The following is a 56,862-nucleotide window of genomic DNA, read 5'->3' as shown; positions in this document are numbered from 1 at the left end:
ACGCGACACCTGGACTCTGCCCGGCCCACGGACGAGCGAACGCCGCCATGCACCTCCGCTCCTGACGCTAGCCGGGCAGGCCACAGTCCGCCCAGAATCGCCGCCACTACGCATCTAGTTCAGGCGACATCTCGCGGGTATAGGCCGTAGCAGCGCAAGGTTGGTGTACGGGGATCCGCGACGCCGAGGCAGCCCAGGCCGATTACAACGCTCACGGTCCCGGACGATCAGACCTCGTTCGCGGCTGCTCGGTACCGGACCATTCGGAGCGGGCGAAGCCACCCGCCCAACCTGGAGCGGACGGTCACCCGTTGCAGACTGCTGCGTGGACCGCGAGGATGGATGAGCGATTCCGGCCACGGCAGATGCCACTAAATCTGCGGCATCCACCGATCGGACCGCCTGGCGTGGTTCGAGGGCGTCTGCGTCAACTCGCTCCGAGCCGAGCCCTAGTGCGGCACGGTCACTAGTGAGCGCAGCAAGCGTCCCGCGGGCGCCAGCCCGCAACTCCGCCGGCGGCAGCCGGCGCTGATGTGCCGGCGGCAGCCGGAGGGTGGGCGGGAGCGTGCGTAGCGGACGCGAAAGGAGCGCAGCGACGAAGCGCCCGCGCAGCACGCGTGGGGTTCTACACCACACTCCCCCTACAACCTCACTCACCTGATGCGCATGCCTGAGATGGCTCGGCTGATTACCAGACGCTGGATTTCTGAGGTGCCTTCGAAGATGGTGTAGATCTGTTCGAGCCGCGCGCATTCCCGACAGCACTTGTCCCGATGCAGCCCCTGACCTGCGCTTTGTGTCTCGTCCCTACTCGTCCGTGCTCATGCGCTGTCAGCGTCCCACGGAGCTGTGACGGAGCAGGCACTTGCCTTCGGCAACTACAGAATCGCTGATCGCAGACGGTTATGACGCCGCCACTTGTCGGATCACCTGGAGGGCTGCCCGGGCGTGTTAGGACTACCCGGTAACACCCCGGCCTCGTACATGGTCATGTCCACAGCAGGAACGCTGCCAATGGCTTGCAGTTGGCGAAACAGACGGATCGCGAAGTGGATGAGCTGGTCCCCGCCTTCCCTCGTCTCCAGTTCGACCTGGACGGAGTCGCTCTCGATAGTTGGCGTGTAGTCGAAGGCAAACTCGTCCAGGCAGATTCCGATGTTCAGGAACTCATCATCAGCCGCCTCGGGCTGAGTCTCCTTCAACTTCTTGACCGGGTCTTTGAGGTCTGGCCTCGTTGTGAGGATGCCGCCGATGATCGGCCTCAGCCGGATCTCTTCGGCGGCGAACCTTCCGCCCTTGTGTACGACTGCCTGGGAGGTACGCTCCAGCCTTCTGACACTGCCCACCTTCTTCCGTGCGGCCCTGAGGTACTTGCCGCTGAACTCGGGCTTGACCTCGAATACCGCGTACACACTCTCGACGGGCACGAAGCGGACTCCAGCTGCGGTACCGAACCACTGCGGTGAAAAGTGCGTGTCATACACAGCAGCGTCGATCTGCTCGCTCATGTTGCCATGGTGGTCGACAGCGAAGATCGGCCCGACGATATACCGGGACGGGAGAAAGTCTCGGATGAGACCGACCCAGTCAGCTTCTCCCTGATCTCCGCGTGTCGTGGGATGACTCGTAACATCGCGAATCGCGAGGAATGAGGCTCTCATCGCGGCTTCCTTGTTTCGAAAGGCAGCTGCGATGTCGAACGGAGGCTTGGTCACGGCTCCATCCTCTCAAGAACCGCCGGCGTTAGGGCGCGGCGATGCGGCCAGCGGCCCCTACCGATGACGACGTGGGGAATAACATCGTCATCCGCTGTCACCGCGAGGACCATCAGCACAACAGGTCTGCGACTCCGCCGACTGATGGCGACCAACTCTTCTAGATCGATATCACTGGGCGGTCGGGCGGCCGGGTGACTGTGCCACTCGCCTATGTATCCCATGCGATGATCTTCAAGCCCTGACAGATATTTGGTCAGCACACTCTGAGCGAGATCATGCTTTCGATCGTAGTGGTTCAAGCCCGACTGGTCGTCCGAGACAACCAGGATCTCATGGACTACGGCTGTCTTAGGACCCTCCCACCAGCCAACCAAGATTCCACCGACTTCCTTGAGCCCTGACTCAATCGCGTGACGCACACCGAGGGCAAGCGCCTGACGTGAGACTCGAACTGTGGGATCGCCACTCCGTGGGCGGTCATCGGTAATCACGAATGATTCCAGCCGTGCAGATTGGAACGCCCATCAGCATGCCAACAGCGCAGCGCGCTGCAAGGGACGCCGCCTCCAGGACTGCGAACGCCGACGTCTGTGAGACAGGATCGCCGCATCCAGCCTCGAATCTGAGATCCTCTCGACTCGGCGTCGGCCCCAGGTCCGTGGCAGCTAGCGAGTCGCCCTCCAACGGTGGGACAACATCGACTCGGACCACACCACCTTCCGCCTGGATGCACACCGTCAAAAGACGATGGCCGCCCGCCGTGGCGGCCTTCACCAGCATGTCGGTGGTTCCCCCAGCTGCGGACGCGTCGATGACAAGGTCGTGCTCCCCGAACAGACTCATGATGTGCTGCGGCGGTGGTGCAGGTCTGGCGACCGCGCGGATCCTGGTTGAGTTGAACGGGCGCGACTCGATGAGATGCTTAATCGCATCTACCTTTGCGAGTCCGACCATGTCAGCGCCCGCGAGATGGCGGATCAGATTGCCTGGACGTACGACGTCCGGGTCGTAGACGGTGATGGTTCCGATACCAGCTCGGGCCAGTAGATCGCACAAAAACGAACCAATCGCGCCGGCACCAACAACTGCCACGCTCGCAACCGACAGTTTCTCCGCATTGGGCCCCGCGCGGAGCGCAAGAGTCAGAGGCGCCTCGCTGGCGCTGCGAACCGCAGCTAGTTCGATGGTGCCAGACTTGGACCTCGACGCTCGGAGCGTCGCCGCGGCATCGACGCCCCCACGCGAGTATCTGACAATGAGGTACTCGAGGCGCCGGTCGCGTACAGCGGACTCAATAGACTGCGCGTCTTCCGCTGGAAGCATCACCTTCAGATCTTCCCAGCTCGCAGGCGGGGTGTCCGGCTCGCCGAGAGCAGCCAGATACCCAAACGCACGGTTCCGCTTGAGACCTTGGGTTCCCTTAGGGATTGATCGCGCCCCCACAAGCCGCGTGACATTTTTCTCCCGCCGAAAACCAATGAACCGATTGGTGATGGAGTCGAGGTCGCCATACACGACGAGTGGTTCGTCTGGGAGTTGCGGGAAGTAGCGCTCGAGGTCGAGATCTGGCGAGTCTGCCGTCCAACCGGAAGCCGACTCGTCTAGCCATCGAGCGACTGTTCGCAGGAAGTTGTCGACATCGAGCCATGGCAGGTTCTCGCGTCCGTCCGCTGGGTAGAGACACATCGCGCCGCTGAGTTCGCGATGCCAGGAACACGGGTAGTCGTTCGGTGGCGAGACGATCGGCGGCGTGAATGGGAACGCATCTGGGAGCTCGATCCTGAGCTCGATGGGCCCGTCAATGCCCGGCAGATCCCCGGTCAGCATACGTCCATCAGCGTGGAAGCCGCGCTGTTCGAGCTGCTCCACGAACTCCGCGGACGCGGCTTCGATGGCATCTTCCCAGTCCGTCATCCGAACCGGCGATCTCCTGCTGGAACATTCCGGGTGCCTGGCGTGATCAGGGCCGCCGACTCCCTCTTCGTTCCATCCTCGTTGTAGCCCGGCGGCATAGGGAACACAATGTCACCGTCGCCGTTCTTGCCGAGAAGCTCCCGAAAGGCCACTGCCGCCTTGCCAGCGTCGGTCTGAGTGTACGCCTCACGTGCCTTTGTCGCCGCGGAGCGAAACCGGTCTCGCGCGGCTTCCCACTGCTTGTCGGTGGCCCGGAAGGTGAGCGTCTGACCAGGCATGGTCGGGTCGGGCAAAGACCTGCCCCACGCCACCTTGTCTCCGAGATAGTCGGCGATCGACTCGAGCGCGGTTACGTATCCAATCGTCAGCCCGTCCTTGCTGACTCGCGAGTTGACGCAAGCGTCGTAGAGTGCCAACTCAACGAAGAGGCCGCCGGGACGCTTATCGAGGATAGTGCGCCGAGTCTGGCGAACAAGCTTGACTAGCCTGACGTAGTCTCCGTCGTACGTCTCATTCATCGCGGTCTTGAGCGTCGTGAGTTCTTCTGGGTTGGTCATCTGCCATTGGCCGTCGCGCGTCGGGATCTCCCAGTATCCGTCAGTTCGTTTGCGCGCCGGGACGGCATCGACGTGAAGCCCGTCGAACTCCGGGAACTCGATGGTAATCGAGCGAGCTTGTCTCTTCACTCGCTTGTTGCCATCAGAGTCGACGCCGAAGCTGGAGTCGAGCACCGCGTAGAACGTGTCGAGCACCGTCGAGGCCGCAACTTCCGTGCCGATGTCATCCATCCGGCAGAAGACATCGACGTCTTTGACCCGGCGGATTGAGACATCACGCTTGTATGACCCGATGAGCACCGGGTTGACACCCCACGACTCGAGGTCGTCGGCCGACGTTAGTGACGCGCGGACCTCCTGGTGAGCCTTGGGCGCGTTCGCCTTGTCGTCCGGCGACGGCTCGACAGACTCAAGGGCCTTGCTGAATTGATTGCTGAGGATGGCCATGCTTCCGTCCTTCTGTTCTTCCTGCCACGCTCGGCGCGACTTCTCACACACCGCCGTCGTTGCTCGGGGCACCCTTTTAGATGACCCGAGATCATGATTGGATACAAACGAGACCCCGGAACGGCCTGAGGTGTTACGAGCACTTCAGTACGGCCGGGGTTTCCTACGTCTCCGACGCCGCCTACGTCAGAGCTTGCCGCACGCATCGGCCAGCCCGCAGGCCTGCACCGGAACGTTCAGACTGGTGATCCAGGGCTCACAGAGCGTCGTTGCGATTACGGCTCTCGACCACAGAGCCATGTCTCACGTCATCGTTCTGCCCTTCGTCCTTAGCCTCGTAACGGCGACACCACGATTCGGCAGCGCGCCATCGGATCGGGTCTGCCCCCGACCTGCCTGACATTCTGCGGCGCAACAGATCCTCAACGATGTGCGCCACGCCGCGCGTGTCGCGTTGCGCCCGATATTCGTTCACAGGTAAAGCGCTCGCTTGATCTCCTAGGCTCGGCATCGAGTCCGAGACCGCAGGCACCCCTGCCCTGCGGGCCGGCCTGCTTCCCCTCGCACCTGTCGAAAACTGCGAGCCAGGCGGCAGAGCACAACCTGCCCATCCGAGCCGAGTCTGGCGCGATGTTCGTCGGCCACTGGCCCCAGTATCGACCTACCACCAAGCGGCATGGTGAGGAACTGCAGCGTGTTGTGTGTCGCCTCCGTCGAGGTAGGTCGAACTTGACCAACCAGCACGGCCTACCGGCGCATCAGCCCTGTTGTTCATGCTGCCCGTTTCCCGTCGCGCGACCAGGGCAGGGACCAGGGCATACCCGTGCCCCGTCACGTCAGGCTTGGTCGTCAGGCACCGTAGATGAGTGTCTTGTGAAGGGAGATCTCATGGCCAACAAGAACGAAGGCGAAAGACTCCCAGGCGTCGACGCCGGGATGGGCAGCGCGAGATGATCCGACTCGCCGGTGCGGGCTGTCCTCGCGCTAGACCTCGGCGGCGCCACGCTGGCAACCAGCCCGACGCCGGCGCTCCCGCCAACCTCGTCCCGCGCCCGGCCCTTGATGTCGCAACCCAGGACTTTCCTCGGAGGCGCCAGTTGGCCTGCGATCGGTATGCCACAGCGTCGCCGAAAGCCGGCTCCACCTGAACCGCCGCCCTCGTCGGCAACCGCACACCGCCTTTCGGCCAGAACTGAGTACGGCGACCACTGGCACACATCTTGCATCCGAGGCGTGTCACCTATCTGCAACGCGTATTCCGATACTTCTGCGGGCCGCACGTTGAGTCGTTATGGACGATCTACCACCTCCGTTCGGACACGATCTGAGCGCGCGCCAACACGTCTGTGAGCACTGCGCGGACATCTACACCGCGGCCAGATCCGACCAGCGCTTCTGCTCAGATCGCTGTCGCCTCCGCAACCGGCGACGGCGTCGGCGAGTCCGCTCGGCAGAGGCGATCGAGGCCGAGCACGTCACCTTGCTCCTCGCGGAAGTCGACCGATTGCAGCGCCAAATCACTGAGCTCCAACAGGCCAACTCAACGCTCCGGGAGGCACTTTCTCAGGCACAGGAGCGCTTGATCACCGCGATGCCGTGGCCGCGGCGGCTCTATGGGTCTCGGGGCTGAAATCGGCCAAGCCTGCCCAGCGACGCGGACTGGTTCCGTCCTGGCTTAGCACCTTGTGAAGCAGTTCAGGTCCAGGCGGATGTTGGGTGCTGTGGCCCACCAGTCGCCCGCGACGCGCGCCAGTTCGGATGCGGCGCCAAAGCAGTCGGCGGCGGCAGACTTGAAGTGGCTCGACACGTCCACACCACCGGACGCACACACGCGACCGCCCCGGCGGCACGATCATCGGAGGGTAGGCGACGAAGAATGGAGCAACCTACGGATCTGTGGACGGCATTCGACTACGCCGTTGTCGACGTCGAGGGCAACGGACAGCGGCCACCGGATCTGGTCGAGATCTCGATTGTCGCGATCAAGGGCGGCTTGATCGGCCAGCCGCGGAGCTGGTTGGTTCGATCGCCACGGCCGATCACTCCGATGGTGCGACGCTTCCACAAGATCACGGACGACCAGGTCGCCGACGCTCCCGGCCGTTGCCGACATCGAAGCCGAATTGCACTGGGCGCTGAGCGACAAGGTCTTCGTTGCCCACAACGCCCACGTCGATCTCGGGGTTCTCGGCCGTGAGCTTCCAGCCTTCCAACCGGCTCGCGTCGTGGACACCCTCAAGCTCGCGCGACGACTACTTCCGGGCCGCGACTCGTACACGCTCGGGGCGCTCGTCGACGCGTGTGGGCTAGCTGGAGGGCTTCCGGTCGACCTTGTGCCGCACCGCGCAACCTACGACGCGCTGGTCTGCGCCCGACTCCTGTCGCATTTGGCGACGCCTCCCGGGCGCGAGCCGCTCACGTTCGCCTCACTGGTGGATGCCACAGTCGGCAAGACCGCAACAAGCAACGCAGCGGTTGAGGTACCCGCGACCCTCTTCTGAGCCGCTGCAACCGCTACTTGTAGCGGTGCCAGAGTTCGCTAGCGCCCGATCGGAGCGTGGCTAGCCGGTGCGCGTGGACCCTTGCGATGTCGGGGCGGTTGCGGAGGTCGGTGATGACGCTCGTGACTAGGACTAGTTCGCGGATGCGGCGGAGGGTGGGCCAGGAGGGAAGGGTGGTGACGTCCAGGCCGTAGGTGGCGGCTAGGGCATCGTGGTCCTGAGTCGCGCCGAAGCGGAGGGCGCTGACGGCGGCTACTACTAGGTCGTAGGCGAGAGGGCCGATGCTGGTGCCGTCGAAGTCGCAAAGGACGAAGCGACCGGTCGGCTCCTTCAGGAGGTTCCCTATGTAGGCGTCTCCGTGGAGTAGGCCCATCCGGAGGTCGGGAGTGAGGTCTCGGTAGTCGGCTTCGGTTTTGGCCCACTGTTCAGTGAGCCAGGCGTGGTCGTCAGCGGTTAGACCGTCGGCCAACGCGAGGCGGCTGCGTGCGCTGCTGAAGGGGTCCCAGGGCTTGAGGTTGGGCATCGGTTCTAGTTTGTGCCAGCCGAGTAACGGTGCTGCCAGCGCGGCGCCGGTCCACGCGGGGTTGCTGCCTTCGAGGAGCTGCCAGATGGTGGCCGAGTAGTTCTCGAACAGGACGGGCTGGGTCAGATCTGGAGCGAGTCTGACGGCCGGCGCATCATGCTGCTCGAGCCAGGTGGCGATTCGGGCGACGTGGTCGGCGCGTTGGCTGGCGAGGTCGCCTGCTCCGAACCTGACGACGACGCCTTGGCTGGGAAGTCGGTACACGGCGTTGTTCGTGTACTTGATGAGTTCGGCTTCGTCCGGGAGAAGGCCTGCTTCTTGGCAGATTCCTTTGAGGGCGTGCTTGAGCCGTTGGTCGAGCTCTGGGGACAGGTTCGTCATGCGGTGAGGGCCTTCGGCGCGGTTGTGCGGACAGATTCGAGCTGGTGGAGCAAGTCGACGGCGTCGGAGCTACCGGAATGATGCGACGCTGCGGTGCCGATCTCCGCGAGCCGGCTGAGGCCACGGCCGCTGCGGAGGACTTGGGCTTCCTTGATCACGTCGCGAGCTATGTCGACGCCGGCGTCCAGTTCGTTAGTACGCAGCAGGTTCGTCGACAAGATGATTCGGTCGAAGGTGCGGCTTCGGTGCGATCGGTCCGGGCCGGACTCGGTGATGGCCTGCTGCGCGAATTCGACAGCGCGTACGGCGTACTGGCGGGCTTGTGTCTCGTCCTTTGCGTAACCAGACAGCGAGTTGTAGACCAACGCCTGATGGCCGGTGTAGTCGCCTGGCGTGAAATACAGCGTCGTCCACGGCGACACCCGGCTCTTGTCGGCGCGGCCCATCTCGTGTTCTGCACGAGCAAGTGCGTCGAGGACGTGATCGTGCTTGCCGAGCATCGCGTAGGCGAGCGCTTCGTTCGCGTGCAGTCGTGCGACCTCGGCTGGATCGCCCGCGTCCTGTGCCGCGAGCTGGCCAAGCTGGAGCATCTTCAGCGCCTCGACTGGTTGGGCTTCTTGCATGCTGACCCGACCGAGCCGATACAGGATCGAAGCTGCGAGGGAGGGCTCATCGGCATCTTTGGCGAGGACGAGAGCGTTCATCAGGAAGCGTCGAGCCGCTGCTTGATCGCCGATGTCGTGGAACGACCAACCGAGCATGCTGCTGAAATCCGCTAGAGACACCTTGAGGTCCCGGTGGGTGCGTTGGTCTGCGGTCGAGTGGATCATCCGCCGCGCGTACCCATAGAAACCGCGGGCCGCGTCAACCGCTGCTCCCCCGCCATAGCGCTGATCGAGCTTCCGGAACTCTAGGGTCATCGACCCGACTTGTTCGACGTCAGAATCGGTGATCACAGGCGGTACCGCGGCCAAACTGTTCGGCACCTCGGGAAGCCACTTCCGTGCCTGGTCACTGACCGAGCCGAACGCGACGCTCGCAACCGCGCCGGCGAAGTCCCGGCGATCCTCGCAGGTCAGTTCACTCGACTTGTCGCTCTCCCCCTCGGCAGATGAGCCGTATGCGAGGCCCATCCGTCCGCGCGGAATCTCGAACGCGTCGGCGACACGTTCAAGGACGTCGTACGCCTTGACCTGGCGACCGTTGAGGATCTCTGAGACCTCGCCCTGGGATTGATAGGTGCGGGCTCCGATCTGCGTTTGACTCCAGCCGTGCCGCTGCAGCCAGCGGAAGATGCCCGCAACGTCACGCGACGCCAGGACAGGACGCAGCTCCGCCTGGTCCCACCAGGAGGAGTCGAGCTGCGGCTGCGGTGCCGTCATCGTCACTCCTTGTCTCTAGGCGGCTCTGCGAAGTTAGCCCGAGCGCATCCGGTGCGTCTATCGGCTCGGCCGATAGGTCGGCTCGATGAGCACAGCCTGTAGTGGTGGCCGCCGTCACAGCGCCATGGTGTGGATACAGAGTGTTACATCCACTGACAAAGGACGCCCACCATGACGACGCCACTGTTCATCGTGATCTGCCTGGCCGCGGGGCTGACGATCGCAATGCTCACCGATCTGTTCCGAGACCTGTCCGGCCGCAACGAGTGACATGGTGGCAGGACAGATGACCAGCACTCTTCCAGGTACAGATCACCACGAGCGGGGCGACGCCATGCGGGCGTACGGCTACATCCGGAAGCACTTCCTCATGAACGAGACGGAGTTGGCCAGCGCTCGAAAACTCGTCGTCGACGCTGCTCAGATTCGTGGCGTTCAGCTGCTAGCGATTCACGTTGAGGAGATCGAGACGTCGCCCGAGGCGTTCCACGATCTGCTGGCGGTCGTGATGCAGGAGGCACAGCGAATGATCATCACGCCCGACGTCCAGCACCTTGAGGTGGCCGGCGAGCCGTCGTCGGTTCGACAGCGACTTGAGTCCAACGGCATCACGATCGTGGTCGGCGGCTAGCCAGCGCGACCTAGGAACGAGTGGTGCAGATGCGGACGACCCCAGCCCTCGGGTTCATCTCGATGTCCTTCGTACGCAATACCGGCGAGCTCCTCGCGATCCGTCGACAGCTGAAAGCGTTCGCGACCGAGCACGGGCTCCAGCTCATCAAGGTGTATGTCGAGGAACCCGGTCCGCCCAGCGCGGCCTTCGACCTTCTCGAATCGCTCCTGGAGTCCGACGGGCAGCCGCTCGTCGTTCCAACGCTGCACCACCTCGCCGTACTCGGGCACCCCGCGCAGATCAGAGACCATCTCCGCCACTGCACCCATGAGGTCCTGATCGCCATCAAGCCGGCGGAGCGGACGTGCTGAGGGGACATCCCTCGTTCTCCTCAAGTCCCCTGCACCCCGCGTCCGTTCCGCCGCTCCACCAGGAGCGCTGCCCGATCCACCTCACTGAGTCGGGCGGCGTTCCCGGCCCGGAAGCTGCGTCCGCTCAGCGCACTTGTTGTCTGAGCGGACGCGGCGCGGGAACCCGAGCACAGGGCCAGGCTCACAGCTAACCTCCCGACCTAAATGGGTGACACGGAGGCTCAACTTCTGGGGCTACTCAGCAAGTAGCGCTGTGCTCGCTCTCGTAGCCGCTCGCTAGTCATCGGGTCCTTTGCCACCTTCTCGAGGAGAACCTCACCTCGACGGCCCGCCACATATTTGAATTCCTCTTGGACAAGCGGCAGAAGCTGACGAAGGAGTCGATCGCCAGCAATCTCCAATGAATCCGCCAGATCGTTCGCCTTCGGCTGCATCTTGCGTGTCATCGCCACCGCACACAGCATCGCCAAGTGGAAGACGAAGTCGTCGACGTTCCCCCTCGTATGAAGAGAATTCCTCAAGAATTCCTCAGTGCGCCGTAGCAGAGTGATGGCGACCGAGTACATCTGGATCGGATATGACTCATTGAACACATCGCCGTAAATCTCTTCATCGAATATCTTCGAGGCCTGACCGCGCGCAACGTGAGGAACTTGCACCAGAGTGGACATTACCGCTTGCCCCATCTGATCAATGGAAACCAACTTGGCGAGCGGGATACTGCGATTCTGATAGTAGTTCTTCCGCCGCTCATAGAATAGTCCCTGTGATCTCAGATGTTCCTCGATTTGCCGCTGGACTTTGTCTGTCGCCCGCAATGCACTCAATCCGAGTGCCGTCTGACTATTTGTAGCTTGGATGATTCGATCTTTAACCCTGTCATCAGCCGCCTGAATGACCTTCACCAGAACGCTTCGGTTCTCAGTGAAACCATGCGCGGCGCCACGCTTGAAAATCTCGTGCGAGGTTTGAAGACCGTTCACGATCTGCGGAGACTCCAATGCGAGCAGCTTGCTCGCCGGCTGCACCTTGTCCGCAACGATGGTTACCCCGTTGTTTAGCCACCAGAAGTCGACGTCTCGATCTTCGTGTTCGAGTGTCGTCTGGATGCTGCGGTTGACTCCCGTCTCTCCCTCATAGTCACGCACGTTGGCCTCGAACAGCGATGCATCGAGCTTCCCGGAGTCATCCGTGATGAAACGCTGGTACTCATCGAGCTTGACTACTCCGATATATCCACCAGCCGTGTCAGTGGAGATCGGATTCTCTGCCAGTGCGAGCTCCCGACTAGTCGAGGGACGATCACGGGCCATGTCAGCGATGCTCGCAGCATCGAGGAAATGTACACCAGGCGTACTAGACCCGAACGACTCTTTCAATCTTTCCGCCAGAAACTCGCCCTTCGACACGACGTTCTCGTGCACAACTTCCGCACGCAAGGAGCCGAACGCACAGAAGATACTCAGGTTCGGCATGTCCAGCGATCGGTAGGCATTGAGAAATCTGCGAGTTATCTCGATTACCTTGCCATTAAATCGTTTCGCTAGCACCTGCTCATCGCGCGCGAAGTCAAGCAACAACGGTAGATGCACGAACATTTTATCGATGGCAGACTCGGAGAAGCCTTTTGAGTTCTTGACCTGCAGAAAGATCAGATCCATCTGAACGTTACGGCCGAGAGCCGAGAGGTCCGTATCGTCTCGAACACAGTAGCCATTCACAAAGATGTAGGCTGCATCAAGTCCTCCGTCATTCGAACCGTCAACGATGCCTGCCAGCAGATCATCGTGCCCGGGCCGATACAGACGGAGATAGTGCTTTGAAACGAAATACGCTTCCTGTTCAGCGACAGACAGCCCTGTCATTTCTGTTCGAGATCGATTAATCATGTCCTCGAGCAGGATCACGTCGTTTGAGCTCATGGTCTCCCCCCATGCGCAAGTCGCGTTACTCTCCCCCACTCGCAACTGAGTTGCGAGAACCTGCATCTTAGCCCTGCTCGGCACCCGAACCCGCACAATTGGTACCACTCTGTGATGAGTTCGAACACGCAAGCAGTGGAGTCCAAGCTAAAGACAGCTGTTCCACGGGCGGGACACCGATGGCCACGTTGCACGTGCCCTCGGTCTGTCATCGCGTCGGTTCTCCCACACTTCCGCTCGGTGTCGGACGATCCCTATCGATCTGCACGAGCACGGTCCCGGGGCGCTCCATCCGTCCTGCCCGCGTGCACCAGGAGTCACCGCGATTGGGGTTGCTTTGATCCGTAGCCAATCGACCGAAAGGTCAGGCCACCAAACGTTGAGCGGCTGGACATCAACGTGATGGAGGGCGACAGCAATGGCATACGTGAAGGATCAGTGGACTCGGGCTGTGAAGCAGGCCGATGGGACGACGGAGCGGGTTCGTACGGCTAAGTGGGGGCGGGGGAAGCGGTGGTTGGCGGGGTGGGTGGATCCGGAGGGCCGGGAGCGGTCTAAGGCGTTTGGGACCAAGACGGCTGCGGAGCGGCATGGGGCTGCGATGGAGACGGATCGGGAGCGCGGGGAGTACATCGATCCGGAGGCTGGGAAGGTTCGGTTTGAGGAGGTTGCCGGGAGGTGGCTGGCTTCTCGGGTGGTGGATCCGGCGACGGCTATGAAGTACGAGTCGTCTTTGCGGTTACACGTCGTACCGGTGTTTGGGCGGCGGCAGTTGCGGACGATCAAGCCTTCGGAGATCGCTGCGTGGGTGGCTGGGTTGGATGCTCGGTTCGGGTCGTCTACGGCGCGTACGGCGTACCTCGTCCTGCACGGGACGTTGGAGGTTGCCGTTGACGATGAAGCGATCAAGCGGAACCCGGCGAAGGCGCGAGTGGTCAAGGTGCCGGCGGAGAAGGGCGGGAAGACGACCGCCTGGAGTGACGAGGTTGTGCTGCGGATCGTCGAGGGGCATCCGCCGCCGTACCGGCCGATTGCCTCGATCGGGGCTGCGTGCGGGCTGCGGCAAGGTGAGCTGTTCGGGCTCGCAGAGGAGGACGTCGACTTCGACGAGATGGTGATTAATGTCCGCAGGCAGGTGAAGAAGCTGGGCCGGGAGTTTGTGTTCGCACTACCCAAGAACGACACCGAGCGGACCGTGCCCATGTCGGAGGGTGTGGCCTTGATGCTGACGGAGTACATCGAGACCACGAAGCCGCGCGAGTACACCTTGCCGTGGGAGAAGGTCGACGGGAAGCCGCTCACGATCGACCTCTTGTTCCGGTGGACAGACGACAAGCACATTCGGGCGCGGACGTACGACGAGCTCGTGTGGAAGCCGGCGCTCTTCCACGCTGGCGTCATACCGGAGCCAACGAAGGACGCACGAGGCCGGCGGCAGTACTTCTCCAGCCGCGAGAACGGGATACATGCGCTGCGGCATTACTACGCGAGCATCACCCTGGCGGACGGCGTGAACATCAAGGAGCTGGCGCAGTACCTGGGGCACGGCGATCCCGGATTCACGCTCCGCCTCTACACCCACATGCTGCCTTCATCGCATGAGCGGGCGCGGAAGGCCGTTGACTCGCGGCTGGCCCGGTTGTTCGCGATGGAGGCTCACGGAGCTGTGACGGAGCTGGCCGCCGGCCGGTCCCCCGTGACCCACTGGGAACCAGACGGCGGCCAGTCTCTCGACGACCCTGGATTCGGGCTGTGACCTGCGGAAACGTCTACCTGATGCGCATCCCCGAGATCGCGCGGGCGATCACCAAGCGCTGGATTTCTGAGGTGCCTTCGAAGATGGTGTAGATCTTGGCGTCTCGGTGCATTCGTTCTACGGGGTATTCGCGGGTGTAGCCGTTGCCGCCGAGGATTTGGATGGCTTCTTCGGTGACCTTGACGGCTACTTCGCCGGCTTTGAGTTTGGCCATGGAGCCTTCGCCGTGGCGGTAGTCGGGGGTTTCGCCGCGCATCAGGGCGGCGGACATGTTGGCGGCTCGCCAGACCAGCAACCGGGCGGCGTCGATTTCCATGGCCATGTCGGCGAGTTTGAAGGCGATGCCCTGGTTGTCGATGATCGGGCGGCCGAACTGCTCGCGGGTTTTGGCGTAGTCGAGGGCCACTTCGTACGCCGCCCGCGCGATGCCGATGGCCTGGGCGCCAACGATGTGACGAGTCATCTCAAAGGTGGCCATCGAGGCGTTGCGCCCGGTCGAGCCCTTGCCGGACTCGAGGGCTTCGCGGGCTCGGGCCAGGCGGGCGTCGAGCTTTTCCTTGCCGCCGAGGACGTTGGCGGCAGGGATGCGGACGTTGTCGAAGAAGACGTCGGCGGTGTGTGAGGCGCGCAGGCCGTGTTTGCGGAGCTTGGTGCCCTGCTCGAGACCGCGTACCTCCGTCCGTGGTACGACGAACGCTGCCTGCCCCTTCGTACCCAGGGACGGGTCGACGGTGGCGATCACCACGTGGATGTCCGCGATGCCGCCGTTCGTCGCCCAGGCTTTCTGCCCGTTGATGACCCACTCGTTGGAGACCGAGTCGAAGACCGCGCGGGTACGAATTGCCGACACGTCCGACCCTGCGCCCGGTTCGGACGAGCAGAATGCGGCGACGCGGACATCGTCCGGGGTGCCGTAGCAGCGCGGCATCCACTGGCTCCACTGCTCCGGTGTGCCATTCGAGAAGATCGCCGACGACGCGAGCCCGGTGCCCTTGAGGGACATGCCGATGCCGGCGTCACCCCAGAACAGTTCCTCGTGTACGAGAGGCATCAGCAGCCCGGACGGGTCCACGAAGAGGTTGATGTTGGCGTCCAGACCGTACAGACCGATCTTGGCCGCCTCCTGGATGACCGGCCACGGCGTCTCCTCGCGCTCGTCCCACTCGGCGGCGGCGGGACGGATGACGTCCGCCGCGAAGGTGTGGGCCCAGTCGCGGATCTCCCGCTGCTCGTCGTTCAGCGCGAGCGAGAACGGGCTCCAGCCCGGCTTCGACCGCTCGGCGCCGAGCTCACCGGCAAGCGCCATCACGTCGGCGGAGACAGCGGACTTGGGATCGGTCAGGGTCATCAACATCCTCCAGCAGCGGCAGTACGATGTTACCGACGAGTGTAACCGTCGTTTGCACCAAGGGGTACCACTGTGGCTAAGATCGGTTCATGAGCTCCGCGCTGCTCGCGATCGGACGCCGCCGGACGACGGCGGAGCGTCGGCGTGACCGGGAGCGGGACATCATCCGCGCCACCCGGGAGATCTTCGACGAGCGTGGCACGATCGACGCCCAGATCGACGATATCGCCAAGCGCGTGGGGATCAACAAGGCGCTGATCTACCGGCACTTCTCCGGCAAGGAGGAGCTGTTCGCGCTCACCCTGGTCGACTACCTCGCCGAGCTGGACGAGCGCCTCCGGGAGACCGACAATCCGCGCCGCGCACCGCTCAACCGGCTCAAGGCGCTGAGCGAGGCGTTCGTCGACTTCTGCCTGCAATACCCGGCCTTCACCGACTGCGCGATGAGCCTGTTGCGCCGCACCGGCGAGGAACTGTTCGGCGAGATCACCGAGCCGGTGATGGTCAAACTCGGTACGGCGATGGCCGCGCCGCTCGACCGGATCGCCGAGATCCTGAAGGCCGGCCAGCGTACCGGGGTGTTCGACGAGGTCGACACCGCCTATCTCGCCAACCATCTGTACACGCAGACCCTCGGATCGTTGCACATGGCAAGGGTCGGTCTGATCGTGTCGGGCAGCCAACCGGGACATCCGGTGGTGCATCATGCCGATGTCGGCACCGTCCGGTCGACGGCGATCACCGCCACGCTCGCCACCGCCGTAGGACAGAAGGCCCTACGCCCAGCAGGAAAATCCAGCAGGCCCCAGACCCGCTCCACTAGAGCAGGAGAGACATCGTGACCGAACCACGCAAGGTGGCCGTGGTCGCCGGCAACCGGATTCCGTTTGCCCGGCAGGACAAGACCTACCGGCACGCCTCCAACTCCGACATGCTCACCGCCGCGCTGAACGGTCTCGTCGACCGCACCGGCCTCGGCGGTCAGGAGGTCGGCGAGGTGGTCGCCGGAGCGGTCCTCAAGCACGCCCGCGACTGGAACATGGTGCGCGAGGTGGTGCTCGGGTCGAAGCTCGCCCCGACCACCCCGGCGTACGACATCCAGCAGGCCTGTGGGACCGGTCTCGAGGCGGCGATCCTGGTCGGTAACAAGATCGCCCTCGGCCAGATCGACGCGGGCATCGCCGGCGGCGTCGACACCGCCTCGGACGCGCCGCTCGCCGTCAACGATCACCTGCGCAGCGTGCTGCTCGATCTCAACCGCGCCAAGACGTACCCGGACCGCCTGAAGGTCCTGGCCCGCGTGCGCCCGAAGGACATCGTCCCGGAGATCCCGCGCAACGCCGAGCCGCGGACCGGGAAGTCGATGGGCGACCACGCCGCGCTCACCGCGCTCGAGTGGGGCATCACCCGCGAGGCGCAGGACGAGCTGGCCTACCGCTCACACATCAACCTCGCGAAGGCGTACGACCGCGGCTTCCAGCAGGACCTGATCACCCCGTACCTCGGTCTCGAGAAGGACCAGAACCTCCGCCCCGACACCACCCTCGAGAAGCTCGCCAAGCTCCGTACGGTGTACGGAAAGGGCGAGACCGCGACGATGACGGCCGGCAACTCGACCCCGCTGACCGACGGCGCGTCCGCGGTCCTGCTGTCCACGGACGAGTGGGCCGAGGAGCACGGTCTGCGCCCGCTGGCGTACCTGACCCACTCGCAGACCGCCGCGGTCGACTACGTGAAGGGCGCCGAGGGCCTCCTGATGGCTCCCGCGTACGCCGTGCCGCGGATGCTCGCCCGCGCCGGACTCAGCCTCCAGGACTTCGACTACTACGAGATCCACGAGGCGTTCGCGTCCCAGGTTCTCTCCACGCTGAAGGCGTGGGAGGATCCGATCTTCTGCAAGGAACGGCTCGGCCTGGACGCTCCGCTCGGCGAGATCGACCGAAACAAGCTGAACGTGAACGGCAGCTCGCTGGCCGCGGGGCACCCGTTCGCGGCCACCGGCGGGCGGATCGTCGCCGCGCTGGCGAAGCAACTGGACGAGAACGGCGGCGGCCGCGGGCTGATCTCGATCTGCGCCGCGGGTGGCCAGGGTGTCGTCGCCATCCTCGAGAAGTAGGAGCTGAGATGACGGATCGCTACCAGACCTTCACCCGGACGCCGCTCGGCAAGACCCTGGTGAAGAACCTGGGCCTGCCCGACCCGCTGCCGCTGCCCCGCTGGACCGAGGGTGCGCCGGTGATCGACGGCACGGTCGTCTTCGGCGCGATCGGCGAGACCGACGCCGGCAAGGCGATCCAGGCCCTGCTGCGCGACATCGGCGCCTCCTTCAGTACGGCCACCGAAGGCGTCGCGTCGATCGGGATCCGCCCGAAGGCTCTGGTCTTCGACGCCACCGGCGCGACCTCGACCGCGGACCTGTCCAGCCTGCAGCGGTTCTTCTCCCCCGTCATCCGCCAGCTCGCCCCGGCGGGACGCGTGATCGTCGTCGGCCGTACGCCCGAGCTCGCGACCTCCACCGACCAGCACGTCGCGCAGCGCGCCCTCGAGGGCTTCACGCGCAGCCTCGGCAAGGAGGTGAAGCGCGGCGCCACCGTCAACCTCGTGTACGTCGCGCCGGACGCTCACGAGCAGCTCGACTCGACGCTGCGCTTCTTCCTGTCCCCCAAGTCGGCGTACGTCGACGGCCAGGTCGCCCGGATCGGGACCGGCCCACTGGTCAGCAACGACCCGAACCGGCCGCTGGCGGGACGTACGGCATTGGTGACCGGAGCCGCCCGCGGAATCGGCGCCGCGATCGCCAACACCCTGGCCCGCGACGGCGCGACCGTCATCGGTGTCGACGTACCGCAGAACGCGGACCCGCTGCGCAAGGTGATCTCCAGGATCGGCGGCACCGAACTCCTCCTGGACGTCACCGCCGTCGACGCCGCGCAGCGGATCGCGGCGCACGCGCAGGAGCAGCACGGCGGTCTCGACATCGTCGTGCACAACGCCGGCATCACCCGCGACCGCCGCCTGGTGAACATGCGGACCGACGCCTGGGACGCCGTCCTCGACGTCAACCTGCGCGCGCCCGAGCGGATCACCAAGCACCTGGTCGAGTCCGGCGCGCTCCGCGACGGCGGCTCGATCGTCGGCGTCTCGTCGATGGCCGGCATCGCGGGCAACAACGGCCAGACGAACTACGCGACCTCGAAGGCCGGCGTGATCGGCATGGTGCAGGCGCTCGCGCCGGTGCTCGCGGACAAGCAGATCCGGATCAACGCCGTCGCGCCCGGCTTCATCGAGACCGAGATGACCGCGAAGATCCCGTTCACGATCCGCGAGGTCGGCCGCCGGCTGAACTCGCTGCAGCAGGGCGGCCTGCCGATCGACGTGGCCGAGACGATCGCCTGGTTCGCGGATCCGGCGTCCGCGGGCGTCACCGGCAACGTCGTCCGCGTCTGCGGCCAGAGCCTCCTGGGCGCCTGACATGCCGACCCGACGGTACGACGACTCCCCCGGCCTCGGCTCGCTGTACGCACGGACCGTCAAGGCCACGCTGCGGCGCGCCGACTACGAGCCGAACGAGGACGGCCTGACGCTCGAGCTCCCCCGGTCGGCGATCGACCAGGACCACCTGACGGCGTATCGCGAGGTCACCGGTTTCCAGGCCGGTCCCGCACTCCCGCCGACGTACCCGCACGTCCTGGCCTTCCCGCTGCACCTGGACCTGATGTCCGACCCCTCGTTCCCGTACAAGCCGATGGGGATCGTGCACCTGTCCAACACGATCACCCAGAAGCAGCCGCTCCCGCTGCACGCGGAGCCGTCGATCCGCGTGCACAGTACGCCGGAACGCCCGCACCCCAAGGGCACCGTGTTCGACGTGATCAGCGAGGTGTTCGTCGATCACGAGCTGGTGTGGAGCGACCTCACCACGCTGCTCAGCCGCTCCGCCGGTACGCCGGACGCGCACGCCGACCTGCTGCCGGACCCAGTGCTCAGCGCGGACGCCTGGTGGGACCTGCGCGGCAACCTCGGCCGCCGGTACGCCTCGGCGTCCGGCGACCGGAACCCGATCCACCTGTTCAAGCTCACCGCCCAGGCGTTCGGGTTCCCGCGCCAGATCGCCCACGGCATGTGGGCCAAGGCCGCCGCGCTCGCCTCCATCCAGCGGTCCGGTCAGCTGCCGGACGCGTTCACGGTCCGCGTGGACTTCCGCAAGCCGTTGCTGCTCCCGTCGCGCGTCCAGTTCGGCCACCAGCCGGCCGGTAAGACACTCGACTTCGCGCTGTACGACGAGCAGCACGACGTGACGCACCTGATCGGCCAACTGCAGGAAGGCTGAACCGCCAGGCCATCACAATCGCCCGCCACTGACGGCGTTCACGCTCGAGCCTCCTCGTCGTCGGCAATTGCGATGGCCTGGGGCTCCGCCTCGCGCCGGATCCGGTCCAGCACCTGGCCGATCGGAGCCGCGTCCCACTTGCTGCCGTCGCGTTCGCGGACCGCCAATTGACCCGCTGCGGCCTCGCGGGCGCCGATGACGGCCTGGTACGGCGCGAGGCGGTTCTCGCGGATGCGGGCGCCGAGACTGCCCTCGTCCGCGTGCGCGATCTCGACCCGCAGGCCACGGTCCATCGCACGGCGCGCGACCTCGACCGCGAGCCTCTCCTCGTGGTCCGAGATCGGCAGTACGACGACCTGCACCGGCGCGAGCCACGCCGGGAACGCCCCGCCGTGCACCTCGATCAGCTGCGCCATCGCCCGCTCGATGCTGCCGACGATCGCCCGGTGTACGATCACCGGCCGGTGTTTGTTGCCGTCGGCACCGATGTACTCGAGGCCGAACGCGGCCGGCTGGTGGAAGTCGATCTGGATGGTCGACAGGCTGGACTCCCGGCCGGCCGAATCCATCATCTGGATGTCGATCTTCGGCCCGTAGAACGCTGCGTCGCCGGGCGCGTCCTCGTACTCGACGCCCGCGTCCTTCAGCACCTCGCGAAGCAGTTCGGCCGCCTGCGCCCAGCTTGCCGCGTCACCGACGTACTTGCTCGACGGGCTGTTGAACTCCGCATCGGCCGCGGGCAGCGCGAGCACGTACCGGGAGGCCGCGATCCCCATGTCCGCGTACGCCTGGTTGATCAGCTGCAGGGCCGAGGCCGCCTCCGAGGCGACCTGGTCGAGACGGCAGAAGATGTGCGCGTCGTTGAGCTGCATCGCGCGGACCCGGTTGAGTCCGGCGATCGCGCCCGACAGCTCCGCCCGGTACTGACCGCCCAGCTCCGAGTACCGCAGCGGGAGCTCGCGGTAGCTGTGCGAGCGGGAGCGGTACATGAGCGCGTGGTGCGGGCAGATGCTCGGCCGCAGTACGAGTTCCTCCCCGCCCATCTCCATCGGCGGATACATGTCCTCGTGGTACTTCGCCCAGTGGCCGGAGATCTCGTAGAGCTCCTTCTTGGCGAGCACCGGCGAGTACACCTGCTGGTAGCCGGCTCTTCGTTCCACCTCGGCGATGTAGCTCTCAAGGGCACGCCGGACGGCGGCGCCGGCAGGCAGCCAGTACGGCAGGCCCGCGCCGATCAGCGGGTCGGAGTCGAACAGGCCGAGTTCGCGGCCGAGTTTGCGGTGGTCGTACATGGTGGTCTCCTCAGTGAGAATGGGCGAGGGACCACGGGAACGACAAAGCCCCGGGGCACTCGCCCCGGGGCTTCGGTGTGACAGTCAGGTGTCAGCGCGCCGGGACAAACTCCGGCGTCGTCGTCTCTACAGCGCGCTTGAACATGTCAATCACGATAGCAGGGAATCAGTTCTGTTCGTCCAGTTCGAGACCGACCGGCCGGATCAGGCCCTCCTGGGCGACGGAGGCGACCAGGCTGCCGGCCTGGTTGTAGAGGCGGCCGGTCGCGAACCCGCGGGCGCCGGACGCGGACGGCGACGACTGGTCGTACAGCAGCCATTCGTCGGCGCGGAACGGGCGGTGGAACCACAGCGCGTGGTCCAGCGACGCGGGCTGGATCCGGCGGTCGCCGATCACGATCCTGTGCGGGAGCAGGCTCGCGCCGAGCAGCGTCAGGTCGCTGGCGTAGGCGAGCACGCACGCGTGCAGTGCCGGCTCGTCGCGAAGCTTGCCGGCGGCACGGATCCAGAACTGCCGCCCGGTCACACCCGCCAGCCGTACGTCGAGAGCAGCCCACTCCCGGTCCCAGTCGGCGGCGGGCCGACCGCTCCGCATCTCCAGAACGGTCGCGAGGCGCGGCGCCTCCTCCGGCGGTACGACGTCGTCCGGCATCGGGTCCTGGTGGTCGAGGCCGGGCTCGGGCCGCTGGAACGACGTGGACATGTAGAAGATCGGCTTGCCGTGCTGCGACGCGACAACGCGCCGGCTGCTGAACGATCCGCCGTCGCGGGTCGACTCCGCGCGGTACACGATCGGCACCGAGGTGTCGCCGGCGCGCAGGAAATACCCGTGCAGGGAGTGCACCACGCGCTCCGCGTCGACCGTCCGGCTGGCGGCGGCGAGCGCCTGGCCCAGCACCTGCCCGCCGAACACCCGCTGCATCGAGGTCTGCGGCTGACGACCCCGGTACAGGTCGACGTCGATCATCTCCAGGTCGAGCAGCTCGACCAGATCCTCCAGCGACTCAGGCATGCCTCATCCTGACAGCATCAGCCCGCCGCCACCCCCACCCCCACTGTGCAAACCATCACGTCGCGCCCACCCGCCGCCCGCCACCACCCGCCACCACCCGCTGCCGCCCGCCACCACTCACCACCGCCCGCCCTTCCCCAAGCGCCACCGGCCCCATTTGCCTGGCAGACCCACCAAATTGGCTGGCAGACCCACCAAATGTGGGGTCTGTGACCGTCAACCAGGGTCCGGAACCCCACACTTGCTGGGTCTGCCAGCCAAATGCGGGGAGTGCGGAGGGGCGCGGGACTGAGTGGGACGGGTGGAACGGGGTGGGACGCGGCGGGGGTGCGGGACCTGGTGGAGTGCGGGACCGGGGGTGCGGGCCCTGGTGGGGTGCGGGACCGGGTGGGGTGCGGGACCGGGTGGGGCGCGGGTTAGTTGTCGTCTTCGCGGTTGAGGTCGGCTAGGAACTGTTCTACCTCGGCGCCTAGCTCGTCGGCGGATGGAGTGGAGTCGGCGAGGAGGCTCTTGCGGCTCAGGGAGCCGGCTGCGGCGTCGTACTGCGTTTCGAGGGCCTTGACGACGGCCGAGGCGTCCTCGGAGGCGTCGACCTGCTCGTCGACCAGGCGACCCGTGACGGCGGCCTCGTCGAGCAGGGCCTTGCTAGGGAGCAGCAGGCCGGTCGCCGCGGAGATCGCGTGCACGAGCGCGAGCGCCGCACTCGGGAAGCGGTTCTCGGCCAGGTAGTGCGGGACGTGCACCGCGAAGCCCATCGCGTCCTTGCCGGCCTCGCCCAGGCGGACCTGAAGCATGGTCCCGGCGCTGGACGGCAACTGCATCTCGCCGTCCCAGATGTTCGACCGGGTGACCAGCTCGGGCCGCGTCGCGTGCGCCGTCAGGCCGAGCGGCCGCGTGTGCGGAACACCCATCGGAATGCCGTGCACACCGACCGTGAGCGTCACGTTGTAGAGGTCGATGAGCTGCCGGACCGCGCCGGCGAACCGGTCCCAGTGGTTGTCGGGCTCGACGCCCTCGAGCAGCAGGAAGTCCACGCCTGCGTCGTCGGTGACCAGGTGCAGCGACAGGTGCGGCGGCGTGTAGTCGGTGAACCGGTCCTCCGCGAACGTCACCTCGGGCCGCCGGGCCCGGTAGTCGTGCAGCAGGTCGACGTCGAACCGCGCCAGCAACCGGTGCTCGAGCACCTCGAGCAGGTGGTCGGCGGTCACGCGACCCGCCTGGCCGGCGTCCATGAAGCCGTCCAGCGAGTGCACGAGGACCTTCGGCGTCGCCGCCGGGCCGGTCGCCACCGACTCGTCGACGATCTCGTAGAGGTCGTCCGGTCGCAGCATCGTCGTCTCCTTCTTCGCAGTTGCCGGTAGGCACTTACAGTTTCCCAACGCCTCGACCTCGCGGACAAATTCCGTCCACCAGGAAAGATGCGGAAAGATTTCGGCGGTTCCACGACCCGGTCCTCGGCGCGACAGCTCGGAAAGCGCTTGCTAGGTTGTCAGCGTGAGCCTCGAACCACGCCCCGCCCTGACCGTCATGCTGGCGATGAGCGACAGCACCCGCGCCCAGGTGCTCGTGCCGCCGGTCCGGCAGCGCCTGGACGCCGTCGCCACCGTCCTGCCGATCGGCCCCGGCGACGGCTTCCTCGCCGATCCCGCCGTACGGGCAGCACTGCCGGACGTCGACGTACTGCTGACCGGCTGGGGCTGTCCGCGGATCGGGCCGGAGGTTCTGGACGCGGCGCCGAAGCTGCAGGCGATCCTGCACGCGGCCGGCTCGGTCAAGGCGATCGTGGATCCGGCCGCCTTCGAACGCGGCATCCAGGTCTCGTCGGCGGCCACCGCGAACGCGCAGCCGGTCGCCGAGTTCACGGTCGCGGCGATCGTGATGGCCGGGAAGCGGGCGTTCCGGCTCGCCGCGCAGTACCGGCTGGAGCGGCGCAAGGGCGATGCGCACGGGATGCCGGGCAACTACGGCGCGACGGTCGGCCTGCTCGGAGCGTCCCGGATCGCGAAGATGGTCGCCGAGCGGCTGCGCTCGTTCGATCTGCACGTACTGATCAGCGATCCCTATCTGACCGCCGGTGAGGCCGCGGCGCTGGGCGCGGAACTGGTCGACAACGACACGCTCTTCGCCCGCAGCGACATCCTGAGCGTGCACGCGCCGTTGCTGCCTGAGACGGTGGGCCTGGTCGACGCTCGGCTGCTCGGTCTGCTGAAGGACGACGCCGTACTCATCAACACCGCGCGCGGCAAGATCATCGACGCCGATGCGCTGCTCGCCGAGTGCGCGTCCGGCCGGATCGACGCGGTCCTCGACGTCACCGACCCGGAGCCGCTGCCGCCGGACTCGCCGCTGCTCGACCTGCCGAACGTCTTCGTCACCCCGCACGTCGCCGGTGCCGTCGGCAACGAGATCGCCCGCCTCGGCGAACTCGCCGTCGGCGAACTCGAACGCCTCGCCGCAGGCAAACCGCTCGCACACGCCATCAGCTCAACCGAACTCGGAAGGCTCGCATGAACCGCCTGATCCTGCCCGATACTGATCGTGAGCTGTCCCGGCAGACGGGGTGGGTGCGGGCGCACTGGGAGGCGCTGGCGGATCATCTGCTCGACTCGCTGGTGCCGTACTTCTCCCCCGGCGCGTCGCTGGTCGAGCTGCCGGGCCGTCCGAGCCGGTCCGGTACGGCGTCCGACGCGCTCGAAGGCTTCGCGCGGTCGTTCATGCTCGCCGCGTTCCGGATCGCCGGCGTGCAGGGCAAGGGCTGCGAGCAGTTGATCGAGCGGTACGCCCGCGGCGTCGCGAACGGTGCGAACCCGGACCACCCCGAGGCGTGGCTACGGCTGACCCCGAAGTCCCAGCAGATGGTCGAGGCCGCCGCGATCGCGGTGTCGCTGCACGAGACCCGCGAATGGATCTGGGACCGACTCGACACGCGGGCGCAGGAACACGTCGCGGAGTGGCTCGGCGGGTTCAACGGCTCCACGACGCACGACAACAACTGGCGTCTGTTCCAGGTGGTCAGCGAGCAGTTCCTCGCCTCCGTCGGAGCACCCTTCGAGCAGAGCGACATCGACGCCGGCCTCGACCGCATCGAGGACTGGTACGTCGGCAACGGCTGGTACTCCGACGGCGACGGGCAGAACTTCGACAACTACATCGGCTGGGCGATGCACCTGTACCCGGGCCTGTGGGCGCGGATGGCCGCCGCCACACCGGGCGCCCAGTACGAGGACCGCCTCAAGCTGTACAAGGAACGGATCAAGCTGTTCCTGGAGGACGCGGTGTACCTCGTCGGCAACGACGGCGCCCCGGTCTACCAGGGCCGCTCGCTCACGTACCGGATGGCGTCCGCGACCCCGTACTGGATGGGCGCGCTGCTCGACTCCACTCCCCTGACGCCGGGTGAGACACGCCGGCTGTGCTCGGGGATCGCGCGGCATTTCGTCCAGCACGGCGTACCGGACGAGCGGGGTGTTCTCACGCTCGGTTGGTACGACACGTTCCTGCCGACCACGCAGCAGTACTCCGGACCTGGCTCGCCGTACTGGGCCTCGAAGGGTTTCGTCGGGCTGATCCTGCCGCCGGAGCACCCGGTCTGGTCGGACCCGGAGGACCCGATCCCGCTCGACGACGCGGACCAGCTGAAGGCGATGCCGGAGCCGGGGTGGATCGTGCACGCGAGCCGCCACGACCAGGTCGTGCAGCTGGTGAACCACGGCACCGACCACGCTCCCCCGAAAGAGCCGGAGGGCGTGGAGCCGGCGGGCGACGCGCACTACAACCGCCTCGCGTACGCGAACCATGCGGGCCCGGACCTGTCCGATCACGAGCCGGGGATCGACAACCTGATCACGCTGGTCTCCCCCGACGGAGCGACGAGCGGCCGCGGGCGGATCCGGCGGCTCGGCGTCGACGGCCGTACGGGATCCTCGTGGCACAACGCGTGGCTCGGATCCGATGGACCGTGGCGGATCGAGATCACCTCGGTCGTACACAACGGCTGGGAGCTCCGCTGCGCGCTGGTCGACGGTCCTGCCGGTGCACTGGTCCGCAGCGGCGGCTTCGCGGTCGCCGGCGACTCCTTGCCGGAGGCAACGGTCGGAACGGGCAGTTCGTCCGCCCGCAATGCCGACGGTCTGGTGTCTGCGGTCGTCAACCTGTACGGGTACGACGAATGCGGCATCCACCGGGCGCTCGGCGTGAACCCGTTCGGCCCGCACTCGGCCACGCCGTATCTGACGGCTCCGCACAACGGCGAGCCGCTCGTCCTGGTGAACGCCGTCCTGCTGACCCGCGATGCGATCCGGCCGGAGGCGCTTGCCGAGGGCATCGATGTCTCGGTGGACGGTACGACCGTGCGGATCGGACTGCCCGACGGGAGCGCCGAGGTGGTCGAACTAGGTGGTCAGCACTAGATTGACGGAATGAGCACGTACGAGAAACTGCTGCAGGAACAGATCGGTAACGAATTCACGGCGTCACAGCAGTACGTGGCAGTCGCTGTCTGGTACGACGACCAGGATCTGCCGCAGCTGGCCGCGCACTTCTACAAGCAGTCCCTGGAAGAGCGCAACCACGCGATGATGATGGTCCAGTATCTGCTGGACAAGGACATCCGGCCGCAGATCCCGGCCGTGCGCGAGGTCGAGTCCGACTTCAAGTCGGCGTCGGAGCCGCTGGAACTCGCGCTGGCGCAGGAGATCACCGTCACCAAGCAGATCGAGACGCTCGCCCGCACAGCGCGCGACGAGAGCGATTACATCGGCGAACAGTTCATGCAGTGGTTCCTCAAGGAGCAGGTCGAGGAGGTCGCTGCGATGAAGACGCTGGTCAACGTCGCCAAGCGGGCCGGCGACAATCTGTTCCACCTCGAGGACTTCCTGGCCCGCGAGGTGGTCGGCGACGCCGGCGCCGACCCGACCGCCCCGACCGCCGCCGGCGGAGCTGTCTGAGCGGTCCCGGGGCTACCAGCTCCCGCCACCACCGCCGCCGCCCCCGCCGCCCGAGGACGACGAGGACGAGCTGCTGCTGGAGGAGAACCCGGAGGACGAGCCGCCGCCCGTGGACTGTGAGGGCGGCTCGGCGAACGTACTGGAGACCGTCGTGGAGATGCTCCCGGCGGTCCAGCCCGAGTCGTAGTACGAGCTGGACCCCGCGTACCAGGCCGGTGCCGCGGTCAGCCGTCCCGAGTCGACGAGCTGCTTGCACACCTGCTGCCAGCGATCCGCGAGGCCGAACACGACCGCCCACGGCAGGTACTTCGAGAAGATGTCCTCGCCGTCCTCGAAGCGCAGCTGGTCCGCCTCGGCGGTGCTCAGGTACTGCCGGAACCCGATCACCTGATCCGTCAACGCGCGTCCGAGCGCAGTACGCCGTCCGCGCCGCCGCTCGAGGATCACGTCCAACAGGGCGTTCCCCATGGCCAGCAGTGGTACGACAACCGCCAGCGTCGGCCCCAGCCAGCTCGGCGCACCGAACTTCACGCAGTACACGATCACGCTGAACACACCGACGACGGCCGCCAGGAACACGCCGCAGCCGAGCGGCACCCATCCGTAGCCCGAAGACTCGACGACCCGTACCCGCCGTGGCATCCGGACGTACCACTTCTGCTTCTCGGCCTGCTCCCGCACCGAGTCGACCAGGTTGTTGGCCGCGCGGGCCGGCCGGGTGTCCCCCACCGCCGGCTGTACCAGCCGCATCTCGGACCCGGCCTCTTGCTTCGGGAACAGCGCCTTGAGCAACGCCTTCTCGTGCGGCGCCGACGCAAGCGCCGAATCCACCAGTACGGCCGTGCGTACCTTGCCCTCGCTGTCGATCCGCACCGCCCCGCGGACCGCCAAGTCGACGAGTGTCGCCGCGACCTCGGTGGTGTCGGCCTTGTTGTCGATCAGCAGACCGCCCTCCGCGGCCGTGATGTCCGGCGGCGCGAAGACGACCGGAAGATCCTTGTCCTGCAGGCGATCCGGGACCGTCGGTGCGCCCTCCGGCAGCACGGTTCCGGGCGGCACCCTGTCGTACCGCAGATCCCGGCGCCGGCGGCCGACGACCTTGCCGGTCACGAACGCCCCGATCGTGAGCAGGACGGAGACGATCGCGGCCGGCCAGCTGACGCCGTAGCGCTCCAGGATGCCCGGCGGGTCCACGACGATCGGAGTGTCGTTGCGTACGGCACCAGCCTGCAGACCGGCGACGATCGTCAGCCCTTCGCCGCGGACGATGTCCGACTCCTGCGTGAACACGGCCTTGCCCGCGCGGATCGTCTTCGCCTCACAGGGATCCGTGGACCCGGGCGGACCCTCGTTGCAGGCCACGCGGGTCACTCCCTGCGGAGCCGCGACCGTCACCACCAGGTGGTCGATCGGCGCCTCCCAGCTCGAGCCGGTCGCGTCCCAGTACAGCTCGCTGTGGTCGGGGAAGTGCCGCAGAGCCCCGCGCACGTCGTACGTGAGCTTGTACGTCGCGCGGCCACCGGGGACCGTCTTGTCCTCCGAGCCGATCCTGATCCGCAGGACCTGATCGCGCCGATGGTTCGTTTTCGCCGTACCCGTCTCGAACTCGGCCGAGGCGGTCGGAGACGACACGTGGATGTTCGAGACGTCGTACTTCTGGTCCTTCGAGCGATCGTCGACGTACGGCTCCCGGATCACCAGGTCCCGGAAGATCCCGTGCGGTTCCCGGCTGACGAACTCGTAGTCGATCGTCTCCGTGACCTGCAGTACGCCGTCGTCCGACACGACGTAGTCGATCGCGAGCGACACCACCCGATCGCCCAACTCGCTGACCGACGCGTGCGCGGGTACGGCGTACCCAGCCAGTGCCAGCACGACCGCGAACATGCCGACAACAACCCCGAGAGCACGACGCATGACCGCGACACTACCCAGCGTAAGGTCCGCCCCTACCAGCTACCGCCGCCTCCACCGCCGCCTCCACCGCCGGAGGAGCCGCCGCTGAAGCCGGAGGAGCTGCCTCCGCCGCTGCCGGATCTGGAGGGGGTGGGCGGCGGGTCGAAGCTGTGGGCGAGGGTCGCGCCGACTGCTCCCGCGGTCCAGCCGGAGGTGTAGTACGACGGACCTGAGTACCAGTACGGGTCCTGTGGGATGCGGCCCGCGGCGACGAGCTGCTCGCAGACCTTCTGCCAACGGTCGGCGAGGCCGAACGCGATCGCCCAGGGCAGGTACTTCGAGAAGATGTCCTCGCCCTCCTCGAAGCGAAGCTGGTCCGCCTCGGCGGTGGCCAGGTACTTCTTGAAGCCGACCAACTGGTCGGTGACCGCGCGGCCTGCTGGATTCCGTTGCCCACGGCCACGGATCACGATCCAGACGACAATGGCCGCAATCACCGCGATCACGGGCACCGCGACCACGACCCCGCGGCCGGCGCCACCGGTCGCGGCGCTCGCCACGGTCCCCATCAGGCCGACACCGACCACCCAGAACCCGATGATCGCCATGCACGCGCAGCCGAAGCCGCTCTTGAACACCGAACCGCCGCCGGCCCGCGGCATCCGCTGGTACCACTCGCGGGCCTTCACCTGCTGGCGGAGTGCCTTGATCATCTCGTTGTGCGCATGCCGCATCGTGTTGTCGCCGACCGCGCCACGCTCCAGTACGACCTCCGAGCCGGGCTGCAGGGTCGGGAACAGCCCCGACATCAGCGCCTGCTCGTGGGGCGCGGTCGCCGCGGCCGGGTTCAGCAGAACGGCCTTCTGGGTGCTGCCGTCGTTGTCGATCCGGACACCACCGCGGACCGCCAGGTCGATCAGCGTCGCGGCGGTCTCGACCGTGTTCGCCTTCGCGTCGATCAGCAGACCGCCCTCGGCCACCGGGATCCGCGGGGCCGAGAACGCGACCGGGATCTGGTCCTCGGTCAGGTCGTCCTTCACCGGCTGGGCCGCGACCCCGTCCGGCGGGAAGGTGCCCGGCGGCATCCCGGCGTACCGCTGGTCCTTGTTGCCGAACTTGGAGTAGAGCGCAGCGACCACGATCGCGGCCGCGCTGACGAGGGCCGCACCGATCACGGACAGCCAGGACAGGCCGTTGCGCTGCAGCCAGTTCGGCGGGTCGACGATGATCGGCGTGTCGTTCTGGACGGCGCCGGCGGTGATCCCGGCGACGATCGTCAACTGGTTGCCCATCTCCAACTGGCTCGCACCGAACGTACCCACTCCGCCGGAGACCGAGCTGGACGGGCAGTTGTCGTTCGAGCCGACGCGGCCGACGAAGCACTCCACCTTGGTCACGCCCTGCGGGACCCTGGCCGTGACCCTGACGTTGTCGATCGGCGCAGCCCAGTCACTGCCGGTCGCGTCCCAGTACAACTCGCTGTGGTCGTCGAAGTGCCGCAGCGCGCCGCGCACCTCGTACGTGATCTCGTACGTCGCCTCGGTGCCCTTGATCGTGTCGTCCGCCGAGCCGATCTTGATCTGCTCCGCCGAGTAGCGGCCCTTGTTCGACTCCGACGTGGTCTTGGTGAAGTCGTCGCTCACGCCAGTGGTCAGGGACTTCACCTTGATGTTCGAGACCCGGTACTCCTGGTCCTTGGAGTCGTCGTCGCGGTAGGGCTCGCGGGTGACCAGGTCGCGGTAGATGCCGTGCCGCCCCGTCTCCGCGAAGTGGTAGTCGATCGTCTCCGTCACCTTCAGGACGCCGTCCGCGGTGACCTCGTAGTCGATCTGAAAGTTCCGCACCGCGTCGCCTTGCTCCGCCGTGGCCGCGCTCGCCGGTACGGCGAAACCGGCCATCGCCAGGACGGCGAACAGCGTGCTGATTACTACCCCGAGTGCCCTACGCATGCCCGCGACCCTATCGATCCGGAGGGTCCGGAGGTCGCCGGGCCGACACGAATCCGCGGGCTGAGGGCTCTTGTGCGAAATGTCGGTTAGGGGAATCGTGGGTGGACCAGGAGGAACGTCATGGCAGACAAGACGAACGCTTCCCAAGGCACCGGGGCCGCGCCCGCTGCGGACAGCCCGGCCGCCATCCGCAACGTGGTCCTGGTCGGCCCGTCGGGCGCCGGCAAGACCACCCTTGTCGAGGCCCTGCTGGTGGCCTCAGGGGTCCTGAACAGACCCGGCACCGTCGTCGACGGAACCACTGTGTGTGACTTCGACGACGCCGAGATCCGTCAGCAGCGCTCGGTCGGCCTGTCGCTCGGCTCGCTGCCGCACGACGGCGTGAAGGTCAACCTCATTGACACCCCCGGGTACGCCGACTTCGTCGGTGAGCTGCGGGCCGGCCTGCGCGCCGCGGACTGCGCGCTGTTCGTGATCTCCGCGAGCGAGGGCGTCGACGAGCCGACCCGCGCCCTCTGGCAGGAGTGCGACGAGGTCGGGATGCCGCGGGCGGTCGCGATCACCAAGCTCGACCACGCCCGTGCCAACTACCAGAACGCGCTCGCGACCGCCCAGGCCGCGTTCGGCGACAAAGTCCTGCCGCTCTACCTGCCCGCTGGTGACGGACTGATCGGGCTGCTGTCCCAGTCGTACTTCGAGTACTCCGGCGGCAAGCGTTCCACTGCGACGGCCGATCCGGCGTACGGCGACCAGATCGAGGAGCTCCGCGGCACGCTGATCGAGGGGATCATCGAGGAGTCCGAGGACGAGTCGCTGATGGAGCGCTACCTCGGCGGCGAGGACATCGACCAGCAGGTGCTGATCGAGGACCTCGAGCACGCCATCGCGCGCGGCTCCTTCTTTCCTGTCGTTCCCGTCTGCAGCGCGTCGGGCATCGGGACCTTCGAGCTGCTCGAGGTGATCACCAGCGGCTTCCCGTCGCCGCCCGAGCACACCATCCCGGACGTGTTCACCCCGCACGGGGTCGCCCGCAAGGGCCTCGCCTGTGCAACGGACGGCCCGCTGCTCGCCGAGGTGGTGAAGACGACCTCGGACCCGTACGTCGGCAGGGTCAGCCTGGTGCGGGTGTTCTCCGGCACCATCAGGCCCGACGCGACGGTTCACGTGTCGGGCCATTTCACGTCCTTCTTCGGTGCGCACGAGGGCGCGGCCCACGGGCACGAGGACCATGACGAGGACGAGCGGATCGGGACCCTCTCGTTCCCGCTCGGCAAGACGCAGCGCCCGGCCGGTGAGGTGGTCGCCGGTGACATCTGCGCGATCGGCCGGCTGACCCGCGCGGAGACCGGTGACACACTGTCCGACAAGGCGGACCCGCTGCTGCTGAAGCCGTGGACCATGCCCGAGCCGCTGCTGCCGATCGCGGTCCAGGCGCATGCCAAGACCGACGAGGACAAGCTCGGCGCCGGGCTGCAACGGCTGGCCGCGGAGGATCCGACGCTGCGCATCGAGCAGAACCCCGAGACCCATCAGATCGTCCTCTGGTGCATGGGCGAGGCGCACTCCGACGTCGTCCTGGACGCGCTCGCGAACCGGTACGGCGTGACCGTGGACGCCGTCGAGCTCCGGGTGCCGCTGCGGGAGACGTTCGGTGGCAAGGCGAAGGGTCACGGGCGCCATGTGAAGCAGTCCGGCGGCCACGGTCAGTACGCGGTCTGCGACATCGAGGTGGAGCCGCTGCCCGACGGCGCGGAGTTCGAGTTCGTCGACAAGGTCGTCGGCGGTGCGGTGCCGCGGCAGTTCATCCCGAGCGTCGAGAAGGGCGTGCGGGCGCAGATGGAGAAGGGCGTCTCCGCCGGATATCCGATGGTGAACATCCGCGTCACGCTGCTCGACGGGAAGGCGCACAGCGTCGACTCGTCGGACATGGCCTTCCAGATGGCCGGCGGGCTGGCGCTGCGCGAGGCCGCCGCGGCCACGAAAGTGAACCTGCTCGAACCGGTCGACCTGGTCTCGGTCCTCGTACCGGACGAGCTCGTCGGCGCCGTGATGAGCGACCTCTCCGGACGGCGCGGCCGCCTGCTCGGCACCGACAAGGTCGGCGAGAACAGGACGCTGGTGAAGGCCGAAGTACCGCAGGTGGAAATCACCCGCTACACCATCGACCTCCGTTCCCTGTCGCACGGCGCAGCGTCCTTCACCCGCCAGTTCTCCCGCTACGAGGCCATGCCCGACTCCGCAGCGTCCAAACTCAAGTAGTCAGCTCTTGGTGTCGCGATTGAGGCGGCGGCGGACGTCCCGGGTCTTCAGGTAGGCGGCGACATCGTCGTAGCGTTCGCTCTGGTTGGCGAACTCGATGTACGAACGGACGCGGTGCAGCCAGTCGAGCGTGGACGGCTTCACCGCGGTGAGCGCCCCGGTCAGGTGCTGCATGCCGAGCGGCGGCTCGCCTCCGCTGGTCAGCGCCTCGTCGATCACCTTGTCCACGCCGCGCTCGATCAGCGCGCGCAGATCGGCGCCGCTGAACATCGCGGTCTGCCCGGCGAGCGCCTTCAGGTCGAGTCCATCAGCCGGTACGTCCCGCGTCAGCACGCCCAGGATGTCGGCGCGGGCCGGCTCGTCGGGCGGCGGTACGAAGATCACGCGGTCGAAGCGGCCGGGCCGGAGCATGGCCTCGTCCACGTCCCACGGCGCGTTCGTCGCGGCGAGCACCAGGAGGCCGTCGTTCTCGGAGCCGATTGCGTCCAGCTCCTGCAGCAGTACGTCGACGAGCCGCCGCGCCTCCGACCCGCCGTGCTTGTGCCGCGCGAAGGCCAGTGCGTCCAGCTCGTCGAGGAACAGTACGCACGGCCCGTTGGCGCGGGCGCGCTCGAACGCCTCGTGCAGGTTCCGCTCCGAGACGCCGAGGTACGGATCCATCACGTCCTCGATGCGTACGTTGATGAACGGCAGCCCGCACTCCCCCGCGGTCGCCCGGGCGAGCAGCGTCTTCCCGCAGCCGGGAGGCCCGTAGAGCATCACGCCGCCGCCGGACTTCCGGCCGTACTTCTCGTACAGCTCCGGACGGCTCTGCGGGAGGATGACCATCCGGTGGATGACCCGCTTGATCTCCTCCATCCCGCCGACCTGGTCGAAGGTGGTGGTCTCCTTGACCGTCTCCTGCTCGTACGGTGTCTCGGCCTCCGGCCCGACCTTGATCCGGACGCCGCTGCGCTCGGCGATCATGCCGTCGACGAGTTGCTGCAGCCGTCCGGTGCCCTCGACCACACCGCGCTGACGAGCCGCCTCGAGCAGGTTCCGCAGCAGGGCGAGCCGCCCGTTCGCCGCAGCCAACTCTCCGACCGGTACGAACTGGTCGTCGGGCAGCCCGTGGTGATCCAGCAGCACCACGTACTGGTCGAGTGCCTCCTCGGTCTCGCCGGCACCCGTCAACGACTCCGCCAGCACCAGCCGCAGCAGCACATCATCCGGATTCGCCTCGACAGCCTTCCGGAGCGCATCGATCCGGTCGTTACTCATGAGCCCCACTTCCTGTTGATCCAGCGGCGTACGAGGGGCGGCACGACCCAGGAGTAGACGCAGAACGTGAACCAGATCATCGCGAACCCGAAGGACAGGAAGCCCAGGCCGACGGCGCGGAGGCCGTAGATGACCGCGACCGCGCCGATCCAGACGACCAGCGGGTTCACGCGGGCGAACGGGCGCAGCGGCAGCATCAGCGGGTGGTTGAACAGCCTCGCCTCCCGAGCGGCGGCGCGCAGGTCGGCGTCACCAGGCTGGGCGGCCGCGGCCGACCGCAATGAGTTGTACCCGGCGCGGGCGTCGCCGTTCAGCATCGACGCCGTGCCGTGCAGCGCTCGCGCGTTCGGGTCCTCGGGGTCGTACGAGAGCGCCTCGGTGCTGTGCCGGTGCATGTCGCGATCCTTGCCGAGCGCGAACGCCACCTGTGCGCGGGCCGCCGACACCGCGACGCTCTCCGGCGCGTGCGACGCGGCCCGCTCGACCAGCGCGCTCGCCTTCTCGGCCTGCCCGGCCGCGAGGCACACGTGCGCGTAACCGAGCAGCAGGTTCGCGTCGTTCGGGTCGAGGCTCAGACCCTGCAGGTACGCCGCCTCGGCCTCGGGCAGCCGGCCCTCCGAACGCAGCGCCGACCCGAGGAAGTACAGCATGTCCGGGAACGGTCCGTGCTGGGCGAGCCCGTCCCGCAGTACGTCGATCGCTTCGACATCCCGTTCCAGCGAGTGCAGCGCGGCACCGCGGAACAGGTACGCGCGGTAGTCGACCGCAGCGTCGCCGGACAGGCCCTGGAGCTCGTCGAGAACACGCTCGGGACGGGCAATCCGCAACCAGTGCGCGGCCATCTGCAGGCGGGACTCGCTCGGATCGTTCACAGGATCACTCTCACAGAATCGCCGTCACAGCCAAGAGGATCAGAGCCTCGGCGACCGCGCCGCCGAGCGTCACCGCGATCCCCATGCCCCACAGGGATCCGTAGTCCGCGCCGCGCAGCTGGAACGCCCGGTCCATCGGCCGCTGCAGCCGAACCTGCAGCATGCAGCACACGACGGCCACCACGCGGATCCCGACCCGGAGCCCCGAGGTGAGGCCGGACTCGTCGCCGTACGCCAGCACGAACACGCCGACCACCACGATCAGGCCGGCCAGTCCGGCGAGCAGGATCAGCCGCCGCTTGGCCGCGTCGACACCGAGCCGCTTCGCGTTCAGGTACGCGATCGCGGTGGACGCGAGCACGCCGCCGAAGAACGCGACGTACGTCTGCGACATCAGGCGCCACGGGCGCGCCGACAGGTCCACGCCGGCGCCGACGGTCGGGCGCAGGAGATCGTCCGGCATCGGGCTCCACATCGCTGACGGGGACTGGGCGGGTTCGCTCGCGCAGTGTATAGCCTGGGCGGATGAGCGAGAACTGCATCTTCTGCGGGATCGTGGCCGGCGACATCCCTGCCACGCGGGTCGCCGAGACCGATCGGGCGATCGCCTTCATGGACATCGCGCCGGCGACGCCCGGGCACCTGCTGGTGATTCCGCGGGTGCACTCGGCCGACCTTCGCGAGGCCGCGCCCGAGGACCTGACCGCCGTGACGCTGCTCGCCCAGTCGCTGATCGGCCGCGTGATCGAGCGGCTCGACGGTGCGAGCGGCGCCAACCTGCTCAGCTGCATCGGCCCGGACGCCTGGCAGACCGTGTTCCACACCCATCTGCACGTGATCCCCCGCTACCCGGACGACCCGATGGTGCTTCCCTGGAAGCCGGAGTCCGGCGACCTGGACGAGATCAAGGCCGTCAGCGAGAAGCTCGTCTAGCCACCAGTTCGTAGACCGAGAGCAGTTCCGGGAGCAGTACGGACCAGTCGTACCGCGGTACGGCGGCCAGACCCGCGGATCGTAGGCGCTCACGCTCGTCGGGGCGCCGCAGCAGGCGGAGCGCCCGCGCAGCCAGGTCGCCGACATGGCCCGGCTCGAACAGCTCGCCCAACTGCCCGCCCTCCAGTACGGTCCGGAACGCGGGCAGGTCGCTAGCCAGCACCGGCGCTCCGGCCGCCATCGCCTCCAGCAGCACGATGCCAAAGCTCTCCCCGCCGAGGTGCGGAGCGACGTACACGTCCGAGCCGGCGAGCATGTCGGCGCGGGCCTCGTCGTCGATCGGCCCGAGGAACAGCACGTTCTCGTGGTACCGCGGCGGCAGCGACCGCCGCGCCTCGTCGGCCTGTCCGGCCCCAGCCACCAGGACCTTCAGCCGCGGCCGCTCGGCCAGCAGTGCCGGTACGGCGTCGAGCAGTACGCCAAGGCCCTTGCGGTGCTCGTCGAGCCGGCCGAGGAAGCTGATCGTGCCGTCCTCGCCCATCCACTCCGCCCGCGGGCTGCCCTTGAACCGGGCCGTGTAGAGGCCGTTCGGGATCACGACCGCCTCGCCGCCGATGTGCTGCACCATCATCGAGCGCGCGTTCTCCGACACCGCGATCCGCGCGTCGATCTTCTCCAGCGCGGGCCGCAGCAGGTTGGACGCGACACTCATCGCCCGCGACCGCACCTGCCAGGTGTGGAACGTCGCCACGAACGGCCCGTCCGCGGACCACAGCGCGATGATCGACGCGCTCGGCGTGGTCGGCTCGTGGACGTGCACGACGTCAAAGTCCCCATCGGCGAGCCAGCTCTTCACCCGGGTTGCCGTCCGCGGGCCGAACGTCACCCGCGCGACCGACCCGTTGTACGGCACGCCGACCGCTCGTCCGGAGGACACGACGTACGGCGGGATCCGGCCGGAATCGTCGACCGGGGCCAGGACCGAGACCTCGTGGCCGGCACTGAGCAGCGCCTCGGCCACGTCACGGACGTGGTTCTGCACCCCGCCGGGCGTGCCCAGCGAGTACGGGCAGACGACGCCGATCCTCACGGGAAGATTCTTACTGGTCCCTACTAATCAACAAAAATCCGCTGCAGCATGTGCCAGTCCTGCGGGTGCTCGGCAATCCCCACCGCGAACGCGTCCGCGCACCGCTGCGTCATCGCGTCCGCTCCGCCATCGGTCTCGATCGTGTCGTGGAAGGTGATGACCAGGTCCGGGCCGTCGTAGTGCAGCGTCGCCGGGATCAGCGGCGCGCCCGTCTTGAGGCTGAGCGCCGCCGGCCCAACGGGCATCCGCGACGGGCGGCCGAAGAACGTCACCGGGACGCCACGCTCGGACAGGTCACGATCGGCGACCAGGCACACGAATCTGCCTGCCCGCAGCCGGTCGGCGAGTACGGCGGTGACGTCGTCGTCACCGCCCGTCAACGGCAGGACCTCCATGCCGAGCTTCTTGCGGTACTCGATGAAGCGGTCGAACAGCGACTCCGGCTGCAGCCGCTCGGCCACCGTCGACACCGGCATCCCGGTCAGTCCCGCCCAGGCGCCGGCATGGTCGTAGTTCGCCAGGTGTGGCAGCGCGCAGATCACGCCCTGGCCAGCGGCGTACGCGTCCCGCAGCAGCTTCTCGTTGACCGTACGGACGCGGCTGACGATCTGCTCGTCGGACCACTCGGGCAGCCGGAACGCCTCCTGCCAGTAGCGCAGGTACGAGCGCAGGCCGGCGCGGGTCAGCTCGTCCAGCTCGGCGTCGGTCGCTTCGGGACGTACGGCGGCCAGGTTGCCGCGCAGGCGCCGTACGCCACGACCGTTGCCCCGGTACGTTCGGTCGGCCGCCCGGGTGAACAGCCACGTCACGGTCCGCTCGGGCAGGCGCCGTACCAGCGCCCAGGCGAGCGCGAAGGCCAGGTCGACGGCCCGCTGCCGGGCGCCGTCCATCAGGCTTTCGGGTCCGGAGGCGGGGTGTCGAGACCTGCGTTCGCCGGGTCCGCGAGCACCTGCTTACGGACCGAGAGCGAGCGCTGCACGACGGTGATCGTGCTCGCCGCGGCGACGTACCAGATCACGATCTCGAGCAGGATCGGCAGGTTGAACACGTCCGAGAAGAACGCGACCACGAGGGTGAACACCAGCCGGTCGGCGCGCTCGGCGAGACCGCCGCTGGCCTTCAGGCCGAGGCTCTCCGCCTTGGCCCGCGCGTACGACGTGACGGCGCCCATCACCAGCGCCCACAGCGTCACCGCGGCCATCAGTGTCGAGTCGCCGGCCCGGGAGTTCGCGTAGAACATCACCAGGCCGCCGAAGATCGCGCCGTCGGCGATCCGGTCCAGCGTCGAGTCCAGGAACGAGCCCCACTTCGACGAGGTTCCCGAGGTCCGGGCCATGTGCCCGTCGATCAGGTCCGAGAAGACGAAGCAGGTGATCACCACGGTGCCGAGCCACAGGTGGCCGCCCGGGAAGAAGATCAGCGCACCCGCGGACACACCGATGGTGCCCACCAGCGTGACCATGTCGGCGGTCACGCCGAGCTTGAGCAGGAGGGTGGCGATCGGCGTGATCACCTTGGTCCAGAACTGCCGGAATCTGTTAAGCATGGCGACGCGATCGTAGTTCACCAGGATCACCATCAGGTCACACGGCACGGCTTTCGCCCTGCGTCGGGGCCTCCCAGGCGCGATGCTGGGAGGTGAGGAGGTGACGCGGATGCGACGTACCTGGCTCGCGAGCGCGCTCATACTCCCGCTCCTCACCGGCGGCTGCAGCGTGGCCCAGCGCGCCAACGGCGCCTCGCCGCCGCCTCCGGTCCCGGCCGCGGTGCTACCGACCGCGATCGCTCCCCCACAGGCCGAAGGTTTGGACGGTACGTGGGGAGCGCCTGGACCGCAGGTGTGTACGGCGATCACGCGCACTCTCACCGCACGCCTGAGACTGCCTGTCACCGCGAAGCCGAACGCCTGGAACGACGGCGGCCTGCCGTCCATGGACCTCTGCACACTGCTCGTCCAAGGGCGCGCCGTCACGATCGGGGTCAGCGCGCTGCCGAGCCAGCCGGACTCGCTGTCGCGCCTGATGAACGGCGCCGGCGGGGTCGGCTCGCTTCCTGAGCTCGGCCCGGAAGCACTGATCGGCGAGTCCCGGCTGGTGTTCCACGCCGGTGGCCACGCGGTCCGCGTCACGCCCGCGGGCGGCATCGACCTGGGTACGCCCGACGGGATCAACCGCGCCACGGCCGTCGCGATCGCCGAGGCTGCGCGCGACGCCGTACCAAAGAGCCTGCGACCGGCCAGGCAGGCGGACGCGACCTGCCAGCTGTCGAACTCGGCGGCCGAGCGGTTCATCGGGCTGCAGGTCCAGCTGCGCCGGGACTACCGCGGAAAGGGCGGGGCGCTGACCTGCATCTGGGGAACGTACGACGCGACCGTCTCGATCGTCGAGGCGTTCGACCAGCCTTCGATCCCGGAGGCGGATCAGGTGCCACCACCCCAGTTCGCACCGATCGGCCGGCCCGGGTATTACCTCCCGAAGTCCGGCGAACTCGTCTTCCGCCAGGGCCGCCGCGTCGTCCGCGTGACCGCCCTGACCGACCCACCCCACGAGGTAACCCTCGACACCCTCACCCACCTGGTCGACCCGATGCTCCCCCTGTTCCTGCGCTGAGCAACACCCGGCAACTTTCCGGATCAGTCCGGCATCCAACCCCCAACAAACACTGCACCCTGGGGGGTTCCACATGACCAAGTGGTCGAAGTACGGCGGGCTTGTCGCCGCCGGCGTCGTCAGCACCAGCCTGCTCACCAGCGGCTTCGCGGCAGCCAAGCCCAGCAGCGGGGCGTCCGTGGCGAGCGGCACCTGCAGCATCCGGGTCGGCTCGGTCACCGCAGGCGGCGATCACCGGATGCAGACCTTCTGGACCGACGGGTCGAGGGTCGAGGACAAGATCGTTGCCAAGGACGTCTATCCGGACGGCCAGGTCCGGCTGAGCGCCACGATGCGGTACGGGTCGGCGGAAGAGGGCAACAGTGAGGGGCACACCGGCCCGGTGATCATGGGTTCGACCATGTACGACACGAGCTACCTCACGCCGAAGGGCGGCGGGGCCGTCATCACGAAGCAGGTCACCCGAGTCGGTCCCGGCTGGGGCGTCTACCGGACGCTGGACCGTTCGACTGTGGTGACCGCGACGGCACAGCGCGACACCGAGTACGCGCTGCACACCGACGGCACGCTCTATCGGCGCAACGTCACCTCGAAGAACGGGGTTCCGAGCCGGCAGATCACCGGCTGGCAGTCCGGGTACCGGGGCGTGAAGGCGATGACGCTGATCAGCCAGACGTCGACCTACGACACGTTCCTGATGACGCTGACCAGCGGGAAGCTCTACACCGCCCGGCTGCCGCTCGCGGGCGGGCACATCATCCCCGGCGTGGTGAAGCAGGTCCGCGGCTCGACCTGGCAGGGGTTCGAGTCGCTGGTGGCAGCACCGTGCGGCACCGGGACGCTGTTGCTCGGCATCGACAAGGACACCGGTGCGGGCTACCTCTACCGCGTTGGCCACGCCAACGGCGCCGCGACCTCGATCGCCGGGCTCGGCAAGGTCAAGGGCACCTTCACGGATCCGGTGTACTTCTACTGGCGGGGCTTCACGGCGCAGAACCTGGCCGGAGAGTGACACCCGCGTAGGACCAGATCGGCCCCGGTCCGCTGGTGGGCCGGGGCTACGGCCAGGACTTGGCGAGCAGGGCGCGGGTGTCGGTGAGGAGTTGTGGGAGGACCTTGGTGCCGGCGACGACGGGCATGAAGTTCATGTCGCCGGCCCAGCGCGGGACCACGTGCTGGTGCAGATGGGCTGCGATGCCGGCGCCGGCGATCTCGCCCTGGTTCATGCCGATGTTGAAGCCGTGCGCATCCGACACCGTACGGACCGCCTGCATCGCCTGCCGGGTCAGCGCCGAGACGTCGGCGACCTCGGCCTCGGTCAGCTCCGTGTAGTCGGCCACGTGCCGGTAGGGCACGACCATCAAGTGGCCGGGGTTGTACGGGTACAGGTTCAGGACCGCGTACGCCGCCTCGCCGCGGTGCACGATCAGCGCGTCGGCGTCCGGCAGCCCCGGGATCCGGCAGAACGGGCAGCCCGACCCGGCCTCGGAGCTGGTTGGCTTGTTCTCGCCTTCGATGTAGGCCATCCGATGCGGCGTCCACAGCCGCATGAACGCATCCGGCACCCCGACGCCGTCCTGCCGCAGCAACTCGTCCGGCGCGTACGGCGAGTCGGGGTGCTCGGTCATACCCGTCCCGTCAGACCTGGACGCGCTTCTGCACGGACTCGACGATCTCCGCGATCGCGTCCGCGATCGGTACGCCGTTCTTCTGGGTGCCGTCGCGGTACCGGAAGGAGACCGACCCGGCGGCCATGTCGTCGTCGCCGGCGATCAGCATGTACGGCGTCTTGGCCTTCTGCGCGTTCCGGATCTTCTTCTGCATCCGGTCGTCGGAGGAGTCGATCTCGACCCGGATGCCCTGTGCCTTCAGCTGCTTCGCGACGTCGTACAGGTAGTCGACGTGGCCGTCGGTGATCGGGATACCGACCACCTGGACCGGGGCCAGCCACGGGGGGAAGGCGCCGGCGTAGTGCTCGGTGAGCACGGCCACGAACCGCTCGATCGAGCCGAACAGCGCGCGGTGGATCATCACCGGGCGCTGCCGCGAACCGTCCGGAGCCGTGTACTCCAGCTCGAACCGCTCCGGCAGGTTGAAGTCCAGCTGGATCGTCGACATCTGCCAGGTCCGGCCGATCGCGTCCCGGGCCTGGACGGAGATCTTCGGGCCGTAGAACGCCGCGCCGCCCGGGTCCGGGACCAGGTCGAGACCGGAGCCCTCGGCAACCTCCCGCAGGGTCTCGGTGGCCTCCTCCCAGACCTCGTCGGAGCCGACGAACTTGTCCGGGTTCTTCGTGGAGAGCTCGAGGTAGAAGTCGTCCAGGCCGTAGTCGGCGAGCAGCCCGAGCACGAACGTCAGCAGGTTGCGCAGCTCGTCGCGCATCTGCTCACGGGTGCAGTAGATGTGCGCGTCGTCCTGGGTGAACCCGCGGGCCCGGGTCATGCCGTGCACGACGCCGGACTTCTCCAGCCGGTACACGGTGCCGAACTCGAACAGCCGCAACGGCAGCTCCCGGTACGACCGGCCGCGGGCCGCGAAGATCAGGTTGTGCATCGGGCAGTTCATCGGCTTCAGGTAGTAGTCCTGGCCCTGCTTGCGGATCTGCCCGTCTGCGCCGCGCTCCTCGTCCAGATGCATGGGCGGGTACATACCGTCGGCGTACCAGTCCAGGTGACCGGAGGTCTCGAACAGCTGGCCCTTGGTGATGTGCGGCGAGTACACGAACTCGTAGTCGTCCTCGACGTGCCGCTGGCGGGAGTAGTCCTCCATCACCTTGCGCAGCACGCCGCCCTTCGGGTGGAAGACCGCGAGGCCGGACCCGATCTCGTCCGGGAAGCTGAACAGGTCCAGCTCGGTTCCGAGCTTGCGGTGGTCGCGCTTGGCGGCCTCCTCCAGGCGGTTCAGGTACGCCTTCAGCTCGTCGCGGGACTCCCACGCGGTGCCGTAGATGCGCTGCAGCTGCGGGTTCTTCTCGCTGCCCCGCCAGTAGGCCGCCGCCGTACGCATCAGCTTGAAGTTGCCGAGGTATCCGGTCGCGGGCACGTGCGGGCCGCGGCAGAGGTCCTTCCAGGCGACGCTGTCGTCACGCCGGACGTTGTCGTAGATCGTCAGCTCGCCGCCACCGACCTCGACACTCGCGCCCTCGGCGGCGTCGGCCGCGGAGCCCTTGATGCCGATCAGCTCCAGCTTGTACGGCTCGGAGGCCAGCTCGGTGCGCGCGTCGTCGTCGGAGACCACCCGGCGGCTGAACCGCTGCCGCTCCTTGATGATCTGCTGCATCTTCTTCTCGAGCTTGGTCAGGTCCTCCGGGGTGAACGGCGTCTCGACGTCGAAGTCGTAGTAGAACCCGTTCTCCACCGGCGGGCCGATGCCGAGCTTGGCGTCCGGGAACACGTCCTGGACGGCCTGCGCGAGGACGTGCGCGGTCGAGTGCCGGATGATCGCGCGGCCGTCCTCGGACGCCGCCTTGACCGGCTCGATCTGGTCGCCGTCGGCGACCACCCGGGACAGGTCCCGCAGCTCACCGTTGACGCGGGCGGCGATGGCGGAGCGGTCCTGGCCGAAGATCTCGGCGAACAGCTCCCCGATCGTCGTCGTCTCGGTCACACTCCGCTCAGCCTCGCCCTCGACGCCGACCAGGTGGACCTTGACTTCCGACACGTTCACTCCTCGGTTCGTGCGTGACCGGCCGATTGCAGGTCACGGGACAGATGGTATCGACAACGAAAGTAGGGGGTCGGACCAGCCGGTCGTCAGATGTGCGGAGGGGTCCGAGATTCCTAGGTTCGAGGTACGCACAACGAACCAGGAAAGGGCCCCGGCGTGATCACGCTCGAAGGACTCACCAAGAGATACGGCGGCACCACCGCGGTGGACTCGCTCGACCTGACCATCTCCCCCGGCCGGGTGACCGGCTTCCTCGGGCCGAACGGCGCCGGCAAGTCGACCACGATGCGGATGATCCTCGGGCTGGACAGTCCGTCGGCCGGCACCGCGCTCGTCGACGGCCGCCCGTACGCGGACTGGCCGAGCCCGCTGACCAAGGTCGGCGCGCTGCTCGACGCCAAGGCCCTGCACCCCCGCCGGTCCGCCCGCAACCACCTGGTCGCGATGGCGCGCAGCAACGGGATCCCGGTCAGCCGGGTCGACGAGGTGCTGGCGACGGTCGGTCTGGACGAGGTGACCCGCCGGCGCGCCGGGCAGTTCTCGCTCGGGATGGGCCAGCGGCTCGGGATCGCCGGCGCGCTGCTCGGTGACCCCGAGGTGCTGATGTTCGACGAGCCGGTCAACGGCCTCGACCCGGATGGTGTCCGCTGGGTCCGGCAGCTGATGCGCTCGCTGGCGGCGGAGGGGCGGACGGTCTTCGTCTCCAGCCACCTGATGAGCGAGATGCAGCTCACCGCCGACCAGCTGGTCGTGATCGGCCGCGGTCGCCTGATCGCGGACGCGCCGGTGGCCGACGTGATCGCCGGCTCGTCGCGGACCACCGTCGCGGTCCGGGTCCCGGATCGCGCCCAGTTCGCCGTACTGCGGGATCGGCTGACGGAGATCGCGGAGCGGGTAGAGGCCGTGGACGAGCAGCTGCGGGTGACCGGCGTGACGGCCGAGCAGGTCGGCGATCTCGCGTACGAGCTCGGCGTGCGGCTGCACGAGCTTGTGACAGAGCGTGCGTCCCTCGAGGAGGCGTACATGGAGCTCACGGCCGACAGCGTCGAGTACGGCGTGGCGGTTGCGTCATGAGCGACGCGATCCTGCAGTTCGCCCACGAGCTGATGTCGTCGTGGTGGATCTACGTCGCGTTGTGGGGGTTCGCGGCGCTCGACGGGTTCTTCCCGGCGATCCCCTCGGAGACGCTGGTGGTGACGGCGGGCGTGTTCGCCGCGGCGAGCGGTGAGCCCAATCTGTACGCCGTCATCGTGGTGGCGGCCGTCGGCGCCTTCATCGGCGACCACCTCTCCTACGCGCTCGGACGCGGCGCGGGCGGGCGATTGCTCGACCGGATGAAGCCCGGGACCAAGAGACACGGCGCGGTGCTCTGGGCACGACGGTCGCTGGAGGAGCGCGGCGGGCTGATCCTCGTGGTCGCCCGGTACGTGCCGGGCGGGCGTACCGCGGTGACGCTGACGATGGGATCGGTGCGCTATCCGCTCCGGCAGTTCTCGGCGTTCGCAGCGCTGGCCGCGATCAGCTGGGGCAGCTACTGCACGCTGGTCGGCTACATCGGCGGGAAGGCGTTCGAGGACAACCCGTTGAAGGGTGTCGTCCTGGGCATCGGGCTGGCGCTCGCGGTGACTTTCGCCGTCGAGGTCGTCCGGCACCAACTCAAGAAGCGGCGTCAAGCTCAAGCTGAGGTCGAGCCTCAACTCGTGGAAGCAGGTAAGCGATGAGTACGGCAGTCATCGACCGGAGCACCGGCAGCGGACTCACGAACGCGGTCCGATCGGAGTGGACCAAGCTGTGGACGGTCCGCTCCAGCCTGGCGAACCTCGTGGCCGCCGCGCTCCTGACCGTGTTGCTGGGTATGCAGTACGGCTGGGGCCTCGCCTACGACAACACCCACCTCGGGCCGGGCGAGCTGGCCGAGCAGCAGCCGGTCGGTCACTTCGGCAGCTCCGCGATGATGATCGTGCAGGTGATCATCGCGGCGTTCGCGCTGCTGCCGGTGACAGCGGAGTACGCGACCGGGAGCATCCGCTCGACGCTGCAGTGGACTCCGGTACGGCGGAACGTCGTACTCGCCAAAGCGGCCGTGCTCGCACCGGTGCTGTTCGGGTACGGGCTCGTGATGGCGGCGCTCGCGTCGGTGGCAGGCGGACTCACCGCCGGCTCGTGGGCCGACTGGAGTGCGAGCGACCTCGTCGGCGATCTGCTGGCAGCCGGCTTCTACGCGACCGCGGCGGGCCTGTTCAGCTCCGGGATCGCCTGGGTGGTCCGGAGTACGGCCGGCACGCTGACCGTCGCGTTCCTGCTGCTCCTGGTGGTCCCGCTGATGCTGGGCCAGAGCTCGTTGCGGGCACTGGTGTGGCTGGCCGCGCTCCTTCCCGGTGGCGCCGGCCAGAACTTCCTCACCGGTGCGACGGACCCCATCTCGCCCACTGCGAGCGCGGTCGTACTGATCGCCTGGGCCGTCGGTGGGCTGACGCTCGGGGCGAGCGTACTGAAGCGCCGCGACGCCTGAACAGCAACGAGGCGGTCCGGACAATGCCCGGACCGCCTCGGTTGTTGTTCGATCCGCTCAGCGCGGGGTGTTCAGCGAGATCGTGATCTGCTCGGAGACCCGGGCCGCCAGGTCCAGGGCGGCCCGGCGGGTGGCGGGCTGCAGGGCGGAGTGGTCGAGCGGGCCTTCGGCGGCGATGTGCATGTCGGTCGGGATGTCGACGACGGCAGCGGCGCGCGAATCGAAGTACGGGCGGAGCTGCTTCTCGACCTCCTTGTTGACGTCGCCGGGGCCGTTCGAGACCGCGATCACGGCACGGCGGATCAGCCGCTGCGCCTCGGGGCCCTGGTTGTCGAGCTCCTCCAGCATCTGTACGGCAGCCGCACAGGACAGGCTCTTCCACTTGATCGGGATGACGAGCGCGTCGGCCGCCTTCATCGCCTCGCGCCAGTTGCTGGAGCCCTCGTTGTTGCCGGTGTCGATCACGAGCACCTTGTAGAACCGGCTCAGCAGCCGGTGGATCTGGTCGAAGTCCAGGGCCTCGATCTGCGCGTAGGTCGTGGTCGCGGACGTGAGCACGTCGTACTGACCGGCGACCTGGTGGCGCAGGTACGCCGCGACGTCACCGAGCCGGGCGTCCGGCTGGGTCAGCATCGGCATCGCCTGCAGCATGTCCGTGACCGTGGACCGCGAGTTGGTGTCGTGGGTCCGCAGGTGCATGTTGCCGCGCAGCTCGTTGTTGTCCCACGCGACGACACCGCCGCCACGAGCCTGGCCGAGCGCACCGGCGAGCAGCAGGGTGGTCGGCGTCTTGCCGGAGCCACCCTTCGGGTTCGCGACGACGATCGTCACCGGACGGCGGAAGGCCGTCGCGGCGGTCGCCCGCGCGATCCGCTCGGAACGCTCGGAGGTACCGGGACGCAGCTTCAGCATGCTCCGGACGCCGCGCTCCGCGGGAGCCTCGCGCGGCAGCGGCAGCGCCTGCAGGAGCTCCTCGGAGCGGTAGGACAGGTTCTGCTGCTGTTGGGCCTGCTGGCCGGGGATGCCCTGCGGGAAGAAGTGCTGAGCAGCAGGCGACAGCGGCTGGTTGCCCTGCCCACCGCCCTGCCCACCGCCCTGCCCAGGCTGACCGCCCGCTGCGCCCTGGCCGCCCTGCGCCGGCTGCTGGCCCTGCGGTGTCTGGTACTGACCCGGCTGCTGCTGGCTGCCCTGGCCGCCCTGCTGCTGAGCGGCCATGTCCTGGCCGCTGGCCTGGAACGAGGAGCCGCCGAACACCGGGGAGCCGGTGTCCTGCTGGGACCCTGCATTGTCGCTCGACCCCGACCCAGACCCGGCTTCCGGGCTCTGGGGCTCGGCGATCAGGTCGTCGTCCTGCTCCTCCGGCTGGCTCCACGAGGAGGCCGCGGAGTCCGGGACGGGCTGCGCCCAGGACGGGCTGGGCGGGGTCTGCTGCGGCTGGGTCCACGGGGCCGGCTGGTTCACAGGACGGTCAGCGGACGGACTGGCCGATTGGGCCGCCGGGCCGGACCACGAGTCGCCCGGGAAGTCCCCGGACAGCGCGTCGCCCTGCTCCGTGGCGTCCTCGGTGGTGTCGTCGACGGCTTCGGCGTCGTTGGGGTCCGGCTGTGACCAGGAGGGGGTCGGCTGCCACATTCTCCGGACCTCGGCCGCCGCCGCTTCCCGGTCCTTGTGCTGTCCGGAGTTGTGCGAGTCGGTCACGACCTGGATCCCCGATTCTGTCAGAGGGGGCGGGTGGCCCCTGGAAGCTTGCTGGGTAACTCCGGAGGTGTGAGGTCTCCGGGAGGGTCCACTATCCCATGACCCGGTGTCCTCACCACGTCACCACCCGGAGCGTTCGGTGACGGTTCCGCAACCAGTGTCCACGCTCGCCCGGAGCATGCGCCGCGGTGACCCGAAGCGGCCAAATACGAGCCTTCAGCGGGTCACCAGACCAGCCTCGTAGGCGACGATCGCCGCCTGGACCCGGTTCTTCACGCCGAGCCGCACCAGAATCGCGCTGACGTGCGCCTTCACGGTGCCCTCGACCAGGTACAGCCGGGCCGCGATCTCGGCGTTCGACAGCCCCGCTCCGACCAGGCCGAGCACCTCCAGCTCACGCGGCGTGAGGGCTGCGGCCTGCTCCTTCGCGGCGGCAGCCCGCGCCATCGCGCCACCGCCCACGCCCGCGCTCAGCTCGGCGATCACCCGGTGCGCGATCTTGGGCGACAGGTACGCAGCACCGTCCGCGACCGCTTTCAGCCCCGCGATCAGCTCCCGCGGGTCACCGGACTTGAGCAGGAACCCGCTGGCCCCGTCCCCCAGTGCCCGCGCGATGTACGCGTCCTCCGAGAAGGTCGTGAGCACGACGACCGCGGTCTCCGGCACGGTCCGGCGGATCTCCGCCGCGGCCGTGAGCCCGTCCATCCGTGGCATCCGGATGTCCAGTACGGCGACGTCCGGCCGATGCCGACGGACCGCCTCGACCGCTTCGGCCCCGTCGGCTGCCTCGGCGACAACCTCGATCCCGTCGTCGGTGCCGAGGATCGCGCGGACACCGGCCCGCACCATCGCCTCGTCGTCGGCGAGCATCACCCTGATCATCGGTTGCCTTCCGGGGTCGGTGGAACAGAGCCGCTCTGTACGACGGCCTTGGCGACCAGAGCGCCGTCCGCGAAGCACAGGCGGTACACGTAGTTGCTGGAGAACGGTGCGGCCGGGCGGTAGTACCTGCAGGTCCAGTCGGCAGGTGGCTCGTACTTCTCGGTCGGTGCGTCGATCATCTGCATCCGCGGCAGTACCTTCGCCACCTCGTCCTCGGACTGCCCGACGCTGATCGACTCGTACTGCGCCGGTCGCAGGATCGCGCTGTAGCCGGCCACGAGGTAGTAGCCGAGGGCAACCGCACCGACAACGGCCCCCAGCAGTACGGGGGCTGCTATGGCCGTGATCAGTCCACGCTGCGCACTGCGCCGTACCGTTGCGCGCTCGACTGCCGCGGTAGGTGGCCCCGGACGCCCACCGGCGCGCGGCATCGTGACGGTGACCTGGAAGCCCCCATCTGGTCGTGGTCCTGCAGCCAGCGAACCACCGGCCAGGCGGACTCGTTCTCGGAGCCCGTCGAGCCCACGGCCACCTGACGGCGCAGTCACGGTCTGCCTGGCCCCGGTGTCCAGAACCTCCACGAGTACGTCGTTCTCGCGCGTTGTTACGTTAACGGTCACGGGTGCACCTGGTGCGTGCTTGCTGGCGTTGGTCAGCGACTCCTGTACGACGCGATGCACCGCGCGATCGACCATCGGTGCGAGCACGTCGTCCACGTGCTCGGTCAGCTGCACCGAGAGTCCTGATGCCGCGGCCCGGTCCACCAACGCCCGTACTGATTCGTCATGTGGCGCCGTCGGTGCCTCCTGGTCACGCAGTACGCCGACGGCCTCGCCCAGTCGCTCGGTGGCCGTGGCAGCGGACTCTCGGAGCTCCCCCGCCGCCAGGCGGTGCTTCTCCGGCAGGGAGGGGTCGAGCTCGAGTGCTGCGGCGCGCAACGCGATCAGGCTGAGCTCGTGGCCGACCGAGTCGTGCATGTCCTCGGCGATCCGGGTGCGCTCACGCAGCCGTTCCTGGTCGATCTCCATCTGCTGCTCGCGTTCGATGCGCTCGGCCCGTTCCCAGCCGGCCGTCGCGAGCTGGGCCTGCTGTGCGCGGTAGCGCCCGATCAGCCACGGCAGCACGACGATCAACAGGGCCATCAGGAGCAACAGCAACCAGGTCAGAACCGCTTCGGTTGCCTGCGAGCCCCTGCGGATCGTCAGCGCGAGGACCAGCAGCCCCAGCAACGATGCCATGCTCACCATGACGAAATGCCTGGGTTGCGTCTCCCGTCGACCGGCGTTGTAGGACAGCACGCTGACCGCCGGTACGAGCGCGACCGGGACGCCGCTCGACGTGTTGAGGGTGAACGCGAGGATGAGAATGTCCGTCCACACCACCACGGACAGTACGGTCAACGGCCATTTGCGTCGGCAGGTAATCACGAACGCCAGTACGGCGAGACACCCGGCCCGGAACCAGTACGGGTCGTTCCGTGCGCCGCTCTCCGCGAGCACGAGGAGGCCAAGGCCGGCCCACAACCCCACGTCCCCCAGGCGCCGCCAGTTCATACCGCTGACGCTACACAGTCGCGGACAGCGGTCCTACTGACGAAAGACAGCATTCGGCGCCAGTACGCCGCCTGGTGCAGTGTGACGGCGCCGTGGTCCACCAGTCGCGGAGCCACCAGCAGGTCCGCCCCGAGCGTTGGCCGCACGCCGACGTACTCGTGGAACAGCACCCACGCGAAGACGCACGGGTACTCGTAGTAGTGCGCCGCACCGTGCCACGGCTTGTCGTCGACGTAGTAGACGTGGCCCGTTCGCCAGCAGGTGGATGTGATCGTGCACCTCGCCGGAGCGGTCCACCCAGTCGACGAAGCGCTCGTGTTGCGGATCCCAGTACCCGATGGGGAGCGGACGGCGGATGGCCTCTGCGAGCCGTCGGGCGTTGCTGACGTACCGCGCTGCCCTGTCGGTGCCGTCGAGCAGCGTCTCCAGCTCGGCAAGCAGCTCGAAGGACCGTACGGCGAGTGCGGCGGCCAGCGTCTCGCGGCCGTCCTTGATCACCTGGTCCTCGTAGTACACGTCCGACCAGAGCCTGCCGAGCGGGTCGATACAGTCCTCGACGCACGACGCGGCGCCCTCGCGCGTTGCCGGTCACCAGGAACATGACCGCGTTCGCCGTACCGTCGAGGCTGTTGCGGCCGACGTGGTACTCGCGGTCGCCGTCGGGCTGCACCGCGCAGGGGTCGCGCCAGAGCTGCTGCGGGTCCTCTCGCATCAGCCGGAGCTGCAGCTCGATCATCCGCCGTACGACAGCCTGGTCGACCGCACTGCCCCACGCCAGCCGGCCCTTGATCTGGAACTCGTGGTCAACGTCCGGATAGGTGCCGACGTACTTGTCGGCGAGCGGACGACCCCGGTGCTTCCTCAACCGTGCCGTCTGCCCCTGCACGGTCACGTGCACGTTGTCGTCGTCGAAACGGACAGCGACCGCCCCGTCGGCCGTAACGTGCCAGGCCGGTTCTGTAAGGGAGTCAGGGAGCACCCAGCACGCGCCGTGCCCGTCTACCGGCTCACCCTGCGACGGCAGCACGTGACCGTCGTCCAGTACGAACACCGGGCCGCGCCGGAAGGTCAGCTCGAGCTCGCCGCTGGCAGTCCAGGTGCGATCGTCGACCGGCGTCAGTGTCGCGGCGGTCGTCGGCAGTTCGCTCACGCGTTCCTGCTCTCGGCGTCGATGAGCTCGAACGGTACGTACGACAGGTTCGGTACCGGCTCACCGCGGAGCAGTGCGAGGAGCATGTCGACAGCGATCCGGCCCATCGCTGTCTGGTTCTGCTTCACGTGCAAGAACGGCGGTCCGCCGATGGAGTCCCCCGGCGAGTCGAAGCAGGCGACCACGCGATCGCCGCCCAGGACCCGGTCGACCATGCGGGCCAGGTTGTACTCACACGCGAAGTACGCGGTCACCTCCGGCCGGCGGTCGCGGAACGCGCGGATGGTGTCCATGTCCGCGCGCACGCTCTCCGTGGTCGTCGAACCGGGCAGGGTGCTTCGCAGGTCGGTCAGCTCGTACGGCTGGCCGCGCTCACCGAACGCCGTACGGAAGCCGTCCAGCCGGTCCTCGATGGACGAGGTGTTCACCGGCGGCGGCGACACGAACGCGATGTGCTCGTGGCCCTGGTCGAGCAGGCGCTCGGTCAACGCACGCGCAGCAGCCACGTTGTCGGTATGAACCGCAGCCACCGGGATGCCGGACAGGTGGCGATCAACCAGGACCACGGGGAATCCGTCGAGGACCTGCCGGAGCAGACTGGCGTTGTAGAAGTCGCCGTGCACCGGGAAGACGATCAGGCCGTCCACGGCGGCCACCAGCGAGTCGACGGCCTTCTCCTCGTCGGTCTGCCGGCCATGCGTGCGTCTGACGACCAGGTGGGCGCCGTACTCCGCGCAGCGCTCCTCGATCGCGTTCAGGAGGTCCAGCCCGTACGACTCGGACATATCAGGCACGATCAGCGCGACCGACCGCGCCTCGCGCCGCTGCGCCGGACGCAGCGGGACGTCGAGGTCGGTCAGGTCCGGCAACCGCCGTACGACGAAGGTGCCCTTGCCGCGGATGCGCTCGACCAGACCCGCCTCCCGCAGGACCTCCAGCGCGCGCTTGGACGTGATCCGGCTGACCCCGAACTGGGTCGCCAGTTCCATCTCCGACGGCACCCGGTCCCCCGGCCGCAACGCACCCCGCCGGAGCTGCTCCAGCACATGCGCGCAGATCCGCTCGTACAGCAGTGCCACAGGCCGTCCCTTCGGCAGTCCCCCGGTTGTCATATCCAATCATCCCGCTCGCCGCAGATGTAGCAGTGGTCGTCCGTTCTGGACTAGTCGCGGGCCCCGGGAGCTGTCACGATTCGCGCATGACTCGCCCATCGGTTCCCGCGTTCGCAGCGCGGCCTGTGCTGGCTGTTGCGATGCTCGTCGGCGTGGTGCTCACCGCGCTGTCCGGGCGGTACGGCTACCACCGCGACGAGCTGTACTTCATGGTCGCCGGCCGGCACCTGAACTGGGGGTACGTCGACCAGCCGCCGCTGACCCCGTTCATCGCCCGGGTGTCGACCACGGTCTTCGGCGACACCGTGGTCGGTCTGCGGGTGCTGTCGACGCTCAGCACCATCGCCACGATCGTCGTGATCGCACTGCTGGCCCGCGAGTTCGGCAGCGATCGGCGCGGGCAGTTGCTCGCCGCGATCTGCGCCGCGTTGTCCGGTTTCGTCCTCGGTGTAGGACACATGGTGTCCACAGCGACGTACGACCTGCTGGCCTGGATGCTGATCGGTCTGTTCGCGGTGAAGCTGCTGCGGACGCTGGACGGGCGGTGGTGGCTCGCGCTCGGGCTGACAGCCGGCATCGCGATCGAGAACAAATACCTGGTCGTACTGCCGATTGCTGCGCTGTTCGTGTCGCTGCTGATCGTGGGGCCGCGCAGTGTGCTGCGCTCGTGGTGGCTGCTCGTGGGAGTCGCTGTGGCCGGGGTGGTCGCGCTGCCTAACGTGGCGTGGCAGTTCCAGCACGGCTGGCCGCAGCTCACCGTCGCGTCGGGGATCAGCGAGGACGACGGCACCGAGAACCGCATCATGTTCGTACCGCTGCAGATCCTGCAGCTGTCGCCGTTCCTCGTTCCGCTGTGGGTTGCAGGGTTCCTGCGGTTGTGGCGCCGGCTGACCTGGGCGCGGTCGGTCGCGCTCGCGTACCCGGTGCTCTGCGTCGTCGTACTGGTTGCCGGAGGCAAGTCGTACTACGCGCTGCCGCTGCTGCTCGTACTGGTCGCTGCTGGGTGCGAGCCTGCCCTGGGGTGGATCAGCCGGCATCGAGTGCAGGCAATCGTCGGGCTGGTGCTGACGGCTGTGACGTCGGCAGTCTTCACGCTGCCGGTGCTGCCCGCGTCCGCCGTCGACCTCGTCATCCCGGTGAACAAGGAGCAGGGCGAGCAGATCGGCTGGCCCGGGTTCGTCGAGACGGTGGCGACCGCGTGGGAGCGTATCCCGGCCGCCGACCGCGCCAACGCGACGTTGTTCGCGAGCAACTACGGCGAGGCCGGGGCGATCGAGCGGTACGGCGCAGCACATGGATTGCCGACGGTTTATGCGACGCACATGAGCTACTACGACTGGCGCCGTCCTCCCGACAGCAACACCGGGCCGGTGCTGCTCATCGAGATCGTCCGGGCGCCGCAGCGAGAGCAGCACTTCCGCGACTGCACACAGGTCGGCACTGTGAAGAGTCCCGTGTCGAACGACGAGGACGGGACCGCGCTGATGCTGTGCTCGGGTCCGACCGAGCCGTGGTCCACGCTGTGGCCGAAGATCCGGCAGTTCTACTGAGTCACCTACGGTTGGGCGATGCTCGATCTGGTGGACATCCCGGGCGGTCTGCTGTTTCTGCGCGACGACCGTGTAGGGCGACGGTGGCACGTCGACGTACCCGCGTTCCGGCTGGGGCGGTACCCGCTCACACGCGACGGGCTGCCGCTGACCGGTGTCAGCTGGTACGGCGCTGTTGCCTTGTGCAACCAGCTGTCGGAGGAGGCGGGGCTGCCCGTCGCGTACGCGATCGACGGTGAGCTGGTCGAGTGGGATGCCGCTTCTCCCGGGTATCGCCTGCCGACCGAGGCCGAGTGGCAGCACGCCTGCACCGCTGGGACGCCCGCGTACCGGTACGGTCCCCTGGACAAGATCGCCTGGTACGCCGAGAACTCGGGCGGCACCGTGCAGCCCGTCGGCCGGCGGGAGCCGAACGCGTGGGGTCTGCACGACATGCTCGGGAACGTGTGGGAGTGGTGCTGGGATCAATACGACCCGGAGACGTACGGCCCGTACCGGATCTTCCGCGGCGGCGGCTTCGACGACCCCGCCCGCTCCGTCGGCTCCACAGTCCGCCGCCGCTCCCACCCAACCTTCAGCATCGAAGACCTGGGCCTCCGCCTGGCCCGATCAATCTCCAACTGACGGATCGAGGGCGAGCTAACCGACCTCGGCCGCTGGGTTGAGGGCGAGCTTGCCCACGGTGGCTCGGGACTCGAGCTCGGCGAGGGCCTTGGGGCCGTCGGCGAGGTCGTACACGGTCGGGGTGCCGGGCGGGTAGACGCCGGCGGCGATCAGCCGGTCGAGTTCGGCGAGGGTGGCGGCGAACAGCTCCGGCGCCTGCTGGATCGTCGTGGTGAGGTGCTGCCCGATCACGTGCACAGGATGCTTGAAGTTGAGCTCCCAGTTGCTGACCGTCGCCTCCCCACTCGCGGCCCCGATCACAACGACCTTCCCAGTCACCCGGCGCGCAACCTCGACGCTCTGCCGGAACGTCTCGCCACCAATCGATTCCAGCACGATGTCCACACCACGCCCGTCCGTCAACCGCAGTACCTCAGGTACGAGCTCCGCGGTCCGGTAGTCGATGACATGGTCCGCTCCAAGCCCCCGTACGACCTCATGCTTTGACGCCGACGCGGTGGCGATCACGGTGGCGCCGTAGTGCTTGGCGATCCGCACTGCAGCCTGACCGACCCCACCAGCGGCCGCGTGGATCAGCACAATGTCGTTCGCGCTCAGCTGTCCGAGCGACCGGAGCGAGACGAGCGCCGTCGCCCAGTTCAGCATCAGACCGAGCGCCTGCTCGTCCTGCCACCCCGCCGGCACCGGCACTACCCCGTCCGCGGGCATCACCATGTACTCCGCGAACGCTCCCGGCCCGGTCCCGATCACGTGATCTCCCACAGCCACGTTCGTCACGCCGTCCCCCAGCGCGACGACCTCACCAGCCGCCTCGAACCCTGCGACGTACGGCACCGGCGGCGCTCCGTCGTACGTACCCCGCGTCTGCATCACATCCGCGAAGTTCACCCCCGCAGCACCGACCCGTACCAGCACCTCCCCGCTCCCAGCCTCAGGCACCGGCGCCTCAACAACCCGCAACCCCGCCGGCCCGACCAGGGCCCCCAGCTCCAACGCCCGCACCACAACCACCTTTCGCTGATATATCAGTATGTATCAGACCATACACCTGTTCGCTCATTGTCAAACACGTGTTCCGCCCGCAGCCCATCCGCCCGCACCGCCCCCTCCGCCCGCACCGACTGCACCGACTGCACCGACCGTTCTCGATGGGCGGAAATCCGGTCGCTGACCGTCGGATGGCTCGGTAGCTTCGCGGGATGGACCTGCTGCTGACGACCCGGAGGCTGTTCCTCCGCTGGCCGATCGAGTCCGACTTCCAAGCCCTCTGCGACCTCTGGACCGACCCCCGCGTAGCCCGCTTCATGGACGACTTCGGCCCACGCGACGTCCCCGCAGTCCGCGAGTGGCTAGACCTCCACACCAGCGGCACCAACCGCAACGGCACCCACCTGCAACTGATCCCCACCCGCCGCACCGACAACACCCCTGTCGGCTGGCTAGGCCTGGGCGAAAGCCAAGACCCAGCAGGCGACTGGAGCTTCGGCTACGCCATCCACCCCGCCCACCGAGCCAACGGCTACGCAACCGAAGCCCTGACAGCAGCCCTCGCCTACTGTCACACCACCCTCAAAATCCCCACCATCTGGGGCGAATGCCACCCGGACAACCCAGCCTCAGCCCACGTAATGACCCAAGCCGGCCTAATCGAACTCCCCCCAACCCCCACATCCCGCCGCTTCCAACACCACCCCCCACCCCACCCCCAGCACCACCCCTAACCGCACGCACATCCCCACCCGCACCCCCACGCCATCACAATCCGCGAATCCCCCCAACTCCCCGCCCAACCCCCACCCCACCCACCAATTGCAGTGGCCTGCAGAACCACCCCCGCCCACGGCGGCGACACAACGCCAGCAGGTGAGCTGATGGCCGACCCAGCTCGTGCCCGTGACCGCACCGCCCAACCCAACTCACACGGCTGAGCCGACCACTCCGCCCGACCCACGCATGTGAACCAACCGCCCCACCCGACCCATGCACGTGAGGTGACTGCCGAACCCGGGCCACGCGGCCGAGCCGACTGCCGGACCCGTGCCGCGCGGGTGAGCTGACTACCCAACCCGCCCCGCACTGGTGAGCTGACCGCCCAACCCAACCCAGCAGGTGAGCTGACCGCCGAACCCGGGACGCGCGGGTGAGCTGACCGCCCAACCCAACCCAGCAGGTGAGCTGACCGCCGAACCCGGGACGCGCGGGTGAGCTGACCGCCCAACCCAACCCAGCAGGTG

The 56,862-nt window shown here is 67.7% G+C and carries 49 protein-coding genes; 22 read left to right on the top strand and 27 right to left on the bottom strand.

Annotation, left to right across the window (positions count from 1 at the left end):
- Positions 1-926 precede the first annotated feature (926 nt).
- Genes ACGFI6_RS22315 through ACGFI6_RS22300 form a run of 4 tightly spaced genes read right to left on the bottom strand, consistent with a single transcriptional unit; the run spans position 927 to position 4,636 of the window.
- The gene (locus ACGFI6_RS22315; protein WP_393121433.1) at positions 927-1,715 is read right to left on the bottom strand and encodes a DUF6602 domain-containing protein; all 789 of its coding nucleotides are present in this window, start codon (positions 1,713-1,715) and stop codon (positions 927-929) included.
- Positions 1,712-2,209: a Mov34/MPN/PAD-1 family protein gene (locus ACGFI6_RS22310; protein WP_393121430.1), complete on the bottom strand. Its 498-nt coding sequence runs from the start codon at positions 2,207-2,209 to the stop codon at positions 1,712-1,714. The genes ACGFI6_RS22315 and ACGFI6_RS22310 overlap by 4 nt, the downstream gene beginning before the upstream one ends.
- Positions 2,196-3,632 (bottom strand): ThiF family adenylyltransferase, encoded by a 1,437-nt coding sequence (locus ACGFI6_RS22305; protein WP_393121427.1) that lies wholly within the window; start codon positions 3,630-3,632, stop codon positions 2,196-2,198. The genes ACGFI6_RS22310 and ACGFI6_RS22305 overlap by 14 nt, the downstream gene beginning before the upstream one ends.
- Positions 3,629-4,636 carry a nucleotidyltransferase gene (locus ACGFI6_RS22300; RefSeq protein ID WP_393121424.1) on the bottom strand — a complete coding sequence of 336 codons (1,008 nt, stop codon included), beginning with the start codon at positions 4,634-4,636 and terminating at the stop codon, positions 3,629-3,631. Before ACGFI6_RS22300 ends, ACGFI6_RS22305 begins: the two co-directional genes overlap by 4 nt.
- 1,291 nt (positions 4,637-5,927) lie before the next feature.
- On the opposite strand from ACGFI6_RS22300, the gene ACGFI6_RS22295 reads away from it, so the two are divergent.
- Both ACGFI6_RS22295 and ACGFI6_RS22290 read left to right on the top strand, forming a co-directional pair.
- The gene (locus ACGFI6_RS22295) at positions 5,928-6,266 is read left to right on the top strand and encodes a DUF2116 family Zn-ribbon domain-containing protein (protein ID WP_393121422.1); all 339 of its coding nucleotides are present in this window, start codon (positions 5,928-5,930) and stop codon (positions 6,264-6,266) included.
- A 481-nt stretch (positions 6,267-6,747) separates the two neighbouring features.
- A complete protein-coding gene (locus ACGFI6_RS22290; protein ID WP_393122514.1) occupies positions 6,748-7,137 on the top strand; it encodes an exonuclease domain-containing protein in 390 nt (129 codons plus the stop codon).
- 13 nt (positions 7,138-7,150) lie between these two features.
- Here the strand turns inward: ACGFI6_RS22290 and ACGFI6_RS22285 are convergent, their stop codons facing one another.
- Together ACGFI6_RS22285 and ACGFI6_RS22280 are read right to left on the bottom strand one after the other, a co-directional pair.
- Complete coding sequence (locus tag ACGFI6_RS22285) at positions 7,151-8,041, bottom strand: phosphotransferase enzyme family protein (protein ID WP_393121419.1); 891 nt, start codon at positions 8,039-8,041, stop codon at positions 7,151-7,153.
- Complete coding sequence (locus ACGFI6_RS22280; protein ID WP_393121416.1) at positions 8,038-9,423, bottom strand: helix-turn-helix domain-containing protein; 1,386 nt, start codon at positions 9,421-9,423, stop codon at positions 8,038-8,040. The genes ACGFI6_RS22285 and ACGFI6_RS22280 overlap by 4 nt, the downstream gene beginning before the upstream one ends.
- Positions 9,424-9,709: 286 nt before the next feature.
- Here ACGFI6_RS22280 and ACGFI6_RS22275 point away from each other — a divergent pair, with 286 nt between their 5' ends.
- Positions 9,710-10,054 carry a hypothetical protein gene (locus ACGFI6_RS22275; RefSeq protein WP_393121413.1) on the top strand — a complete coding sequence of 115 codons (345 nt, stop codon included), beginning with the start codon at positions 9,710-9,712 and terminating at the stop codon, positions 10,052-10,054.
- 29 nt (positions 10,055-10,083) lie between these two features.
- Positions 10,084-10,407 carry a hypothetical protein gene (locus ACGFI6_RS22270; RefSeq protein ID WP_393121410.1) on the top strand — a complete coding sequence of 108 codons (324 nt, stop codon included), beginning with the start codon at positions 10,084-10,086 and terminating at the stop codon, positions 10,405-10,407.
- 221 nt (positions 10,408-10,628) lie between these two features.
- On the opposite strand, the gene ACGFI6_RS22265 is transcribed toward ACGFI6_RS22270, so the two are convergent.
- The gene (locus tag ACGFI6_RS22265) at positions 10,629-12,329 is read right to left on the bottom strand and encodes an AIPR family protein (protein ID WP_393121407.1); all 1,701 of its coding nucleotides are present in this window, start codon (positions 12,327-12,329) and stop codon (positions 10,629-10,631) included.
- Between the two features lie 418 nt (positions 12,330-12,747).
- On the opposite strand from ACGFI6_RS22265, the gene ACGFI6_RS22260 reads away from it, so the two are divergent.
- Complete coding sequence (locus tag ACGFI6_RS22260) at positions 12,748-14,085, top strand: tyrosine-type recombinase/integrase (RefSeq protein ID WP_393121404.1); 1,338 nt, start codon at positions 12,748-12,750, stop codon at positions 14,083-14,085.
- Between the two features lie 13 nt (positions 14,086-14,098).
- On the opposite strand, the gene ACGFI6_RS22255 is transcribed toward ACGFI6_RS22260, so the two are convergent.
- The gene (locus ACGFI6_RS22255) at positions 14,099-15,433 is read right to left on the bottom strand and encodes an acyl-CoA dehydrogenase family protein (RefSeq protein ID WP_393121401.1); all 1,335 of its coding nucleotides are present in this window, start codon (positions 15,431-15,433) and stop codon (positions 14,099-14,101) included.
- Between the two features lie 89 nt (positions 15,434-15,522).
- Here ACGFI6_RS22255 and ACGFI6_RS22250 point away from each other — a divergent pair, with 89 nt between their 5' ends.
- The 4 genes from ACGFI6_RS22250 to ACGFI6_RS22235 are packed head-to-tail and all read left to right on the top strand — an operon-like array spanning position 15,523 to position 19,763.
- Positions 15,523-16,275, top strand: coding sequence for a TetR/AcrR family transcriptional regulator (locus ACGFI6_RS22250; protein WP_393121399.1), 753 nt, complete (start codon positions 15,523-15,525; stop codon positions 16,273-16,275).
- The gene (locus tag ACGFI6_RS22245) at positions 16,272-17,549 is read left to right on the top strand and encodes an acetyl-CoA C-acetyltransferase (protein ID WP_393121396.1); all 1,278 of its coding nucleotides are present in this window, start codon (positions 16,272-16,274) and stop codon (positions 17,547-17,549) included. The genes ACGFI6_RS22250 and ACGFI6_RS22245 overlap by 4 nt, the downstream gene beginning before the upstream one ends.
- A gap of 8 nt (positions 17,550-17,557) precedes the next feature.
- Positions 17,558-18,904, top strand: coding sequence for a 3-oxoacyl-ACP reductase (locus ACGFI6_RS22240; RefSeq protein WP_393121394.1), 1,347 nt, complete (start codon positions 17,558-17,560; stop codon positions 18,902-18,904).
- Between the two features lies 1 nt (position 18,905).
- Positions 18,906-19,763, top strand: coding sequence for a MaoC/PaaZ C-terminal domain-containing protein (locus ACGFI6_RS22235; RefSeq protein WP_393121391.1), 858 nt, complete (start codon positions 18,906-18,908; stop codon positions 19,761-19,763).
- A 38-nt stretch (positions 19,764-19,801) separates the two neighbouring features.
- On the opposite strand, the gene thrS (ACGFI6_RS22230) is transcribed toward ACGFI6_RS22235, so the two are convergent.
- The 3 genes from thrS (ACGFI6_RS22230) to ACGFI6_RS22220 all read right to left on the bottom strand — a co-directional run bounded on the left by thrS (ACGFI6_RS22230) (position 19,802) and on the right by ACGFI6_RS22220 (position 23,398).
- A complete protein-coding gene (gene thrS / locus ACGFI6_RS22230; RefSeq protein WP_393121388.1) occupies positions 19,802-21,055 on the bottom strand; it encodes a threonine--tRNA ligase in 1,254 nt (417 codons plus the stop codon).
- 166 nt (positions 21,056-21,221) lie between these two features.
- Positions 21,222-22,067 (bottom strand): acyl-CoA thioesterase, encoded by an 846-nt coding sequence (locus ACGFI6_RS22225; RefSeq protein WP_393121385.1) that lies wholly within the window; start codon positions 22,065-22,067, stop codon positions 21,222-21,224.
- A 416-nt stretch (positions 22,068-22,483) separates the two neighbouring features.
- Positions 22,484-23,398: a proteasome assembly chaperone family protein gene (locus tag ACGFI6_RS22220; RefSeq protein WP_393121382.1), complete on the bottom strand. Its 915-nt coding sequence runs from the start codon at positions 23,396-23,398 to the stop codon at positions 22,484-22,486.
- Positions 23,399-23,561: 163 nt separating this feature from the next.
- Here ACGFI6_RS22220 and ACGFI6_RS22215 point away from each other — a divergent pair, with 163 nt between their 5' ends.
- From ACGFI6_RS22215 to ACGFI6_RS22205, 3 genes are read left to right on the top strand one after another with little or no spacing between them, the layout of a single operon-like run.
- Positions 23,562-24,578, top strand: coding sequence for a hydroxyacid dehydrogenase (locus ACGFI6_RS22215; RefSeq protein ID WP_393121379.1), 1,017 nt, complete (start codon positions 23,562-23,564; stop codon positions 24,576-24,578).
- On the top strand, positions 24,575-26,476 hold the full coding sequence (locus ACGFI6_RS22210) for a DUF2264 domain-containing protein (RefSeq protein WP_393121376.1): 1,902 nt from the start codon (positions 24,575-24,577) through the stop codon (positions 26,474-26,476). The genes ACGFI6_RS22215 and ACGFI6_RS22210 overlap by 4 nt, the downstream gene beginning before the upstream one ends.
- 9 nt (positions 26,477-26,485) lie before the next feature.
- A complete protein-coding gene (locus ACGFI6_RS22205; protein WP_393121373.1) occupies positions 26,486-27,013 on the top strand; it encodes a ferritin in 528 nt (175 codons plus the stop codon).
- Between the two features lie 12 nt (positions 27,014-27,025).
- Here ACGFI6_RS22205 and ACGFI6_RS22200 read toward each other — a convergent pair whose 3' ends face one another.
- Positions 27,026-28,930: a DUF2207 domain-containing protein gene (locus tag ACGFI6_RS22200; protein WP_393121370.1), complete on the bottom strand. Its 1,905-nt coding sequence runs from the start codon at positions 28,928-28,930 to the stop codon at positions 27,026-27,028.
- A gap of 32 nt (positions 28,931-28,962) precedes the next feature.
- A complete protein-coding gene (locus ACGFI6_RS22195) occupies positions 28,963-30,858 on the bottom strand; it encodes a DUF2207 domain-containing protein (RefSeq protein ID WP_393121368.1) in 1,896 nt (631 codons plus the stop codon).
- Positions 30,859-30,978: 120 nt separating this feature from the next.
- Between ACGFI6_RS22195 and ACGFI6_RS22190 the strand changes: the two genes are divergently transcribed.
- Positions 30,979-33,117 carry an elongation factor G-like protein EF-G2 gene (locus ACGFI6_RS22190; RefSeq protein WP_393121365.1) on the top strand — a complete coding sequence of 713 codons (2,139 nt, stop codon included), beginning with the start codon at positions 30,979-30,981 and terminating at the stop codon, positions 33,115-33,117.
- On the opposite strand, the gene ACGFI6_RS22185 is transcribed toward ACGFI6_RS22190, so the two are convergent.
- Genes ACGFI6_RS22185 through ACGFI6_RS22175 form a run of 3 tightly spaced genes read right to left on the bottom strand, consistent with a single transcriptional unit; the run spans position 33,118 to position 35,712 of the window.
- Entirely contained in the window at positions 33,118-34,377 is a 1,260-nt protein-coding gene (locus ACGFI6_RS22185) for a tetratricopeptide repeat protein (RefSeq protein ID WP_393121362.1), read from the bottom strand.
- On the bottom strand, positions 34,374-35,249 hold the full coding sequence (locus ACGFI6_RS22180) for a tetratricopeptide repeat protein (RefSeq protein ID WP_393121359.1): 876 nt from the start codon (positions 35,247-35,249) through the stop codon (positions 34,374-34,376). Before ACGFI6_RS22180 ends, ACGFI6_RS22185 begins: the two co-directional genes overlap by 4 nt.
- A gap of 10 nt (positions 35,250-35,259) precedes the next feature.
- The gene (locus ACGFI6_RS22175) at positions 35,260-35,712 is read right to left on the bottom strand and encodes a hypothetical protein (protein ID WP_393121356.1); all 453 of its coding nucleotides are present in this window, start codon (positions 35,710-35,712) and stop codon (positions 35,260-35,262) included.
- 62 nt (positions 35,713-35,774) lie between these two features.
- Between ACGFI6_RS22175 and ACGFI6_RS22170 the strand changes: the two genes are divergently transcribed.
- Entirely contained in the window at positions 35,775-36,182 is a 408-nt protein-coding gene (locus ACGFI6_RS22170; RefSeq protein WP_393121353.1) for an HIT family protein, read from the top strand.
- On the opposite strand, the gene ACGFI6_RS22165 is transcribed toward ACGFI6_RS22170, so the two are convergent.
- From ACGFI6_RS22165 to pgsA, 3 genes are read right to left on the bottom strand one after another with little or no spacing between them, the layout of a single operon-like run.
- Positions 36,163-37,272 (bottom strand): glycosyltransferase family 4 protein, encoded by a 1,110-nt coding sequence (locus ACGFI6_RS22165; protein ID WP_393121351.1) that lies wholly within the window; start codon positions 37,270-37,272, stop codon positions 36,163-36,165. The genes ACGFI6_RS22170 and ACGFI6_RS22165 overlap by 20 nt on opposite strands.
- A 23-nt stretch (positions 37,273-37,295) precedes the next feature.
- Entirely contained in the window at positions 37,296-38,162 is an 867-nt protein-coding gene (locus ACGFI6_RS22160) for a phosphatidylinositol mannoside acyltransferase (RefSeq protein WP_393121348.1), read from the bottom strand.
- Positions 38,162-38,818 carry a phosphatidylinositol phosphate synthase gene (pgsA, locus tag ACGFI6_RS22155; protein WP_393121345.1) on the bottom strand — a complete coding sequence of 219 codons (657 nt, stop codon included), beginning with the start codon at positions 38,816-38,818 and terminating at the stop codon, positions 38,162-38,164. The genes ACGFI6_RS22160 and pgsA overlap by 1 nt, the downstream gene beginning before the upstream one ends.
- 109 nt (positions 38,819-38,927) lie before the next feature.
- On the opposite strand from pgsA, the gene ACGFI6_RS22150 reads away from it, so the two are divergent.
- Together ACGFI6_RS22150 and ACGFI6_RS22145 are read left to right on the top strand one after the other, a co-directional pair.
- The gene (locus tag ACGFI6_RS22150; RefSeq protein ID WP_393121342.1) at positions 38,928-39,881 is read left to right on the top strand and encodes a hypothetical protein; all 954 of its coding nucleotides are present in this window, start codon (positions 38,928-38,930) and stop codon (positions 39,879-39,881) included.
- 73 nt (positions 39,882-39,954) lie between these two features.
- Positions 39,955-40,893 (top strand): hypothetical protein, encoded by a 939-nt coding sequence (locus tag ACGFI6_RS22145; protein WP_393121339.1) that lies wholly within the window; start codon positions 39,955-39,957, stop codon positions 40,891-40,893.
- A gap of 46 nt (positions 40,894-40,939) precedes the next feature.
- Here the strand turns inward: ACGFI6_RS22145 and ACGFI6_RS22140 are convergent, their stop codons facing one another.
- Both ACGFI6_RS22140 and thrS (ACGFI6_RS22135) read right to left on the bottom strand, forming a co-directional pair.
- Positions 40,940-41,509, bottom strand: coding sequence for an HIT family protein (locus ACGFI6_RS22140; RefSeq protein ID WP_393121337.1), 570 nt, complete (start codon positions 41,507-41,509; stop codon positions 40,940-40,942).
- Positions 41,510-41,519: 10 nt separating this feature from the next.
- Entirely contained in the window at positions 41,520-43,541 is a 2,022-nt protein-coding gene (gene thrS, locus ACGFI6_RS22135; protein ID WP_393121334.1) for a threonine--tRNA ligase, read from the bottom strand.
- Positions 43,542-43,703: 162 nt separating this feature from the next.
- On the opposite strand from thrS (ACGFI6_RS22135), the gene ACGFI6_RS22130 reads away from it, so the two are divergent.
- Genes ACGFI6_RS22130 through ACGFI6_RS22120 form a run of 3 tightly spaced genes read left to right on the top strand, consistent with a single transcriptional unit; the run spans position 43,704 to position 46,059 of the window.
- On the top strand, positions 43,704-44,621 hold the full coding sequence (locus tag ACGFI6_RS22130) for an ABC transporter ATP-binding protein (RefSeq protein WP_393121332.1): 918 nt from the start codon (positions 43,704-43,706) through the stop codon (positions 44,619-44,621).
- Positions 44,618-45,268 carry a DedA family protein gene (locus ACGFI6_RS22125; RefSeq protein ID WP_393121329.1) on the top strand — a complete coding sequence of 217 codons (651 nt, stop codon included), beginning with the start codon at positions 44,618-44,620 and terminating at the stop codon, positions 45,266-45,268. The genes ACGFI6_RS22130 and ACGFI6_RS22125 overlap by 4 nt, the downstream gene beginning before the upstream one ends.
- A complete protein-coding gene (locus ACGFI6_RS22120) occupies positions 45,265-46,059 on the top strand; it encodes an ABC transporter permease (protein WP_393121327.1) in 795 nt (264 codons plus the stop codon). The genes ACGFI6_RS22125 and ACGFI6_RS22120 overlap by 4 nt, the downstream gene beginning before the upstream one ends.
- Before the next feature lie 57 nt (positions 46,060-46,116).
- On the opposite strand, the gene ACGFI6_RS22115 is transcribed toward ACGFI6_RS22120, so the two are convergent.
- From ACGFI6_RS22115 to ACGFI6_RS22095, 5 genes are all read right to left on the bottom strand, one after another.
- Positions 46,117-47,757, bottom strand: a complete 1,641-nt coding sequence (locus ACGFI6_RS22115; protein WP_393121324.1) for a division plane positioning ATPase MipZ — start codon at positions 47,755-47,757, stop codon at positions 46,117-46,119.
- A 216-nt stretch (positions 47,758-47,973) separates the two neighbouring features.
- Positions 47,974-48,639: a response regulator gene (locus tag ACGFI6_RS22110; protein WP_393121322.1), complete on the bottom strand. Its 666-nt coding sequence runs from the start codon at positions 48,637-48,639 to the stop codon at positions 47,974-47,976.
- Complete coding sequence (locus ACGFI6_RS22105; RefSeq protein WP_393121319.1) at positions 48,636-50,192, bottom strand: sensor histidine kinase; 1,557 nt, start codon at positions 50,190-50,192, stop codon at positions 48,636-48,638. The genes ACGFI6_RS22110 and ACGFI6_RS22105 overlap by 4 nt, the downstream gene beginning before the upstream one ends.
- A gap of 33 nt (positions 50,193-50,225) precedes the next feature.
- Positions 50,226-50,708 carry a hypothetical protein gene (locus ACGFI6_RS22100; RefSeq protein WP_393121316.1) on the bottom strand — a complete coding sequence of 161 codons (483 nt, stop codon included), beginning with the start codon at positions 50,706-50,708 and terminating at the stop codon, positions 50,226-50,228.
- Positions 50,709-51,338: 630 nt separating this feature from the next.
- The gene (locus tag ACGFI6_RS22095; protein ID WP_393121313.1) at positions 51,339-52,454 is read right to left on the bottom strand and encodes a GntR family transcriptional regulator; all 1,116 of its coding nucleotides are present in this window, start codon (positions 52,452-52,454) and stop codon (positions 51,339-51,341) included.
- Between the two features lie 86 nt (positions 52,455-52,540).
- Here ACGFI6_RS22095 and ACGFI6_RS22090 point away from each other — a divergent pair, with 86 nt between their 5' ends.
- Positions 52,541-54,004: an ArnT family glycosyltransferase gene (locus tag ACGFI6_RS22090; protein ID WP_393121310.1), complete on the top strand. Its 1,464-nt coding sequence runs from the start codon at positions 52,541-52,543 to the stop codon at positions 54,002-54,004.
- A gap of 18 nt (positions 54,005-54,022) precedes the next feature.
- Positions 54,023-54,628 carry a formylglycine-generating enzyme family protein gene (locus ACGFI6_RS22085; RefSeq protein ID WP_393121307.1) on the top strand — a complete coding sequence of 202 codons (606 nt, stop codon included), beginning with the start codon at positions 54,023-54,025 and terminating at the stop codon, positions 54,626-54,628.
- A gap of 15 nt (positions 54,629-54,643) precedes the next feature.
- Here the strand turns inward: ACGFI6_RS22085 and ACGFI6_RS22080 are convergent, their stop codons facing one another.
- Complete coding sequence (locus ACGFI6_RS22080) at positions 54,644-55,630, bottom strand: NADPH:quinone oxidoreductase family protein (RefSeq protein ID WP_393121304.1); 987 nt, start codon at positions 55,628-55,630, stop codon at positions 54,644-54,646.
- 197 nt (positions 55,631-55,827) lie between these two features.
- Here ACGFI6_RS22080 and ACGFI6_RS22075 point away from each other — a divergent pair, with 197 nt between their 5' ends.
- Positions 55,828-56,349, top strand: a complete 522-nt coding sequence (locus ACGFI6_RS22075; protein WP_393121301.1) for a GNAT family N-acetyltransferase — start codon at positions 55,828-55,830, stop codon at positions 56,347-56,349.
- Positions 56,350-56,862: the final 513 nt, after the last annotated feature.

Source organism: Kribbella sp. NPDC048928 (assembly GCF_043197975.1).
Lineage (GTDB): Bacteria > Actinomycetota > Actinomycetes > Propionibacteriales > Kribbellaceae > Kribbella.
This window is presented reverse-complemented; position numbering and strand designations above follow the sequence as displayed.

Excerpts from the sequence above, each read along its gene's own strand:
- ACGFI6_RS22160 (WP_393121348.1), bottom strand. The coding sequence starts at position 38,162 with ATGGACGGCGCCCGGCAGCGGGCCGTCGACCTGGCCTTCGCGCTCGCC.
- ACGFI6_RS22205 (WP_393121373.1), top strand. The coding sequence starts at position 26,486 with ATGAGCACGTACGAGAAACTGCTGCAGGAACAGATCGGTAACGAATTC.
- ACGFI6_RS22200 (WP_393121370.1), bottom strand. The coding sequence starts at position 28,930 with ATGCGTCGTGCTCTCGGGGTTGTTGTCGGCATGTTCGCGGTCGTGCTG.
- ACGFI6_RS22140 (WP_393121337.1), bottom strand. The coding sequence starts at position 41,509 with ATGACCGAGCACCCCGACTCGCCGTACGCGCCGGACGAGTTGCTGCGG.
- ACGFI6_RS22250 (WP_393121399.1), top strand. The coding sequence starts at position 15,523 with ATGAGCTCCGCGCTGCTCGCGATCGGACGCCGCCGGACGACGGCGGAG.
- ACGFI6_RS22110 (WP_393121322.1), bottom strand. The coding sequence starts at position 48,639 with ATGATCAGGGTGATGCTCGCCGACGACGAGGCGATGGTGCGGGCCGGT.
- ACGFI6_RS22270 (WP_393121410.1), top strand. The coding sequence starts at position 10,084 with ATGCGGACGACCCCAGCCCTCGGGTTCATCTCGATGTCCTTCGTACGC.
- ACGFI6_RS22240 (WP_393121394.1), top strand. The coding sequence starts at position 17,558 with ATGACGGATCGCTACCAGACCTTCACCCGGACGCCGCTCGGCAAGACC.
- ACGFI6_RS22190 (WP_393121365.1), top strand. The coding sequence starts at position 30,979 with ATGGCAGACAAGACGAACGCTTCCCAAGGCACCGGGGCCGCGCCCGCT.
- ACGFI6_RS22085 (WP_393121307.1), top strand. The coding sequence starts at position 54,023 with ATGCTCGATCTGGTGGACATCCCGGGCGGTCTGCTGTTTCTGCGCGAC.
- ACGFI6_RS22280 (WP_393121416.1), bottom strand. The coding sequence starts at position 9,423 with ATGACGGCACCGCAGCCGCAGCTCGACTCCTCCTGGTGGGACCAGGCG.
- ACGFI6_RS22305 (WP_393121427.1), bottom strand. The coding sequence starts at position 3,632 with ATGACGGACTGGGAAGATGCCATCGAAGCCGCGTCCGCGGAGTTCGTG.
- ACGFI6_RS22075 (WP_393121301.1), top strand. The coding sequence starts at position 55,828 with ATGGACCTGCTGCTGACGACCCGGAGGCTGTTCCTCCGCTGGCCGATC.
- ACGFI6_RS22285 (WP_393121419.1), bottom strand. The coding sequence starts at position 8,041 with ATGACGAACCTGTCCCCAGAGCTCGACCAACGGCTCAAGCACGCCCTC.
- ACGFI6_RS22295 (WP_393121422.1), top strand. The coding sequence starts at position 5,928 with ATGGACGATCTACCACCTCCGTTCGGACACGATCTGAGCGCGCGCCAA.
- ACGFI6_RS22195 (WP_393121368.1), bottom strand. The coding sequence starts at position 30,858 with ATGCGTAGGGCACTCGGGGTAGTAATCAGCACGCTGTTCGCCGTCCTG.
- ACGFI6_RS22105 (WP_393121319.1), bottom strand. The coding sequence starts at position 50,192 with ATGAACTGGCGGCGCCTGGGGGACGTGGGGTTGTGGGCCGGCCTTGGC.
- ACGFI6_RS22170 (WP_393121353.1), top strand. The coding sequence starts at position 35,775 with ATGAGCGAGAACTGCATCTTCTGCGGGATCGTGGCCGGCGACATCCCT.
- ACGFI6_RS22145 (WP_393121339.1), top strand. The coding sequence starts at position 39,955 with ATGACCAAGTGGTCGAAGTACGGCGGGCTTGTCGCCGCCGGCGTCGTC.
- ACGFI6_RS22225 (WP_393121385.1), bottom strand. The coding sequence starts at position 22,067 with ATGCCTGAGTCGCTGGAGGATCTGGTCGAGCTGCTCGACCTGGAGATG.
- thrS (WP_393121388.1), bottom strand. The coding sequence starts at position 21,055 with ATGTACGACCACCGCAAACTCGGCCGCGAACTCGGCCTGTTCGACTCC.
- ACGFI6_RS22150 (WP_393121342.1), top strand. The coding sequence starts at position 38,928 with ATGCGACGTACCTGGCTCGCGAGCGCGCTCATACTCCCGCTCCTCACC.
- ACGFI6_RS22235 (WP_393121391.1), top strand. The coding sequence starts at position 18,906 with ATGCCGACCCGACGGTACGACGACTCCCCCGGCCTCGGCTCGCTGTAC.
- ACGFI6_RS22300 (WP_393121424.1), bottom strand. The coding sequence starts at position 4,636 with ATGGCCATCCTCAGCAATCAATTCAGCAAGGCCCTTGAGTCTGTCGAG.
- ACGFI6_RS22185 (WP_393121362.1), bottom strand. The coding sequence starts at position 34,377 with ATGAGTAACGACCGGATCGATGCGCTCCGGAAGGCTGTCGAGGCGAAT.
- ACGFI6_RS22125 (WP_393121329.1), top strand. The coding sequence starts at position 44,618 with ATGAGCGACGCGATCCTGCAGTTCGCCCACGAGCTGATGTCGTCGTGG.
- ACGFI6_RS22275 (WP_393121413.1), top strand. The coding sequence starts at position 9,710 with ATGACCAGCACTCTTCCAGGTACAGATCACCACGAGCGGGGCGACGCC.
- ACGFI6_RS22255 (WP_393121401.1), bottom strand. The coding sequence starts at position 15,433 with ATGACCCTGACCGATCCCAAGTCCGCTGTCTCCGCCGACGTGATGGCG.
- ACGFI6_RS22175 (WP_393121356.1), bottom strand. The coding sequence starts at position 35,712 with ATGCCGGACGATCTCCTGCGCCCGACCGTCGGCGCCGGCGTGGACCTG.
- ACGFI6_RS22090 (WP_393121310.1), top strand. The coding sequence starts at position 52,541 with ATGACTCGCCCATCGGTTCCCGCGTTCGCAGCGCGGCCTGTGCTGGCT.
- ACGFI6_RS22220 (WP_393121382.1), bottom strand. The coding sequence starts at position 23,398 with ATGCTGCGACCGGACGACCTCTACGAGATCGTCGACGAGTCGGTGGCG.
- pgsA (WP_393121345.1), bottom strand. The coding sequence starts at position 38,818 with ATGCTTAACAGATTCCGGCAGTTCTGGACCAAGGTGATCACGCCGATC.
- ACGFI6_RS22210 (WP_393121376.1), top strand. The coding sequence starts at position 24,575 with ATGAACCGCCTGATCCTGCCCGATACTGATCGTGAGCTGTCCCGGCAG.
- ACGFI6_RS22120 (WP_393121327.1), top strand. The coding sequence starts at position 45,265 with ATGAGTACGGCAGTCATCGACCGGAGCACCGGCAGCGGACTCACGAAC.
- ACGFI6_RS22265 (WP_393121407.1), bottom strand. The coding sequence starts at position 12,329 with ATGAGCTCAAACGACGTGATCCTGCTCGAGGACATGATTAATCGATCT.
- ACGFI6_RS22260 (WP_393121404.1), top strand. The coding sequence starts at position 12,748 with ATGGCATACGTGAAGGATCAGTGGACTCGGGCTGTGAAGCAGGCCGAT.
- ACGFI6_RS22095 (WP_393121313.1), bottom strand. The coding sequence starts at position 52,454 with ATGACAACCGGGGGACTGCCGAAGGGACGGCCTGTGGCACTGCTGTAC.